Source organism: Ralstonia sp. AU12-08 (assembly GCF_000442475.1).
GTDB classification, from domain to species: domain Bacteria; phylum Pseudomonadota; class Gammaproteobacteria; order Burkholderiales; family Burkholderiaceae; genus Ralstonia; species Ralstonia insidiosa.
In genome coordinates this window covers 115,344-170,732 of record NZ_ASZV01000031.1, presented here as the reverse complement: position 1 = coordinate 170,732, position 55,389 = coordinate 115,344, and the positions used below count along the sequence as shown (strand labels likewise).

General features: G+C 64.8%; 56 protein-coding genes, 1 tRNA gene, 1 other RNA gene, 2 pseudogenes and 1 riboswitch (1 of these 61 cut by a window edge). Of the genes and pseudogenes, 28 read left to right on the top strand and 32 right to left on the bottom strand.

The window, feature by feature from the left end; translation table 11 throughout:
- Positions 1-23: 23 nt before the first annotated feature.
- From C404_RS46835 to C404_RS46825, 3 genes are all read right to left on the bottom strand, one after another.
- Positions 24-500 (bottom strand): GNAT family N-acetyltransferase, encoded by a 477-nt coding sequence (locus C404_RS46835; RefSeq protein WP_021195699.1) that lies wholly within the window; start codon positions 498-500, stop codon positions 24-26.
- Between the two features lie 72 nt (positions 501-572).
- A complete protein-coding gene (locus tag C404_RS46830) occupies positions 573-1,760 on the bottom strand; it encodes an acetylornithine transaminase (protein ID WP_021195698.1) in 1,188 nt (395 codons plus the stop codon).
- Between the two features lie 271 nt (positions 1,761-2,031).
- Positions 2,032-3,081, bottom strand: coding sequence for a CDP-6-deoxy-delta-3,4-glucoseen reductase (locus C404_RS46825; RefSeq protein ID WP_021195697.1), 1,050 nt, complete (start codon positions 3,079-3,081; stop codon positions 2,032-2,034).
- A gap of 84 nt (positions 3,082-3,165) precedes the next feature.
- Here C404_RS46825 and C404_RS46820 point away from each other — a divergent pair, with 84 nt between their 5' ends.
- Together C404_RS46820 and C404_RS46815 are read left to right on the top strand one after the other, a co-directional pair.
- Entirely contained in the window at positions 3,166-4,176 is a 1,011-nt protein-coding gene (locus tag C404_RS46820) for an NAD-dependent epimerase/dehydratase family protein (protein WP_031329603.1), read from the top strand.
- Position 4,177: 1 nt separating this feature from the next.
- Positions 4,178-5,857, top strand: coding sequence for a sensor domain-containing diguanylate cyclase (locus C404_RS46815; RefSeq protein ID WP_021195695.1), 1,680 nt, complete (start codon positions 4,178-4,180; stop codon positions 5,855-5,857).
- Between the two features lie 4 nt (positions 5,858-5,861).
- On the opposite strand, the pseudogene C404_RS46810 reads toward C404_RS46815, so the two are convergent.
- From C404_RS46810 to C404_RS46800, 3 genes and pseudogenes are all read right to left on the bottom strand, one after another.
- Positions 5,862-6,218, bottom strand: a pseudogene (locus tag C404_RS46810) (CBS domain-containing protein); the annotation flags it as partial.
- Complete coding sequence (locus C404_RS46805; RefSeq protein WP_021195693.1) at positions 6,149-6,475, bottom strand: hypothetical protein; 327 nt, start codon at positions 6,473-6,475, stop codon at positions 6,149-6,151. The pseudogene C404_RS46810 and the gene C404_RS46805, both read right to left, overlap by 70 nt.
- Before the next feature lie 4 nt (positions 6,476-6,479).
- A complete protein-coding gene (locus C404_RS46800) occupies positions 6,480-6,920 on the bottom strand; it encodes a MarR family winged helix-turn-helix transcriptional regulator (RefSeq protein WP_021195692.1) in 441 nt (146 codons plus the stop codon).
- Between the two features lie 242 nt (positions 6,921-7,162).
- Between C404_RS46800 and C404_RS46795 the strand changes: the two genes are divergently transcribed.
- Both C404_RS46795 and dkgB read left to right on the top strand, forming a co-directional pair.
- Entirely contained in the window at positions 7,163-8,359 is a 1,197-nt protein-coding gene (locus C404_RS46795; RefSeq protein ID WP_021195691.1) for an MFS transporter, read from the top strand.
- A gap of 20 nt (positions 8,360-8,379) precedes the next feature.
- Positions 8,380-9,186: pseudogene (gene dkgB / locus C404_RS46790) on the top strand (2,5-didehydrogluconate reductase DkgB).
- A gap of 73 nt (positions 9,187-9,259) precedes the next feature.
- On the opposite strand, the gene C404_RS46785 reads toward dkgB, so the two are convergent.
- The 10 genes from C404_RS46785 to C404_RS46740 all read right to left on the bottom strand — a co-directional run bounded on the left by C404_RS46785 (position 9,260) and on the right by C404_RS46740 (position 18,728).
- A complete protein-coding gene (locus C404_RS46785) occupies positions 9,260-9,754 on the bottom strand; it encodes a GlcG/HbpS family heme-binding protein (RefSeq protein ID WP_021195688.1) in 495 nt (164 codons plus the stop codon).
- Positions 9,755-9,959: 205 nt separating this feature from the next.
- Complete coding sequence (locus C404_RS46780; RefSeq protein WP_021195687.1) at positions 9,960-10,823, bottom strand: ion transporter; 864 nt, start codon at positions 10,821-10,823, stop codon at positions 9,960-9,962.
- Positions 10,824-10,903: 80 nt separating this feature from the next.
- Positions 10,904-11,713 (bottom strand): TlpA family protein disulfide reductase, encoded by an 810-nt coding sequence (locus C404_RS46775; protein WP_021195686.1) that lies wholly within the window; start codon positions 11,711-11,713, stop codon positions 10,904-10,906.
- Between the two features lie 96 nt (positions 11,714-11,809).
- The gene (gene ilvD, locus C404_RS46770; protein ID WP_021195685.1) at positions 11,810-13,669 is read right to left on the bottom strand and encodes a dihydroxy-acid dehydratase; all 1,860 of its coding nucleotides are present in this window, start codon (positions 13,667-13,669) and stop codon (positions 11,810-11,812) included.
- Between the two features lie 179 nt (positions 13,670-13,848).
- Positions 13,849-14,487, bottom strand: coding sequence for a LysE family translocator (locus C404_RS46765; protein WP_021195684.1), 639 nt, complete (start codon positions 14,485-14,487; stop codon positions 13,849-13,851).
- 80 nt (positions 14,488-14,567) lie between these two features.
- On the bottom strand, positions 14,568-15,410 hold the full coding sequence (locus C404_RS46760) for an AraC family transcriptional regulator (protein ID WP_031329600.1): 843 nt from the start codon (positions 15,408-15,410) through the stop codon (positions 14,568-14,570).
- 113 nt (positions 15,411-15,523) lie between these two features.
- Positions 15,524-15,608 (bottom strand) — tRNA-Leu (locus tag C404_RS46755).
- Positions 15,609-15,678: 70 nt separating this feature from the next.
- A complete protein-coding gene (locus C404_RS46750; RefSeq protein ID WP_021195682.1) occupies positions 15,679-16,563 on the bottom strand; it encodes an NAD(P)-dependent oxidoreductase in 885 nt (294 codons plus the stop codon).
- Positions 16,564-16,584: 21 nt separating this feature from the next.
- Positions 16,585-17,754 (bottom strand): ABC transporter substrate-binding protein, encoded by a 1,170-nt coding sequence (locus C404_RS46745; protein WP_021195681.1) that lies wholly within the window; start codon positions 17,752-17,754, stop codon positions 16,585-16,587.
- A gap of 32 nt (positions 17,755-17,786) precedes the next feature.
- Positions 17,787-18,728, bottom strand: a complete 942-nt coding sequence (locus C404_RS46740) for a CysB family HTH-type transcriptional regulator (protein WP_021195680.1) — start codon at positions 18,726-18,728, stop codon at positions 17,787-17,789.
- Between the two features lie 161 nt (positions 18,729-18,889).
- Between C404_RS46740 and C404_RS46735 the strand changes: the two genes are divergently transcribed.
- From C404_RS46735 to cobA, 7 genes are all read left to right on the top strand, one after another.
- The gene (locus C404_RS46735; RefSeq protein WP_021195679.1) at positions 18,890-19,663 is read left to right on the top strand and encodes a sulfite exporter TauE/SafE family protein; all 774 of its coding nucleotides are present in this window, start codon (positions 18,890-18,892) and stop codon (positions 19,661-19,663) included.
- Positions 19,664-19,806: 143 nt separating this feature from the next.
- Positions 19,807-21,468 carry a nitrite/sulfite reductase gene (locus tag C404_RS46730; RefSeq protein ID WP_021195678.1) on the top strand — a complete coding sequence of 554 codons (1,662 nt, stop codon included), beginning with the start codon at positions 19,807-19,809 and terminating at the stop codon, positions 21,466-21,468.
- Between the two features lie 18 nt (positions 21,469-21,486).
- On the top strand, positions 21,487-22,035 hold the full coding sequence (locus C404_RS46725; RefSeq protein ID WP_021195677.1) for a DUF934 domain-containing protein: 549 nt from the start codon (positions 21,487-21,489) through the stop codon (positions 22,033-22,035).
- Positions 22,032-22,835, top strand: coding sequence for a phosphoadenylyl-sulfate reductase (locus tag C404_RS46720; RefSeq protein WP_021195676.1), 804 nt, complete (start codon positions 22,032-22,034; stop codon positions 22,833-22,835). Before C404_RS46725 ends, C404_RS46720 begins: the two co-directional genes overlap by 4 nt.
- Before the next feature lie 10 nt (positions 22,836-22,845).
- Complete coding sequence (gene cysD / locus C404_RS46715; protein ID WP_021195675.1) at positions 22,846-23,796, top strand: sulfate adenylyltransferase subunit CysD; 951 nt, start codon at positions 22,846-22,848, stop codon at positions 23,794-23,796.
- Positions 23,797-23,798: 2 nt separating this feature from the next.
- Entirely contained in the window at positions 23,799-25,106 is a 1,308-nt protein-coding gene (locus C404_RS46710; RefSeq protein ID WP_021195674.1) for a sulfate adenylyltransferase subunit 1, read from the top strand.
- Between the two features lie 68 nt (positions 25,107-25,174).
- Complete coding sequence (gene cobA / locus C404_RS46705) at positions 25,175-25,981, top strand: uroporphyrinogen-III C-methyltransferase (protein WP_021195673.1); 807 nt, start codon at positions 25,175-25,177, stop codon at positions 25,979-25,981.
- A gap of 7 nt (positions 25,982-25,988) precedes the next feature.
- Here the strand turns inward: cobA and C404_RS46700 are convergent, their stop codons facing one another.
- Positions 25,989-27,005, bottom strand: coding sequence for a zinc-dependent alcohol dehydrogenase family protein (locus tag C404_RS46700; protein ID WP_021195672.1), 1,017 nt, complete (start codon positions 27,003-27,005; stop codon positions 25,989-25,991).
- 126 nt (positions 27,006-27,131) lie between these two features.
- On the opposite strand from C404_RS46700, the gene C404_RS46695 reads away from it, so the two are divergent.
- The 3 genes from C404_RS46695 to C404_RS46685 all read left to right on the top strand — a co-directional run bounded on the left by C404_RS46695 (position 27,132) and on the right by C404_RS46685 (position 29,429).
- Positions 27,132-28,028: a LysR family transcriptional regulator gene (locus C404_RS46695; protein WP_021195671.1), complete on the top strand. Its 897-nt coding sequence runs from the start codon at positions 27,132-27,134 to the stop codon at positions 28,026-28,028.
- A 29-nt stretch (positions 28,029-28,057) separates the two neighbouring features.
- Complete coding sequence (locus C404_RS46690; RefSeq protein ID WP_021195670.1) at positions 28,058-28,462, top strand: 5-carboxymethyl-2-hydroxymuconate Delta-isomerase; 405 nt, start codon at positions 28,058-28,060, stop codon at positions 28,460-28,462.
- Between the two features lie 199 nt (positions 28,463-28,661).
- Positions 28,662-29,429 carry a hypothetical protein gene (locus tag C404_RS46685; RefSeq protein ID WP_021195669.1) on the top strand — a complete coding sequence of 256 codons (768 nt, stop codon included), beginning with the start codon at positions 28,662-28,664 and terminating at the stop codon, positions 29,427-29,429.
- A 26-nt stretch (positions 29,430-29,455) separates the two neighbouring features.
- On the opposite strand, the gene C404_RS46680 is transcribed toward C404_RS46685, so the two are convergent.
- Genes C404_RS46680 through lptF form a run of 3 tightly spaced genes read right to left on the bottom strand, consistent with a single transcriptional unit; the run spans position 29,456 to position 32,159 of the window.
- Positions 29,456-29,836 (bottom strand): sirohydrochlorin chelatase, encoded by a 381-nt coding sequence (locus C404_RS46680; RefSeq protein ID WP_021195668.1) that lies wholly within the window; start codon positions 29,834-29,836, stop codon positions 29,456-29,458.
- Positions 29,836-31,029 (bottom strand): LPS export ABC transporter permease LptG, encoded by a 1,194-nt coding sequence (gene lptG, locus C404_RS46675; RefSeq protein WP_021195667.1) that lies wholly within the window; start codon positions 31,027-31,029, stop codon positions 29,836-29,838. Before lptG ends, C404_RS46680 begins: the two co-directional genes overlap by 1 nt.
- Positions 31,029-32,159 carry an LPS export ABC transporter permease LptF gene (lptF, locus tag C404_RS46670; protein WP_021195666.1) on the bottom strand — a complete coding sequence of 377 codons (1,131 nt, stop codon included), beginning with the start codon at positions 32,157-32,159 and terminating at the stop codon, positions 31,029-31,031. The genes lptG and lptF overlap by 1 nt, the downstream gene beginning before the upstream one ends.
- 148 nt (positions 32,160-32,307) lie before the next feature.
- Between lptF and C404_RS46665 the strand changes: the two genes are divergently transcribed.
- From C404_RS46665 to C404_RS46655, 3 genes are read left to right on the top strand one after another with little or no spacing between them, the layout of a single operon-like run.
- Positions 32,308-33,816 carry a leucyl aminopeptidase gene (locus C404_RS46665; protein WP_021195665.1) on the top strand — a complete coding sequence of 503 codons (1,509 nt, stop codon included), beginning with the start codon at positions 32,308-32,310 and terminating at the stop codon, positions 33,814-33,816.
- Between the two features lie 22 nt (positions 33,817-33,838).
- Positions 33,839-34,267, top strand: a complete 429-nt coding sequence (locus tag C404_RS46660) for a DNA polymerase III subunit chi (protein ID WP_021195664.1) — start codon at positions 33,839-33,841, stop codon at positions 34,265-34,267.
- Positions 34,264-34,689, top strand: coding sequence for a DUF2486 family protein (locus tag C404_RS46655; protein ID WP_021195663.1), 426 nt, complete (start codon positions 34,264-34,266; stop codon positions 34,687-34,689). The genes C404_RS46660 and C404_RS46655 overlap by 4 nt, the downstream gene beginning before the upstream one ends.
- Positions 34,690-34,712: 23 nt before the next feature.
- On the opposite strand, the gene C404_RS46650 is transcribed toward C404_RS46655, so the two are convergent.
- Together C404_RS46650 and ilvD (C404_RS46645) are read right to left on the bottom strand one after the other, a co-directional pair.
- The gene (locus tag C404_RS46650) at positions 34,713-35,189 is read right to left on the bottom strand and encodes a DUF2938 domain-containing protein (protein ID WP_021195662.1); all 477 of its coding nucleotides are present in this window, start codon (positions 35,187-35,189) and stop codon (positions 34,713-34,715) included.
- Positions 35,190-35,245: 56 nt separating this feature from the next.
- Entirely contained in the window at positions 35,246-36,919 is a 1,674-nt protein-coding gene (ilvD, locus tag C404_RS46645) for a dihydroxy-acid dehydratase (RefSeq protein ID WP_021195661.1), read from the bottom strand.
- Between the two features lie 128 nt (positions 36,920-37,047).
- Here ilvD (C404_RS46645) and C404_RS46640 point away from each other — a divergent pair, with 128 nt between their 5' ends.
- Complete coding sequence (locus C404_RS46640) at positions 37,048-37,992, top strand: LysR substrate-binding domain-containing protein (protein ID WP_021195660.1); 945 nt, start codon at positions 37,048-37,050, stop codon at positions 37,990-37,992.
- 12 nt (positions 37,993-38,004) lie between these two features.
- Positions 38,005-38,925 (top strand): prolipoprotein diacylglyceryl transferase, encoded by a 921-nt coding sequence (lgt, locus tag C404_RS46635; RefSeq protein ID WP_021195659.1) that lies wholly within the window; start codon positions 38,005-38,007, stop codon positions 38,923-38,925.
- A gap of 64 nt (positions 38,926-38,989) precedes the next feature.
- Here lgt and C404_RS46630 read toward each other — a convergent pair whose 3' ends face one another.
- The 5 genes from C404_RS46630 to C404_RS46615 form a co-directional block, all read right to left on the bottom strand.
- On the bottom strand, positions 38,990-39,703 hold the full coding sequence (locus C404_RS46630) for an SIMPL domain-containing protein (RefSeq protein ID WP_021195658.1): 714 nt from the start codon (positions 39,701-39,703) through the stop codon (positions 38,990-38,992).
- A gap of 94 nt (positions 39,704-39,797) precedes the next feature.
- Complete coding sequence (locus C404_RS46625) at positions 39,798-40,268, bottom strand: EVE domain-containing protein (protein ID WP_031329597.1); 471 nt, start codon at positions 40,266-40,268, stop codon at positions 39,798-39,800.
- A 152-nt stretch (positions 40,269-40,420) separates the two neighbouring features.
- Positions 40,421-40,639, bottom strand: a non-coding RNA gene (gene ssrS, locus C404_RS59410) — 6S RNA.
- A gap of 222 nt (positions 40,640-40,861) precedes the next feature.
- Entirely contained in the window at positions 40,862-41,179 is a 318-nt protein-coding gene (locus tag C404_RS46620; protein WP_021195656.1) for a cell division protein ZapA, read from the bottom strand.
- A 2-nt stretch (positions 41,180-41,181) separates the two neighbouring features.
- Positions 41,182-41,493: a hypothetical protein gene (locus tag C404_RS46615; protein WP_021195655.1), complete on the bottom strand. Its 312-nt coding sequence runs from the start codon at positions 41,491-41,493 to the stop codon at positions 41,182-41,184.
- A 165-nt stretch (positions 41,494-41,658) separates the two neighbouring features.
- Positions 41,659-41,911, top strand: a riboswitch (cobalamin riboswitch).
- Between the two features lie 255 nt (positions 41,912-42,166).
- Here C404_RS46615 and C404_RS46610 point away from each other — a divergent pair.
- From C404_RS46610 to cobC, 7 genes are read left to right on the top strand one after another with little or no spacing between them, the layout of a single operon-like run.
- Positions 42,167-44,038 carry a TonB-dependent receptor plug domain-containing protein gene (locus tag C404_RS46610; protein ID WP_080981224.1) on the top strand — a complete coding sequence of 624 codons (1,872 nt, stop codon included), beginning with the start codon at positions 42,167-42,169 and terminating at the stop codon, positions 44,036-44,038.
- Positions 44,039-44,048: 10 nt separating this feature from the next.
- Positions 44,049-45,056, top strand: a complete 1,008-nt coding sequence (locus tag C404_RS46605; RefSeq protein WP_021195653.1) for a FecCD family ABC transporter permease — start codon at positions 44,049-44,051, stop codon at positions 45,054-45,056.
- On the top strand, positions 45,053-45,889 hold the full coding sequence (locus C404_RS46600; RefSeq protein WP_021195652.1) for an ABC transporter ATP-binding protein: 837 nt from the start codon (positions 45,053-45,055) through the stop codon (positions 45,887-45,889). The genes C404_RS46605 and C404_RS46600 overlap by 4 nt, the downstream gene beginning before the upstream one ends.
- Positions 45,879-46,511, top strand: a complete 633-nt coding sequence (gene cobO / locus C404_RS46595; RefSeq protein ID WP_021195651.1) for a cob(I)yrinic acid a,c-diamide adenosyltransferase — start codon at positions 45,879-45,881, stop codon at positions 46,509-46,511. Before C404_RS46600 ends, cobO begins: the two co-directional genes overlap by 11 nt.
- 18 nt (positions 46,512-46,529) lie before the next feature.
- Positions 46,530-47,570, top strand: a complete 1,041-nt coding sequence (gene cobT / locus C404_RS46590) for a nicotinate-nucleotide--dimethylbenzimidazole phosphoribosyltransferase (RefSeq protein WP_021195650.1) — start codon at positions 46,530-46,532, stop codon at positions 47,568-47,570.
- Positions 47,567-48,337 (top strand): adenosylcobinamide-GDP ribazoletransferase, encoded by a 771-nt coding sequence (locus C404_RS46585; RefSeq protein WP_021195649.1) that lies wholly within the window; start codon positions 47,567-47,569, stop codon positions 48,335-48,337. Before cobT ends, C404_RS46585 begins: the two co-directional genes overlap by 4 nt.
- Positions 48,322-48,909, top strand: coding sequence for an alpha-ribazole phosphatase (gene cobC, locus C404_RS46580; protein ID WP_021195648.1), 588 nt, complete (start codon positions 48,322-48,324; stop codon positions 48,907-48,909). Before C404_RS46585 ends, cobC begins: the two co-directional genes overlap by 16 nt.
- 3 nt (positions 48,910-48,912) lie before the next feature.
- On the opposite strand, the gene C404_RS46575 is transcribed toward cobC, so the two are convergent.
- The 4 genes from C404_RS46575 to cobU are packed head-to-tail and all read right to left on the bottom strand — an operon-like array spanning position 48,913 to position 52,462.
- Entirely contained in the window at positions 48,913-49,857 is a 945-nt protein-coding gene (locus C404_RS46575; RefSeq protein ID WP_021195647.1) for a cobalamin-binding protein, read from the bottom strand.
- A gap of 9 nt (positions 49,858-49,866) precedes the next feature.
- The gene (cobD, locus tag C404_RS46570; RefSeq protein WP_021195646.1) at positions 49,867-50,907 is read right to left on the bottom strand and encodes a threonine-phosphate decarboxylase CobD; all 1,041 of its coding nucleotides are present in this window, start codon (positions 50,905-50,907) and stop codon (positions 49,867-49,869) included.
- Positions 50,904-51,890: an adenosylcobinamide-phosphate synthase CbiB gene (cbiB, locus tag C404_RS46565; RefSeq protein ID WP_031329596.1), complete on the bottom strand. Its 987-nt coding sequence runs from the start codon at positions 51,888-51,890 to the stop codon at positions 50,904-50,906. Before cbiB ends, cobD begins: the two co-directional genes overlap by 4 nt.
- On the bottom strand, positions 51,887-52,462 hold the full coding sequence (gene cobU, locus C404_RS46560; protein WP_021195644.1) for a bifunctional adenosylcobinamide kinase/adenosylcobinamide-phosphate guanylyltransferase: 576 nt from the start codon (positions 52,460-52,462) through the stop codon (positions 51,887-51,889). The genes cbiB and cobU overlap by 4 nt, the downstream gene beginning before the upstream one ends.
- 70 nt (positions 52,463-52,532) lie before the next feature.
- Here cobU and C404_RS46555 point away from each other — a divergent pair, with 70 nt between their 5' ends.
- The gene (locus C404_RS46555; RefSeq protein ID WP_031329595.1) at positions 52,533-54,029 is read left to right on the top strand and encodes a cobyric acid synthase; all 1,497 of its coding nucleotides are present in this window, start codon (positions 52,533-52,535) and stop codon (positions 54,027-54,029) included.
- A 75-nt stretch (positions 54,030-54,104) separates the two neighbouring features.
- The gene (locus tag C404_RS46550) at positions 54,105-54,770 is read left to right on the top strand and encodes a ParA family protein (protein WP_021195642.1); all 666 of its coding nucleotides are present in this window, start codon (positions 54,105-54,107) and stop codon (positions 54,768-54,770) included.
- Between the two features lie 45 nt (positions 54,771-54,815).
- On the opposite strand, the gene panC is transcribed toward C404_RS46550, so the two are convergent.
- A protein-coding gene (gene panC, locus C404_RS46545) for a pantoate--beta-alanine ligase (protein WP_021195641.1) crosses the window boundary here: on the bottom strand, positions 54,816-55,389 show its 3' portion. It continues 278 nt past the right edge of the window; 574 of the gene's 852 nt are visible here — the last part of the coding sequence; its start codon lies off the right edge, out of view; the stop codon is at positions 54,816-54,818.

Here is a 55,389-nt window from a genome sequence, read left to right as displayed (position 1 = left end):
TTCTTTGGCGTGTGCCCTACGTTTCAGGCGGCTGCCGTCTTGTAGATGTTCGGCCGATGCAGCTGCATGAAGCCGATCCCCTCGGGCACATCGGTAAATCCATGCTTGCGATAGAGCCAGTCGGCACCCGTGGTGACCAGCACCGTGCGGCGCAGGCTCTGCGGTTCGGGGTGCTCACGCAGGAAATCCATCAGCGCGTGCGAGACACCCTTGCCGCGCCACTCGGGCAGTACGAACACGTCGCACAGGTAGGCGAACGTCGCACGATCGGTGATGACGCGAGCAAAGCCCACGAGGTCACCGTGTGTGCCGTCGTCGTTCAGGCGATAGGCCGCGAAGCACAGCGAGTTGGCGATCGATCGGTCAAACACCGCACGGGGCAGGCCGCGGGCCCAATGCGTTTCCTGCGAGAGAAAACCATAGATCTGGTCCAGCGGGAGCCACGCGGAATCGTCAGACAAAACGATCCCCGTGGCCGGAACAACATGCGTTGCGGCCATGGCAAACCTCAGGGTGGGAAACAGCGGAGGAGGGTGACGCGTTGCGCGCCGCCCCGGGTGATGCGTTGAAGCTTAAGCGTGCGCCTTGAGCAAGGTACGCAGCATGCCGATCATCGTGTCGATTTCTTCGGTCGTCACGTTCAGCGCCGGCATGAAGCGCAGGATGTTCGGGCGCGGCGCGTTGAGCAGCAGGCCCGTCGGGTTCATCTCGCGTGCGGCTTCGACCAGTTGTCCGCCGATGTCTTTGCCGAGCAGCAGGGCGCGCAGCAGGCCGTTGCCGCGTTCGCCGGCCAGGCCGAATTCTTCCGACAGTTGCAGCAGTTGCTTGCGCAGGTAGGCGCCGCGCTCTTCCACGCCAGCCAGGAAGCCCGGGGCCAGCAGTTGTTCGATCACCGAGCAGCCGACGGCCGTCATCAGCGGGTTGCCGTTGTAGGTGCCGCCCTGGTCGCCGGCTTCGAAGCTGGCCACTTCATCCGTGCACAGCAGGGCCGACAGCGGCACGCCGCCGCCGATGCCCTTGCCCAGCGTCATGATGTCCGGCTCGATGTTCGAGAGCTGGTAGGCGAAGAGGGTGCCGCAACGCCCGCACCCGGCCTGCACTTCATCGACGATCAGCAGGATCTTGTGCTTCTTGGTCAGCGCGCGCAGTTGCTGCATGAACTCCGGCGTGGCCGGCAGTACGCCGCCTTCGCCCTGCACCGGCTCGAGCATCACGCCGACGGTCTCGTCGGTGATCAGCGCTTCCACCGAGGCGATGTCATTCAGGATCGCCTTCGGGAAGCCCGGCACCTGCGGCGCGAAGATGGTGTCCCAGCCGGCCTTGCCCGATGCGCTCATGGTGGCGAGCGTGCGGCCGTGGAAGCTGTGGTCAAACGTGATGATCTGGAAGGCGCCGTTCTTATGCTTCTTGCCCCACTTGCGCGCGAGCTTGATGGCGCCTTCGTTGGCTTCGGCGCCGCTGTTGGCGAAGAACACCTTGTCGAAGCAGCTGTGGGCGGTCAGCAGGCCGGCCAGCTTGGCCATCGGCTCGTTGTAGAAGGCCGGGCTCGGGTTGATCAGCTTCTTGGCCTGCGCGTTAAGCGCTTCGATCATGCCGTCGTTGGAGTGGCCGAGGCAGTTGACGGCCCAGCCCTGTACGAAGTCCAGGTATCGCTTGCCGTTGTGATCCGTCAGCCACGAGCCCTTGCCTTCGGTGAAGACGATCTCGGGCCGGTTGGTGATGTACATCAGGGACTGGACGGGGTAGTCAGCAAACGCCATGGCAGTGCTCCAGAAAAAGGCGGCAGGAAGATGAAAAACTAGAAAAGCGCTGGTTGGAAAAAGACAAAGGCCACGGGGGTTGCCCCGTGGCCTTGTGATCGTCGAATCCTGTGAACCCGATATGCAATCAGCAGACAGCCGCGCGGCTTCCCGGAGGGAGCAACGTACGGCGGCGTCGGAGGTGCAGGGCTTGGTTCATAGGGCGCAAGAATAAGACGGATGCCAAGTCAAGTCAAAACGAAATTTCGACGATCTTTGGATTTGTGCAACGTCAGCCCGCCGGGTGCAGGTCGGCTTCCGAAGTGAACGAATCGGCGAAGAACGCGTCCGGGTGCATCTTGCACCGGGCGGCAAAGTCCGTGCGGGCCGAGTTGATCACAACCGGCGCACCGCAGGCGTAGACCTCGTGGTTGGACAGATCCGGGTGGTCGGCCATCACGGCCTGGTGGACGAAGCCGGTGCGGCCGGTCCAGGCGTCTTCGGGCAGGGCGTTGGAGACCACCGGCACGTACGTGAAGCCCGGGATCGTGCGCGCCCATTCCTCAGCCTTCGCATGCATGTACAGGTCTTGCGGGCGGCGGCCGCCCCAGTACAGCGTCATCGGGCGCTGGCTGCCGATGAACTGGGCGTGCTCAACGATGGCCTTGATGGGCGCGAAACCCGTGCCCGAGGCCAGCAGGATGATCGGCTTGTCCGATTCTTCACGCAGGAAGAAGCTGCCAAGCGGGCCTTCAAAGCGCAGGATGTCGCGCTCCTTCATGGCGGGGGCGCCTTCCTTGGCGCCGAAGACGTAGTCGGTGAATGCGCCGCCCGGCATGTGGCGGATGTGCAGCTCGATCGGGCCTTCTTCGTGCGGCGGGTTGGCGATCGAATAGCTGCGGCGCTTGCCGTCGCGCAGGATGAATTCCACGTACTGCCCGGCCAGGAATTGCATACGCTCGGTGGCAGGCAGTTGCAGTTTGACGATGATGACGTCCGGCGCGGCCTTTTCCAGCGACGCGACGCGGCACGGGATCTTCTTGATGGGCACGTCGCCGGCGCCCTGTACTTCGCGCACTTCGATGGTGACGTCAGTCGCAGGCGTGGCGCAGCAGAACAGCGCGCGGCCTTCCGTGGCTTCCTGGGCGGAGAGCGCGTTGGGCGAGTGGTTGCCCTGCACGATGGAGCCTTCGCGTACGTGGCCTTTGCACGAGCCGCATGCGCCGTTCTTGCAGCCGTACGGCAGGCCGATGCCCTGGCGCAGCGCTGCTGCAAGGATGGTCTCGCCGTCTTCGGCCTGGAACTGGCGGCCGCTGGGCAGCACGTTGATCTGATAAGCCATACTACAATTCCGAATATGTTGAAAAGAGTGTCTGGCCGCCAAGGTGCGGCACCTTCAGTGGCGCATCCTGCGGCACGTCCAATCATGACCCCGGCAAGCGCCCGGCCACCTGAATTTACCCAACGCGCCATGTGCCGCCTGGGGCGTCCACGCGTGCTGATCGTAGGCTGCGGTGATGTCGGCCAGCGTTGCCTGACGCTATTGCGCACGCGTTTTCGCGTCTTTGCCGTCACCTCGCGCCCGGAAGGTCGCGCACCGCTGCGCGAAGCTGGCGCCGTGCCAGTTCTGGCCAACCTGGACGATGCCGCATCACTGCGCCGCTTGCGGGCCTTGAGCCCACGCGTGCTGCACTTGGCGCCGCCGCCATCCGCTGGCGATGACGACCCGCGTACCGCCGCACTGGTGCATGCGCTGGCCCGTCCGGGTCAACTGCCCCGAGGCACAAAACAACGCATTTTACCCGACCGGGCGCGTCGGTCTGGTGGCTTGACGGGCCGCTTGAAAACCCGCCTCCAAGCGCGTGCGTTCGTGTACGCGAGCACCAGCGGCGTTTATGGGGATGCGGCCGGTGCGTGGGTGGACGAATCCCGCCCGGTCAAGCCGACCACTGCGCGCGCCCAGCGCCGCGTGGCGGCGGAACGCAGGGTGCGCTGGTTTGGTGTGGGCGGCGGCTGGCGCACGTCGATTCTGCGCATTCCCGGCATTTATGCCGCTGACCGCCTGCCGGTGGCGCGTCTGCAGCGCGGCACGCCTGCCTTGCGCGCAGAAGACGACGTCTACACCAACCACATTCACGCAGATGACTTGGCGCGCGCGCTGATTGCTGCACTGGTGCGTGGCCGCGCACAGCGCATCGTGCACGCCAGCGATGCCTCCGAGTTGCGCATGGGCGATTACTTCGATGCCGTGGCCGACGCGCGGGGCTTGTCGCGGCCGCCGCGCATCTCCCGGGCCGAAGCCGTTGCGCAGATCGAGCCGTCGCTGCTGTCCTTCATGAGCGAATCGCGCCGACTGCGCAACGCACGGCTGATGCACGAGTTGCGTGTGACGCTGCGCTATCCGACCGTGGCCGACTTCCTGCAAGCTGAGGCCTGACATGGCTGCGCCCGCGCCTTCGCCAACCCCCGCGTCGACCTCCTCCGAGCGCCGCCGCATTGCGCGCGTTGCACTCGTGCTGGCGGGCTTGGCCGTGGGCGTGGTGCTTTGCTGGGTTGCCGCCAACATGGTGGCCGATGCGATGGGCGCGCGCGATGTGCAGCAGATGGTGGATGCGCGCCGCCAGTTGGCTGCGCAGGTGGCCGAGGGCATGTCGAACCAGATCACCGCTGATGTGGCGCTGCTGCGCGCCATTCCGCAGACGCTCGCGCAGATCGAAGCCATCCCCCGTGCCGTGGACCGTGTCGACACGCGGCGCTGGAACCTGATGGACCAGGGCTCGCGCGCGAAGGAAGCGCTGTCGCATCCGGAGGTTGTAGACACCAGTGCGTTCCTGGGCGCCGCTGCGGGCAATCTTGGGCTGGACTACGTGTGGGTTGTCAACCAGCGCGGCTACGTGGTGCTGGCCAACAACGCGAGCCATGCGGAATCGTTCCTTGGTGTGCAGTCGGCCATGCAGCCATATATGAAAGAGGCGCTGCAGGGCGGGTTGGGCGAGGAGTTCACCGTGGGCATGGTGACTGCCGTGCCGGGCTTGTTCTTCGCAGCACCGGTGTACAACGACGCGGGCTATCTGGTGGCGGCGATGGCCACCAAGGTGAGTCTCACGCGCTTGCAGCACTGGGTGTCGCACCCCACGTCGCTGCTGACCGACCCGAATGGGCTCATCATCCTGTCGACCGATGCGTCGCTGGTGGGCAAGATCCTGCCGGACTCACGCCTGCAGCACATGAGCGCAAGCGAGCGCTACAACGCGTATCAGCGTGTCGATTTTGATGCGTGGCCGTATCACCCAACCGAGCCAACGGCGCTGGCACGCCCTGACGTGCCCAACTGGGTGCCGGCGGAGGTGCGCAACGCGCTGACCTGGCGTGATGGCGTGGCGACACCCTCGCTGACCGTGTCGCGCAACGCGAGCGCTGACCTCACGATCATGGTGGCCGAGCCGCTGCCGGCGTGGTCTCAGCAGGTGGCCAACCACGACCGCAATCGTGCGATCGGCTTCTTGCTGTTCGTGAGCGTGTTGCTGAGCTTTGTGCTGGTGGTGTGGTCATTGGTGCGTGAGCGGCAGCATCACCGCCTGACGCGTCACCTGAACCAGCGGCTGCAGCGCACCAACAGCGCACTCGCCAACGAGGCACACTTTGACCACCTGACCGGTGTGCTGACGCGGCGTCGTTTCCTGGCACTGTTCGATACGGTGCTGACGCGGGCCCACAATCGTGGCGAACCGCTCGTGCTGGTGCTGGCGGATCTTGACCATTTCAAGCGCATCAACGATACGTGGGGCCACGCGGTGGGCGACATGGCGCTGCAGCGTTTTGCCTCGCTGGCGACGGGGGCCCTGCGCAGCAGCGATCTTGTCGGCCGCCTGGGCGGCGAGGAGTTTGCCGTTGTGATGGGCCGCACCACGCTGGAGGAGGCCACCGAGGTGGCCGAGCGCCTGCGCGCCGCCGTGGCCGAGCCTGACGAGAACTTCCCCACGGGCCTGACCATGACCGTCAGCATGGGCATGACAGGCTATCGTGCGGGCGACACGGCATCGGAGATGCTCAAACGTGCCGATCTGGCGCTGTACCGCGCCAAAGAGAGCGGGCGCAACCGGCACGTTGCGGGGTGACGACTTAACGCGCTGCCCGGCCAGCGCGCCGGCGCCTCAGCGCTAGCAGCGTGCGCGCGCCAGACAGCGGGCCGCGGCGGAAGCGCTCGCGGCGCTGCTCTTCCTCAAAGAACGCCAGCGACGGCTTGACCAGATCGCTGCGCGACACGATTCCCACCAGCTTGCGCGATTGCGAGTCGGCCACCACGGGCAACCGCTCCAAGCCATGCACGGCCAGGCGCGTGGCGACGATACGGCAGGTTTCATCCGGCAGCGCCATCACGGGTGCGTTGGCGCCAATCAGCTCGGCAATCATGGTGGCGCCGTGTTTCTGGCCTGCCAGCAGGGTGTCGCGGTCGAGCGAGCCGACCAGCGCGCCATCAGCCCGACGATCAGCCCGCCAATGACCGGCACCACAATCACCCACAGCCCCAGCGTGTTGGCTGCCGGCGAATGGTCCGCCAGCGACAGCGTCTGGAAGAAGAGCAGGTTGGTGAAAAAGCGGATCAGGTTGAGCAACGCCACCGCCGCCAGCGTGGCGAAGGCGGCAATGACAACCGCCAGCGCGGTGGTGCGAAAGAGCGTCGTGTCGGTGGCGAAATCACGCCGATGCGCATTCGGATGGGCGACGGTCGGCATGACGCTACTGCTCGGCAGAGGGGTCGACGGGTTGTTCAAGGTGCGGAATCTTGAAGGCGCGGCTGAGGGCGGACAGCTCGCTCTGGTGCAGTGCCGCCAGCAGCGCGACCAGGCGGTCGCCCTTCTTGCTGAGGTGGACTTCCACCTGACGCGCGTCGGCGTCGCTCGGGCGACGTTCGACTAGCCCCGCTTCTTCGCAGCGGGTGACCAGTGCCACCGTGCCGTGTGGCGAGGCCTGCAAGCGCTCAGCCAGCTCACCCACGGTCGCCCATTCGCGCCCCGCATAGCCCTTGATGTGCAACAGCAACTGGTATTGCAGCGGCGTGATCCCCTCGGACTGGATCAGGTCTTCGGACGCCCGCAGGAAGCGGCGCAGGTGATAGCGGAAATCGGACAGCGTCTCGAAATCCTGCTTGGACAGGGGGAGTGGGGTGGTGGGCGGCATGGTGTGGCATTACGTTTCGAGTGAAATATATCGCGACATGACATATGTGGGAAAAGTGACGAATAGACCAATTGCAACGTGACGATGCCCTTGGATTGTTGATTGAGATTCAAGAGTCTTTCTTGTCAGAGCGGGTTTATGCGCACAGGTAAAGCCAGCACACTGCGCACCATTCCCACTGCGCCAAGCGGTCACCCTTGGGGTCATCGCCATCCGCGTGCTGGTCTTAGGAGAGCATCAACATGAACCCAACCACCCCCTCCACCGAGCGCAGCGGTGCAACACTGCCGCTGCTTGCGCTCGCCGCCGGTGCCTTCGGCATCGGCACCACAGAGTTTTCGCCGATGGGCTTGTTGCCCGTGATTGCCGACGGCGTACATGTGTCGATTCCGCAGGCCGGCATGTTGATCAGCGCGTATGCCATCGGCGTGATGGTCGGCGCGCCGATCATGACGCTGCTGCTGGCGCGCTGGCCGCGCCGCAAGGCGCTGATCGCGCTGATGAGCATCTTCACCATCGGCAACCTGCTGTCGGCCGTCGCGCCGGACTACACGACGTTGCTGCTCGCGCGACTCGTTACCAGCCTCAACCATGGCGCGTTCTTCGGGCTGGGTTCCGTGGTGGCGGCCAGCCTCGTGCCGCGCGAGAAGCAGGCCAGTGCGGTGGCGACCATGTTCATGGGCCTGACAATCGCCAACGTGGGCGGGGTGCCGGCTGCAACGTGGCTCGGCCAGATGATCGGCTGGCGTATGTCGTTTGCTGCCACGGCCAGCTTGGGCTTGATCGCCATCGCGGGCCTGTTCGTCGCCCTGCCGAAGGGCGAGGCGGGCAAGATGCCCAACCTGCGTGCCGAACTCGCTGTGCTCACGCGCCCGGTCGTGCTCGGTGCGCTCGCCACCACGGTGCTCGGCGCCGGTGCCATGTTCACGCTCTACACGTACGTCGCCCCGACGCTTGCGCAACTGACCGGTGCCTCACCCGCGTTCGTGACGGCAATGCTGGTGCTGATCGGCATCGGCTTTTCGATCGGCAACATTGCGGGTGGCCGCCTGGCCGATCGCTCGCTTGATGGCAGCCTGATCGGCTTCCTGGTGCTGTTGATCGTGACGATGCTTGCCTTCCCCATGCTGGCCAAAACGCACCTTGGTGCGGCCGCAGCGCTGCTGGTGTGGGGTGTCGCCACCTTTGCCGTCGTGCCCCCGCTGCAGATGCGCGTGATGCGCGCAGCGGCCGAAGCGCCAGGCTTGGCATCGTCGGTCAACGTGGGCGCATTCAACCTTGGTAATGCACTGGGTGCGGCAGCGGGCGGTGCAGTCATCTCGGCAGGTTTCGGCTACGCAGCGGTGCCGGTTGTTGGTGCGGTGATTGCGGCGGCGGGTCTGGCATTGGTTGGCCTGCAGGTCACGCAGCGTCGGACGCGCGTGGCCATGAACCCTTAATTTGATTTGCGGAGCATAGGATGAACAAGATTCCCGCTTTCGGTCTCGGCACGTTCCGCCTGAAGGACCAGGTTGTCATCGACTCGGTCCGCAATGGCCTTGAACTCGGCTATCGCGCGATCGACACCGCGCAGATCTACGGCAATGAAGCCGACGTGGGCAAAGCGATTGCCGGCTCAGGCGTCCGCCGTAAAGACCTGTTCCTGACCACCAAGATCTGGGTCGCCAATTACGCGAAGGACAAGCTCGTGCCGAGCCTGGAAGACAGCCTCGCGAAGCTGCGCACGGACTATGTCGATCTCACGCTGATCCACTGGCCCGCACCCAACAACGGCGTGCCGCTCGATGTGTTCATGACCGCGCTGGCGGATGCCAAGGCCAGGGGCCTGACCCGGCAGATCGGTATCTCGAACTTCAACATCGCGCTGACGCAGCAGGCGATTGCCGCCGTTGGCAAAGACGCCATCGCCACGAACCAGATCGAACTGAGCCCGTATCTGCAGAATCGCAAGCTGGTGGCGTTCCTGCAGCGCGAGGGCATTCACGTCACGTCGTACATGACGCTGGCCTACGGTAAGGTGCTGGGCGATCCGGTGATCGGCGCGATCGCGCAGCGGCGTCATGCGACGCCGGCCTAGGTCGTGCTCGCCTGGGCGATGCAGCTTGGCTACTCGGTGATCCCGTCGTCGACCAAGCGCGAGAACCTCGCCAGCAACCTGCTTGCGCAGACGCTGCGTCTTACCGACGACGACATGGCACAGATTGCCGCGCTTGAGCGCAACGGACGTGAGGTCTCGCCCGAGGGTCTTGCGGCGCAGTGGGACTGAGCCACGTATCACTGATGCAACAGAAAAGGCCAAGCAACTGCTTGGCCTTTTTCCATTGAGGGGTACTGCGGCGTTAGATCAGTTTTGCCTGGACCTTTTCGATGGCCTTCAATGCGCAGGCTTCATCCAGATGACCGCCGGGCGCCCCACCCACACCAACGGCACCGATCACTTCGTCGCCAGCCTTGATGGGAACACCGCCACCCAGCACGAGAAAACCGTCGATCGCCGTCAGTTGTGCCAGCGCCGGATTCTTCTGGATGTTCTCCGCCATCTTGGCGGTGGGCGTGCGTGTCGACAGTGCCGTGAAGGCTTTGCGACGCGACGCATCGACCGTATGCAGCCCGGCATTGTCGGCACGCAGGACTGCGCGCGGCACACCCGTACGGTCCAACACCGTTACGGCCACGTTGTAGTGGTCTGCCGCACACGCTTGAACGGCCTGCTGGGCGATCTCGGCGGCCAGGCTCATCGGCAGGTTCTTCTCCTGCAGCGCTTGCGCGGATGCCGTGCCGGCCAACGCTGCCAGAGTGATTGCCGCCAGGGCGGAAGCAGAACGAATGATCATGAAAGCTCCTGAAGTGATTCACTGAAGTGCAGACCCAAGCCGCTGCCCGGCCTGGGAAGGAACCGCCTGTGGTTTCTCAAAGCACGCCCATCGGGGGCAGATGCGATCAACCGTGGCGGGGCCGATTGATGACGCCAGTGTGTGACAGGCTGTGACGCAGGAAAATGAGAATCGTCCTATCTTGCGGATCGACTCAGGTGCATTCCTAGTCGAGATTGCGCGGCGCGGCGGCATCCTGTGCCGTGCAAGTGGTGGTCGATTCGGGCGCAGATACGGCACCACCGCAATAGGGGCATCGCGGCGGATCGACTTCGGTTGCCGGCTTCTGTGATCGATTGCGCTCCAGCGCTGTCGCTACGAGTTCGGCACCCATGATGCCGGTGGGAAACGCGATGATGCCGTAGCCGAGCAGGATCGCGCATGACGTGATCAGCCTGCCCAGCGGTGTCTGCGGCGTGAGGTCGCCGTAGCCGGTGGTGCTCATCGTCACCGCCGCCCAGTACACGCCCACCGGGATGCTCGTGATGCCGTTCTCCGGCCCTTCCACCAGATAGATCACCGTGCCCAGGATGACCGTGAGCACGAACATGCCGCCGATGAAGACGAAGATCTTGCGGCGTGCACGGGTGAGGGCGCGCATCAGCGCTTGCCCTTCTTCTTGATAGATCGACAGCCCGAGAATGCGGAACACGCGCAGCAACCGCAGCAGGCGCACGTCAATCAGTGCGTGCAAGCTGGGGAAGAAGAATGCGAGATAGGTTGGCAGCACCGACACCAGATCCACGATGCCGAAGAAGCTGCGCGCATAGGCGACGGGCTTGGGCGCGGTGAGCAAGCGGAACAGATATTCCGCCGTGAACAGCAGCGTGAATGCCCACTCGGCCACGTATAGCGCGCGGCCGTACGGGACATGCAACTCCTGCACGCTGTCGGCCATGACGACGAGCACGCTGGCTACGATCAGCCCCAGCACCACGATATCGAGATTGCGTTGAAACCGTGCCGGGCTGACGGCATCGCTTGCGGCGTGGCGCACGATGCTCACGAGTTTTCGGATCGATGTCTTCATGCGCCCGACTGTAGAAGGCACAAGTCGTAACGCATATCAGAATTGACTGATTTGACGGTGCCCCGCCGCGTCAACGGGCCCTAAGGCTGGAGACGATGCTCCACCACGTCTTTGAGGCGCGCGGCAGTGATCTCACCCATGTGCGAATCGACCAGCTTGCCCTGGGCATCGAAGAACAGCGTGGTCGGCAGCCCGCGTGAGCCGAAGGTCTGCATCGCTTCTGATAGCGGGTCGAGCAGCACGTGGTTGAATGACAGCCCTTGCTGTGCGAGGAACTGCTGCACGGTGGGTGCCTGCTCTCCTTGATTGACCATCAGGAAGACGACTCCGGGGTGGTCGGACTGTGCCTGGGCGAGGATCGGCATCTCGCGTCGGCAGGGCGGGCACCAACTGGCCCACAGGTTCAGCACGACGGGTTTGCCGATGGGCTTGTCGAACGACACGGCAGATCCGTCCATGCCTTCCAGCTGCAACGCAGACAGGGATGGCGTGGCACGCTGCAGCGTCGCCAAGGTGCCTTGTGCCGTGGCCCACGCCAGCATGCCGGCGGCAATGCCGATCAAGGCTGGCCGGCGCGGTGCGCGCGCATGACGCGATTTCCAGAGCACGAGCACAACGGCGGCCGGCAGCCCGATCCACCAGTCGAATCCGCCGTCACCGATCGCGAGGATGGACCTGGGCGTGGCGAGGTACTCTGGCCACCAGCGTGCGACATAGCCAAGGCGTGCGGCAATCAGGCCAACAAGCAAGGCGTCGAGCAACAGATTGGCTGCTGTCTTGCGCGGGCCGTTCGGCTCAGCACGCTGCATCGATCGCGCAACGAGCCAAGCGATCAACGCTGCCAGCACCACGACAATCACGTGCACGGAGAACGGGCCAACACTCATCATGGGGAAACCTGCAGTCAGGGTGGGGTAGGCATCAACAAAGAAAAAAGCCGCTCCGGAGAGCGGCTTCGACAACTGGGCACATAGCCCGTCGCCACATCAGTCGTCCAGCAGCGACAGGTCGCGCACGGCGCCCTTGTCAGCCGACATGACCAGCTTGGCGTAGGCCTTGAGGGCAGCCGATACCTTGCGCGGACGCGCCTTGGCGGGCTTCCAGCCCTTGGCGTTCTGTTCCTCACGGCGGCGCGCCAGCTCTTCATCGCTCACCAGCACGTTGATCGTGCGGTTGGGGATGTCGATGCGGATCTTGTCGCCATCACGTACCAGGCCGATGGCGCCACCTGCTGCCGCTTCCGGCGAGCAGTGGCCGATCGACAGGCCCGACGTACCGCCCGAGAAGCGGCCATCTGTCAGCAGCGCGCAGGCTTTGCCCAGGCCCTTGGACTTGATATAGCTCGTCGGGTAGAGCATTTCCTGCATGCCGGGGCCGCCCTTCGGACCTTCGTAGCGCACGATCACCACGTCGCCGGCCTTGACCTTATCGGCGAGGATGTTCTCGACCGCTTCGTCCTGCGATTCGGTCACGTGGGCGGTGCCTTCGAACACGAGAATGCTGTCGTCCACGCCAGCGGTCTTCACCACGCAACCATCCAGCGCGATGTTGCCCGTCAGCACGGCCAAGCCACCTTCCTTCGAGAACGCGTGTTCGTTCGAGCGGATGCAGCCTTCTGCACGGTCCAGATCCAGGCTCGGCCAGCGCGTGCTCTGGCTGAACGCCACCTGCGTCGGAATGCCGGCCGGGCCTGCGCGGTAGAACGTCTGCACGGCTTCGTCCGAGGTGCGGACGATGTCCCACTGGTCCAACGCGTCTTTCAGCGTGGGCGCGTGCACGGTCGGTGCATCGGTGTGCAGCTTGCCGGCGCGGTCCAGCTCGCCCAGGATGGCCATGATGCCGCCCGCGCGGTGCACGTCTTCGATGTGGTACTTGTTCGTGTTCGGTGCGACCTTGCACAGCTGCGGCACGACGCGTGACAGGCGATCAATGTCGGCCATCGTAAAGTCGATCTCGGCTTCCTGCGCAATCGCCAGCAGGTGCAGGATCGTGTTGGTCGAGCCGCCCATGGCGATGTCCAGCGTCATCGCGTTCTCGAACGCCTTGAAGCCGACCGAGCGCGGCAGCACGCGCTCGTCTTCCTGTTCGTAGTATTGGCGAGCCAGCTCAACGATGCGGTGGCCGGCGCGCTTGAAGAGCTGTTCACGGTCTGCATGCGTGGCGACCACGGTGCCGTTGCCCGGCAGCGAGAGCCCCAGCGCCTCGGTCAGGCAGTTCATCGAGTTGGCCGTGAACATGCCCGAGCACGAACCGCACGTCGGGCAAGCCGAGCGCTCGACTTCCGCCACTTCCTCATCGGTGTACTTGGTGTCGGCGGCGATCACCATCGCGTCGATCAGATCGAGCTTCTTGATCTCGATCGCCTTGGTGACTGGGTTGGCCAGGCGGGTCTTGCCCGCTTCCATCGGGCCACCCGACACGAAGATCACCGGAATGTTGAGGCGCATGGCGGCCATCAGCATGCCCGGGGTGATCTTGTCGCAGTTCGAGATGCAGACCATCGCATCGGCGCAGTGCGCGTTGACCATGTACTCGACCGAGTCGGCAATGATCTCGCGGCTCGGCAGCGAATACAGCATGCCGTCGTGGCCCATCGCGATACCGTCATCCACGGCAATCGTGTTGAATTCCTTGGCGACGCCGCCCGCGGCTTCGATCTCGCGCGCGACGAGCTGGCCGAGATCCTTCAGGTGTACGTGGCCGGGCACGAACTGGGTGAACGAGTTGACGACCGCGATGATCGGTTTCTGGAAGTCTTCGTCTTTCATGCCGGTGGCGCGCCACAGCGAGCGCGCACCTGCCATGTTGCGGCCGGCGGTGGATGTTTTGGAACGGTATGCGGGCATTGTGGGTACTGAAGAAGGTCGATTGTGGGAGCGGGCCACGCGGATAAAGGCCCTCGCGCGCCCGTGCGATCAACCTCTTGAGCCGCGCCCGGGGCAAAGACTTCCATTATCCCACGTCTATCCGGAGCGCTGTCTTCCGCCAACGTTCTTGCGCCTCCGTACAAAGCGCTTCGGGAGGCCTACCGGCGTAGAAGGACAATCATGACGCCCAGCGCGAGCAGGATCAGAACAACGCCCGAAATGCGCTCCAGCCAAGGTAGCGTCCGCGTGAAGCGTCGCAACACGGTCTGGTTACCGATCAGGATGGCGATCAGCAGGTCCCACAGCAGCACTGCGCCGAACATCCATGTCCCGTAGATCAGCTTCCAGCCAACGCTGGCGTGCGGCCCGGTCAGCATTGCGGCCAGGCTCGCGTAGAACAACGCGTTTTTCGGATTGAAAATGCCCGAGAGAAAACCCACGCCGGCCGCGCGTAACCACGCCACAAGCGGTTGCGTGAAGGCTGCGCGACGGCCCGAGACCGACACCTCCAACGTGCTGCTGCCGGCATGGCGCACGAACAGCACACCGAGATAGAGCAGGTAGGCGCATCCGGCCACTTGCAGCACAAGGAACAGCATCGAGTCAGGCCGAAACGCGGCCGTGCCCGTGAACGCGGCAACGATGAACACGCCGTTGGCCAGCGCAATACCCATGCATGCGCCACTGGCCACGCACCAGCCGGCCGATAGTGACGTTCGGGCGATCAGGAAGAAGTCAGGGCCGGGGGAGAGCAGCGCTAGGAAATGCGCTGCGGCGATGATCAGGAACTGCTCCATCTGGGGCACACGTGCGAGTTGTTTTCCGCAGTGTGCTGACGACGGCGTTTTCTGTATTGAAGGAAATTGCAATCGCAGTGTTATGGGCGAAAGCTGCCTGGCGTGGTGCCCGCATGCGCCTTGAAGACCCGTTGGAAGTGCGCTTGATCGGCAAAGCCCAGGTATTGCGCCACGTCAGAGAGGCTGGTCCCAGCGCGTATCGACTCCCTGGCCAGGTTAATTCTGTGATTGAGTTGCCAGGCATGCGGCGTCATGCCCGTGACGGCGCGGAAGGCGCGAATTGTCTGATAGCGGCTTAAATCCGCCAGGCGCGCCAGCGTCTCCAGGGGCACGTTGGACGCAGGCGCTGCCCGCAGGCAGTCCAGTACGGGTTCGATCTGCTTGGCCAAGTGCGCGGGAACGCCGGGGGTCTCGATGCGCAAGCCTTGTTCGGTGTCGCAGTCGCCAATGAACTCGATTAGCGCGGCTTCTTTGGCGCATGGGCTGGCTTCGGAGAACAGCAACGCGTTGAGCTGACAAAAGCGCGCATAGACGGTCGGCGCGGTAACGATGTGCACGGACTCGGCGTCGACGGGGTTGGCCTGGACATACTCCTGCCTGAGCGCTCGCAGCCAGTCGGCATCCAGGTGCAGCATCTGGTAGCTCCACGCTGTGTTGGGGGCTGGGTTGCAGGCATGTACGCGCGCGGCGGGCACGAACACCAGCGTGCCGGGATGCAGCGCGACTGGGCCATCGGCCGCGCCGGTGAATAGGCTGCTGCCGTCATCGACCGCCCCGATGGAGTAGGTCGGGTGGCAGTGCGGCTTGTAGCAGGCACGGCTATGGCAGGCGCGGCGGCTCTCGACGAAGGGCATCGCAGGGTCGTGCCAGAATGCCTGGGTCGAATCGCGACTCGACTTCGTGCGGAATGGAGTGGCCGGCATAGTGGGAGCCTCGGCGAGGTGGGTCGTGTTTCGTGACAACGGCTTTATGGCCCCGCGACGCCCTGCACAGAATGAAAAAGCCGCTTCTGAATGAACAGAAGCGGCTTGGAATCTGGTGCCCGAGGCCGGAATCGAACCGGCACGCCTTGCGGCGGGGGATTTTGAGTCCCCTGCGTCTACCAATTTCACCACTCGGGCAGGTACAGCTTAGCCAGTCATTATGCCAGAAGTCCGGCCAGCCAAACAAGGCAGGGCGGAAGGAGCGCGGTCAACCCGCTTTTTGCGCATTCTGCAGCTCAAGCACACGCAGCAGCGACGCCGTATCGTCATACCCCCAGCCGTTGGCGACCAGCGTGTTGAGTTGCGAGGCCACCAGCTCCATTGCCGGCATTTGCAGGCCCAGTTCCTGAGCAATTTCACGCACGAGGCCGAAATCCTTGTCGTGCAGGCGCGCTTCGATGCCGGCGGCAAAGTTGCGCTCCGCCATCTTCGGCCCTTCCATGTCGAGCATGCGGCTGCCCGCAAAGCCCGGGCCGATGGCGGCCAGCACGCGCGACGGATCAGTGCCCTGGGCGCGCGCAAACAGCATGGCCTCGGCAATGCCCTGGATGTTGATGACCTGCACGATCTGGTTGCATGCCTTGGCAACCTGGCCCGAGCCATGGCCGCCGATGTAGGTGATGGTGGTGCCCAGCAGTTGCAGCAACGGGCGCACGCGTTCGAGCACCTCCGGCTTGCCGCCCACCATGATCGACAGCGTGGCCTTCTGCGCGCCGCCCGTGCCACCGGAAACCGGCGCATCGAGAAACTCCAGCCCTGCGGCTTCCAGCTCGGCTGCAATCCGGCGCGTGGCCACGGCGGAGATCGTGCTGTGGTCGATACACACCGCGCCGCGCGGTGCACCGGTGACAACGCCATCCGGCCCGAGCAACACGCCTTCCACATCGGCGGTGGAGGTGACGTTGGTAAAGATGACCTCGGCGTCGCGCGCCGCTTCAGCAGGCGTGCTGCACGGTTCGGCACCGATGGCGCGGGCGTTGTCGGCAGCTTCCGGGCGGCGCACATAAGCGCGCACGGTGTGGCCGGCGGCAATCAGGTGCTGGACCATCGGCGTGCCCATGTTGCCGAGGCCAATGAAGGCGATGCGTGTCATGGCGAATCTCTACGTGTTGATTTAGCGCGGGCCTGCGTAAGCAAAGCGGCCGTTCTTGATGATGCCCATCACGCGCGAGCGTTGGTCGAACCCCTGGTGATCCTGGGCATTCAGGTTCAGCACGCCGTTGGGCACGGTCAGGTCACGCGTGGTTTCGAGCGCATCGCGCAGGGCGGCGCGGAAGGCCGGGGTGCCAGGTTGTGCGCCGGTCTTGAGCGCGCGGGCGGTTGCGTTATCGAGTAACTGCCAGGCGCCCCAGGCATCGCCCGCAAATTGCGTGACGCTGTTGGGGCCGTACTTGGCTTCGTAGCGATCGGCAAATTCCACGGCCACCTTGCGTACCGGATGGCTGGCCGGCAGCTCGCGTGCCACCACTACCGGGCCGGTCGGGAAGAGGGTGCCCTCCACGTCCTTGCCACCGACCTTCAGGAACTCCGTGCTGGCGATGCCGTGCGTCTGATAGATGCGGCCCTTGTAGCCGCGCTCGACCAGGGTGCGCTCGGGCAGGGCAGCCGGCGTGCCGGCGCCGGCAATCAGGATGGCGTCCGGTTTGGCGGCCATCAGCTTGAGCGCCTGGCCGGTGACGCTGGCGTCTGTGCGGGCAAAGCGCTCGTTGGCGACGACCTTCAGCTTGCGCACGTCGGCCAGCTTCGAGAACTCGCGCCACCAGCTCTCGCCATACGCATCGGTAAAGCCGATAAAGCCGACCGTGTGCACGCCGCTATCTGCCATGTGCTGCGTGACGAGCGTCGCCATCTGCGAGTCGTTCTGCGGCATCTTGAAGGCCCAGCGGCGCTTGGCGTCCTGCGGCTCGACGATGGAAGCCGATGCCGCCAGCGTGACCATCGGCGTTTGCCCCTCGGCTACGGCGTCAAGCGAAGCCAACGCCGTCGGCACGATTGTCGGGCCGACGATCACGTCCACCTTGTCTTCGGCGATCAGCTTGCGCACGTTGCGCACCGCCATCGACGGGTCGGACGCATCGTCCAGCACGATCACCTGCGCGCGCTGCCCACCAATGGTGGCAGGCCACATCTGCACGGTGTTCTTGCTGGGGATGCCGATGGCCGCAGCCGGGCCGGTGGTCGAGAGCACTACACCCACACGGATGTCAGCTTGGGCAGGAAGGGCAAGGGCGGCAGCGCTCGCAAAGAGCGCCACGCCACACAACAGGCGACGTCGGGTCGTCATGCAATCTCCGGAAAATTCAGGTTTCAGGCGAATCAGAGCTCGTAGGCTTCGTGCTCGCCGGACATCAGTTGTTCGACCAGCTTGCGCGTGAGCGCCGGCGCAAACAGTTCGATGAAGGTGTAGACGAAACCGCGCAGATACGCGCCCTGCTTGACGCCCAGGTGTGTGACATTGGTGCCGAACAGGTGCCCGGCCGGAATGGCGCGCAGGTTGCGGTCGCGCTCCGGGTCAAAGGCGACGCCGGCCACGATGCCCACGCCCAGGCCCACTTCCACGTAGGTCTTGATGACGTCGGCGTCGATGGCCTCCAGCACGATATCCGGCTTGATCTGGCGTAGCTCGAAGGCATGGTCGATCTTGGGCCGGCCGGCAAAGTGCTGGTCGTAGGTGATGAGCGGATATGCCTTCAGGTCTTCCAGCGTCAGGTGCTGGCGCGAGAGCAGTGGATGGTCGGGTGGCGTGACCACCACGTGCTGCCACTGGTAGCCCGGGATCGAGATCAGGTCCTTCACATGCGACATGCCCTCGGTGGCGATGGCGATGTCGGCTTGGTCGTGCAGCACCATCTCGGCGATCTGCGCGGGCGTGCCCTGCTGAATAGAAAGGCGCACCTTGGGGTACTTGCGGGTGAATTCAGCAATCGCCTTGGGCAGGGCATAGCGCGCCTGGGTGTGGGTGGTGGCGATCGTGAAGTTGCCCTGATCCTGGGCCGCGTAGTCTTTGCCCACGCGTTTGAGGGTTTCAACCTCTTCCAGCACGCGCTCGACCGAGGCCAGGATGCGGCGGCCTGGCTCCGTGAGACCCCGGATGCGCTTGCCGTGCCGCGTGAAGATGTCGACACCCAGCTCTTCCTCCAGCTCGATAATGGCCTTGGAGACGCCTGGTTGTGATGTATAGAGCGCTTTTGCCGCTTCGGTCAGGTTGAATTTCTGCCGCACGGCCTCGCGAACGAAGCGAAATTGGTGAAGGTTCATGGCTGGCGATCGAATGCAAGAAAAGCGAGCGATCAGATCGTTACTTATAACCGAGCCCATATAAACAAACAATTTTTTATTGGTTTGGGATATGAGGCCACTTCATTACGATGCTCGAACTTCGTGATAACACGCCCTCACTGTCCCTTTTCCCCCGCGCTATGACGCTCGCCTATACGGTTTCCGGTTTGCTGGTCGGCCTGTTGGTCGGCCTGACGGGCGTTGGCGGCGGTTCGCTGATGACGCCGCTGCTGACGCTGATGTTCGGCTTCTCGCCGGCCACCGCCGTGGGCACGGATTTGGCGTTTGCGTCGCTGACCAAGGGTGTGGGCACGATTGCGCACCGCAGCCACGGGCATATCCGCTGGGACATCGTCAAGCGCCTCTGCCTGGGCAGCCTGCCTGCTGCGCTAGTGACGGTGATCGTCTTGAAGAGCGCCGGCAACCTGGATGCCGAGTGGATGCGCCTCATTCGCCTGACGATCGGCGTGTCGGTCATCCTGACGGTGATCTCGCTGCTGTTCCGCCAGCGCGTGCTGGGCTGGCTGGCCGCCAACCCGCGCTACCGCCTGCAGGGCACAGCGCTGGCCGTGGCGACCATCGTCGTTGGCGTGGTGCTGGGCGTGCTGGTGACGGTATCGTCCATCGGCGCCGGTGCCGTGGGCGCAACGCTCATCCTGATCCTGTACCCCGAATTGAAGAGCGCCGAAGTGGCCGGCACCGACATCGCCTATGCCGTGCCGCTGACCGCCGTGGCGGGCCTCGGCCATATGTACCTGGGCACGATCGACTGGAACCTGCTGGCCTCGCTGCTGGTGGGCTCGATCCCGGGTATCTGGCTGGGGGCGCGCCTGTCGAAGAATCTGCCGGAACGTCTGGTGCGCGGCGCGCTTGCCGCCACGCTGACGGTCACGGCCATCAAGCTGGTGTCGTGATGCGGGACGCTATGCCGATCCGGTCCATGCCGACCCTGCTTGGTTGTTGCTGCTGTCGTTGAACCGACGGCAGCAGCCACCCAAAGAATCGTTTCCCCCAATTGAATCGCACGCCGGCATAGACCGGATTGGACTGAACAGTCATGTACCAATACGACGCTTACGATCACCGCCTTGTCGCCGACCGCGTTGCGCAGTTCCGCGACCAGGTGCGCCGCCGTATCTCGGGCGAACTGACGGAAGAAGAATTCCTGCCGCTGCGCCTGCAGAACGGCCTGTACTACCAGCGCCACGCCTACATGCTGCGCGTGGCAATTCCCTATGGCCACCTGCGTGCCAACCAGATGCGCATGCTCAGCCATATCGCCGCCGAGCACGACCGCGGCTATGGCCACTTCAGCACGCGCCAGAACATCCAGTACAACTGGATCAAGCTGGAAGAGGTGCCGGACATCCTGAGCAAGCTGGCCTCGGTGGAAATGCACGCCATCCAGACCTCGGGCAACTGCATCCGCAACATCACGACCGACCAGTTTGCTGGTGTGGCGCCGGATGAGGTGATCGACGCGCGCCCGCTGGGCGAAATCCTGCGCCAATGGTCGACGTTCATCCCCGAATTCGCGTTCCTGCCGCGCAAGTTCAAGATTGCCGTGTCGGCCTCGCGCGAAGACCGCGCTGTGACGCAGCTGCACGACATCGGCGTCTACGCCTATGAGAAGGACGGCCAGACGCTGCTGCGCATCCTGGCCGGCGGCGGCATGGGCCGTACGCCAATCCTTGGCGCGATCATCAAGGAAGACCTGCCGTGGCAGCACCTGCTGTCGTACATTGAAGCTGCTGTGCGCGTGTACAACCGCCATGGCCGCCGCGACAACAAGTACAAGGCGCGCATCAAGATTCTCGTGAAGGCCATTGGCGCGGAAGAATTTGCCCGCCAGGTGGAAGAAGAGTGGCAGCACATCAAGGACGGCCCGTCGACCATCACGCAGGCCGAGTTCGACCGTGTGGCGCAATGCTTCGCGCCGCCCGCATATGAAAAGCTGGCCGACACCGACGCTGGCTACGAGAAGGCCCTGCTGGAGAACAAGGCGTTCGCGCGCTGGGTGAGCCGCAACGTGCATCCGCACCGCGTGCCGGGCTATGCCGCCGTCACGCTGTCGCTCAAGCCAGGCGCGGCACTGCCCCCGGGCGATGCCACGGCTGAGCAGATGGCACTGGTGGCCGACTGGTCCGAGCGCTTCGGCTACGGCGAACTGCGCGTGGCGCACGAGCAGAACCTGATCCTGCCGGACGTGAAGAAGCACGACCTGTTCGACCTGTGGCAACTCGCCAAGGAACACGGCATGGCCACCGCCAACATCGGCCTGCTGACCGACATCATCGCGTGCCCGGGCGGCGATTTCTGCTCGCTGGCCAACGCCAAGTCGATTCCCATCGCACAGGCGATTCAAGCGCGCTTCGATGACCTCGATTACGTGCACGACCTGGGCGATCTGTCGCTCAACATCTCGGGTTGCATCAACTCGTGCGGCCATCACCACGTCGGCAACATCGGCATCCTGGGTGTCGATAAGCACGAAGAAGAGTGGTACCAGGTGTCGCTGGGCGGCGCACAGGGCAACGACTCGGCGATCGGCAAGATCATTGGCCCGTCGTTCAAGGCCGAAGAAATGCCCGACGTGATCGAACGCATCATCGACACCTTCGTCGCCAACCGCACGGAAGACGAACGCTTCATCGACACCTACAACCGCATCGGCATGGCCCCGTTCAAGGAACGTGTCTACGCCCGTGAAGAAGCCTAATTGCCGAGGGAAACGAACATGAGCAAGATCATCAAGTTGCAAAACGGTGCCCCGCAAATCGTGGCCGACGAGTGGACCGTGCTCCGCGCCCCCGAGGGTGGTGAACTGACGCAAGCCGATGTGGATGCCGCCACGCACGCCATCGTGCCGCTGGCCTTCTGGCAAGCCAATCGCGACGCGCTGCTGACGCGTGCGCGCGCCGGCACGCTGGCCGTGTGGCTGGCTCCGGACGACGAGCCGTTTGCATTGGAGGCCGATCTGCCGAACCTGTCGCTTGTAGCGGTGGATTTCCCCGTCTTCCGCGATGGTCGCGGCTACAGCACGGCGTTCCTGCTGCGCCAGCGCCTGGGCTTCACGCGTGAGCTGCGCGCCATCGGCGACGTGCTGCGCGATCAGCTCGACTTCATGCGCCGTTGCGGTTTCGACGCCTACGCTGTGCGCGCCGACAAGAGCATCGACGATGCGCTGCACGGCTTCGGCGAGATCAGCGTGCGCTACCAGGGCGCCATTGACGAGCCGCGCCCGCTGTTCCGCCGCGAGCGTGCACCCGAAGCGAGCGCGGCATGAGCGATCTGCAAGAAGCTGCCGTGTCCGAAGTGCCGGTGTCCGCAATCGGGCGCCCGGTGCTGTGGACGCGCCCCGTCTACACCGGCACGGCTGAAGCCCTGGCTGCGAAGGAAGCCGCGCTGTTCGAGCGCCTGGCCGAGATTGCCGCCAAGCACGGCGTGGCGAAGTTCGCCACCAGCCTGGCCGCCGAAGACATGGTCGTCACGGATGCCATCCTGCGCAGCCCTGAGACTGTGCGCGCGCACCTGCCGATCTTCACGCTGCAGACTGGCCGCCTGCATGCCGAAACGCTGGCGATGCTGGATCGCATCCGTGAACACTACGACTATGCGGTCGAGCAATACGCACCGGACGCCCGCGCAGTGGAGGCCTACGTGCGCGACCACGGCCTGAATGCGTTCTACGACAGCATTGAACTGCGCAAGGCCTGCTGCAACATCCGCAAGGTGGTGCCGCTGAACCGCGCACTGAAAGACGCCGATGCATGGCTGACCGGCCAGCGCCGCGAGCAGGCCGTCACCCGTGCCGACCTGCCGTTTGCCGAAGATGACGACGCCCGCGGCATCGCCAAATACAACCCGCTGTTCGACTGGTCCGAGCCCGAAGTCTGGGCTTACCTCGAACAACATGACGTGCCCACCAACGCACTGCATGACAAGGGCTATCCCAGCATCGGCTGCGAGCCCTGCACGCGCGCGGTGCGTGCTGGTGAAGATGTCCGCGCCGGCCGCTGGTGGTGGGAATCGCGCGACAGCAAGGAATGCGGTTTGCATGCGGCCAACGTGTCGCACAAAGCTTGAGGAAATGAAGATGGGTGTGATGAGCGAAATCCCCGGCACGGCACTGACGTCCGTGCAGAACGAGCACCTCGACTGGCTGGAAGCCGAGTCGATCTACATCATCCGCGAGGTGGTGGCCGAGTGCCGCAACCCGGCACTGCTGTTCTCGGGCGGCAAGGATTCGATCGTCATGCTGCACCTGGCGCTCAAGGGCTTCCGACTGGGCGACCGCAAGATCGATCTGCCGTTCCCGCTGGTGCACATCGACACGGGTCACAACTACCCGGAGGTGATCCAGTTCCGCGATGAGCAAGTCGCCAAGCTGGGCGCGCGCCTCGTGGTCGGCCATGTGGAAGACTCCATCAAGCGCGGCACCGTGCGCCTGCGCAAGGAAACCGATTCGCGCAACGCCGCACAGGCCGTCACGCTGCTGGAAACGATCGAATCGCACGGCTTTGACGCCCTGATGGGTGGCGCCCGCCGCGACGAAGAGAAGGCCCGCGCCAAGGAGCGCATCTTCTCGTTCCGCGACGAGTTCGGTCAGTGGGATCCGAAGGCCCAGCGCCCGGAACTCTGGAGCCTGTACAACGCCCGCATGGCGCAAGGCGAACAGATGCGCGTGTTCCCGATCTCCAACTGGACCGAGCTCGACGTGTGGCAGTACATCGCCCGCGAGAACCTCGCGCTGCCGCCGATCTATTACGCGCATCAACGTGAAGTCGTGCGCAAGAACGGCCTGCTGGTGCCCGTCACGCCGATCACGCCCAAGGCCGACGGCGACGAAAGCGAAGTCCTGTCGGTGCGCTTCCGCACGGTGGGCGACATCAGCTGCACGTGCCCGGTGGCCAGCACCGCTGCCACGCCGGCCGAGATCATCGCCGAGACGGCCATCACCGAGATCACCGAACGCGGTGCCACGCGCATGGACGACCAGACGAGCGAAGCCTCGATGGAAAAGCGCAAGAAGGAAGGGTATTTCTGATCATGAGCAACCAAACATCGCACCAAGGGCTGCTGCGCTTCATCACCGCTGGTTCGGTCGACGACGGCAAGAGCACGCTGATCGGCCGTCTGCTGTACGACAGCAAGGCCGTGCTGACCGACCAGCTGCAAGCGCTCACGCGCGCCAAGAACAAGCGCACCGCCGGCGAAGACATCGACTTTTCGCTGCTGACCGACGGCCTGGAAGCCGAGCGCGAACAGGGCATCACGATTGACGTGGCGTACCGCTATTTCTCGACCGCGCGCCGCAAGTTCATCATCGCCGACACGCCGGGTCACGAGCAGTACACGCGCAACATGGTGACGGGCGCCTCGACCGCGCACGCCGCCATCATCCTGATCGACGTCACGCGCGTGACGACCGTCGACGGCAAGGCTGAGCTGCTGGCCCAGACCAAGCGCCATTCGGCCATCGTCAAGCTGCTGGAGCTGCAGCATGTGATCGTGGCCGTCAACAAAATGGACCTGATCGACTACAGCGAAGCACGCTTCAACGAAATCCGCACCGCGTACGACGCACTGGCCACGCAACTGGGCCTGCGCGACGTGCGCTACGTGCCGGTGTCGGCCCTGCGCGGTGACAACATCGTGCACGCGTCCGAAGCCATGCCGTGGTACCAGGGTGAGCCGTTGCTGGCGCTGCTCGAAGACCTGAAGGTGGAAGATACCGCCCCGGCGGGCGACGACGCACTGCGCTTCCCGGTGCAGTTCGTGGCGCGCCAGGATGGCTCGCAGGCCGATGATTTCCGTGGCTACATGGGCCGCGTCGAGGCCGGCACCGTGCGCGTCGGCCAGGCCGTGCGCGTGCTGCCCGCCAACCGCGAGACGACCGTCGCTGAAGTGCTGACGCCGAACGGCGCGGCGGATTCTGCCGGCCCCGGCGAGACCATCACCGTGCGCCTGGCGGACGACGTGGACATCTCGCGCGGCGACACCATCGTCGCGGCACCGACGACGGCTGCCAATGCCGCCAAGAAGCTGCACGCGGATCTCTGCTGGTTCGACGAACACGAACTGAACCCGGCCCGCAAATATGTGCTCAAGCACACGACCACCACCGTGTTTGCGCGCGTGTCGGAAGTCGAGCGTGTGCTGGACGTTCACACGCTGTCGCACGAAACTGGCCGCAAGCAGATCGCGCTGAATGACATTGGCACCGTCAATATCAGTCTGCAGAAGCCGATCGTCTGCGACGCGTATGGCGATAATCCGGCCACCGGCGCGTTCATCCTGGTGGACGAAGCCACGCACCATACGGTGGCGGCAGGCATGATCCGTGCGTTTTCCTGAAGTGAAGGGGCGCCGCATGTCGCAAACTCGCCTGCGCCCCGCAGGAAAAAGCAAAGGAAGCTAGGCAAATGGAAGCGAAGACCCACAAGACACTTGGCCACGTGAGCCTGATTGGTGCGGGCCCCGGCGCCGCGGACCTCATCACGGTGCGCGGTGCACGGCTGTTGGGCGAAGCCGAGGTCGTGTTGCACGACGCACTGGTCTCGCCCGAGGTCTTCCAGTATTGCCCGCAGGCGGTGCTGATTGCCGTCGGCAAGCGCTGCGGCAAGCGCTCGACCGCGCAGCGCTTCATCAATCGCCAGCTCGTCGATCTGGCGACCAAGTACCAGCGCGTGGTGCGCCTCAAGGGCGGTGACCCGATGTTGTTTGGTCGTGCGGATGAGGAACTGCAGGCGCTGGAGCAAGCCGGTATCGACTACGAAGTCGTGCCGGGCATCACCGCAGCGCTGGCCGCCGCATCCGCCATTCGCCAGCCGCTGACGAAGCGCGGCGTGGCGCGCAGTGTGGCCTTCGTCACGCAAGCCAAGGCCGCCGACCCCGATACGCCGCTACCCGAGGGTGTGACGCCCGAACCGGTTGCGCAGGCCGATTCGCTCGTCTACTACATGGGCCGCGATCAAGCCGCGTCGATCGCAGCAGACCTGATCGCCCGTGGCCGCGCGCCGTCGACGCCCGCTTGGGTGGTCGAAGCCGCCACCACGCCCGAGCAACGCTCGGCGTGCTTTACGCTGCAGCAGATGGCCGAGGGTGCTGCGGCCGCGTGGATCAACCCGGAACACCCAAGCCTGCTGATGATTGGCGACGCGTTTGCCGCGCGTGCAACTAACGTTGCGCCGGAAGTGTTCTCCAGCGGACCCCACGTTCTGGCCGCCTGAGCATCGCTTAGAACGCCAGCGCGATTTTCCCAAAGACTTTCCCGGCTTCCATCACCCGGAACGCCTCCGACGCGTCTTGCCACGGCAGCACCTGATCGACGATCGGGTGCAGGCCGTGCAGCGCCAGCGCCCGGTTCATCGCCTCAAACGACGCCCGCGAGCCGACCGACGCCGGCCGGATCACCGCCTTGCGCGCAAAGATTTCCAGCGGGCTCACGCCGCCTTCACGCCCGGCCAGGTAGCCGACAAGGTGGATCTGTCCACCCACCCGCAGCGCCTTCAGCGAGCGCTGAAACGTACCCCCGCCACCCACTTCGATGACGTGATCGACACCGCGGCCGTCCGTGCGCGCGAGCACCGCTTCGTGCCAGTCCGGCGTGGTGCTGTAGTTGATCGTGTCGGATTCGGGCACGCCAAGCGTCTGCACGCGTTCCAGCTTTGCGTCGCTGCTCGACAGCACGATGGGCCGCGCCCCGGCCATCAGCGCGAATTGCACCGCGAACATCGACACACCGCCCGTGCCTTGCACGAGCACGGTCTCGCCCGGCTGCAGGTTGCCCGCTTCGATTAGGCAGTGCCATGCGGTGAGCCCGGCGCAGGGCAGGGTGGCGGCTTCGGTATCGCTCAGGTGCGGTGGCACCACCACTGCGCCGCCCGCATCCAGGCGGATGGTGTCGGCCAGCCAGCCGTCGATGGGGCCGCCGAGCATGCGGCGTGTGTCGGCGTTGCGAAAGTCGCCGCCGTCCCAGCGCTGCCAGAACGTACCGGCGACCCGATCGCCGGGGCGCACACGTGTCACGTTGTCGCCAACGGCCACCACCTCGCCCACACCGTCCGACAGCGGAATCAGCGGTAACGGAAAGCGCGTGAAGAACTTGCCGGAAACGATCTCCAGGTCGCGGAAGTTGAGAGAGGCAGCGCGCGTGCGCACGATGATTTCGTCGCGGGCGGGCGTGGGGTCATCGCGCTCGATGGTGCGCAAGGCGTCGATGCCGTAACCGTCGGTCAGTGCCAGAGCTTTCATGGTGTCCTCGTGGTGGGTGGGGGAGGAAAGCAACGCAAAAGCGCGTCTGGCGATACTGTGGCCTGTCGCTTAAGATGAATCCAATTCAATTTGTTCAGAGAAAACATAACAATTGGGAATGTCGTCATGCTTGAAGAGATGCGTACCTTCGTGCTGCTGGCACAGACCGGGTCGATCGCCCGCGTGGCCGAGCACCTGCCGCTCACGCAGCCGGCCGTCACCAAGCAGATCCAGCGGCTGGAGCGCGCGCTCGATACCGTGCTGTTCGACCGGCGCGTCAAACCGTTCCGGCTCACCGCTGAGGGCGAGGCGGTGCTGGCGCGCTGCCGCACCATCGTTGGTGAATTCGAGGCGCTACGCAGTGCCGTGCGTGCCACCGGCGAGCCCGAGGGCGCGCTGCGTGTGGGTGTCAGCCATGCGGTGAGCGATGCGTGGTTTGCGCGCCTGTTGTCGAGGCTGCGATTGCGCTATCCGGGCGTGTCATTCCGCCTGAGCTGCGAGTGGGGTGGCGTATTGCGCGAGCGCCTGAAGCGTGCCGAGCTGGACGTCGCGTTGTGGCTGGCACCGTCCAACGCGCGTGGCCATCACGCCGATGCGGATATCCGCGTGATCGGCACGGAGCCCGTCAGCCTGATTGCCGCACCCTCGCGCAAGCTGCCGCCGACCTTGTCGATGGCACAAGTCACGGAGGAAGCCTGGGTGCTGAACCCGGCCGGCTGCGAGATGCGGGCCTGGCTGCTGGGCCGCTACGAGGCCGATCGCTTGACCCCCAACGTGGCCGCCGAAGTGCAATCCGTGCCGCTGCAGCATGCGCTGGTGGCGGAGGGCTTCGGGCTCGGTTTCGCACCCGTGCGGCTGATCGGGCCGCAGCTTGCCGAGGGCGTGCTGTCGGCGCACAAGCTCACCTCGGCCCCATCGGAATGGGATGTCTGCGTGCAGCGTGCGCCGTCACTCGGGCGGCTGGCGCAGGTAGTGGATGCGCTCGAATCGGCGATGTCCACCGAGGCTGCGGCGGCGCGTTAATCACCTAACCCCTTCTTCGGACGCCTGCGATGCCGCACGTCATCATCGAGTACACCGCCAACGTTGAAGTTGATGCGCGCATTCCCGAGCTGATGCGCCTGCTCAATGGCGTGCTGATCGGCCATGCCGATGTGTTTCCGACCGGCGGCATCCGCACACGCGCGCTACGCCTGGACCAGTACCGCATGGCAGACGGCGCCGCGGACGATGCCTTCATTCACGTGGTATTCCGCATCAAGGCCGGTCGGCCCAAGGCTGTGACGGGGCTGATCTGCGCGGAATTGTTCGCTGCCCTGCGCGCGCATCTGGCCGACGTGTTTGCGCGCCGCTATCTCGGGTTGACGCTGGAGTTGGAGGAGTTTGACACCCACGGTTTCCACGTTGAAAACAACGTGCACGCGCGCTTTGCGCAGCTCGAGCCCGAGGGCGGCTAAACCGGTTGTGTGAGACGTGGCGAAAGCTTGGTGAGACACCCGCACCAATCGCACGCACCGCGCGCCTGCGCGCTTGAGCCAGCAGGGTTGCCATGGGAGTATCCACGCCGCCTCCGCCCGAGTGCGGGATCTCCAGCCCCATGCCATGCCTGCTACCCGTTCGTCGAATCAACCATCCGCCGTGCGTCTCGGGGCGTGGATGCCCGTCGTCGCAGTGCTTGCCACGCTGGCCGCGTGCGGGGGTGGCGAGGACAGTGCGAGCGCCGCATCGGCCCCACGCATCATGAGCGGCACCGTGGCGATGGGCGATCTTCTGTCGGGTGCCCAAGTCAAGGTGACCGATGCCCAGGGCAGGACGCTGAGCACGGTCACCGACAGCACGGGTCACTACGAGATTCCGCTGACCGGGTTGACGGCCCCGTTGCTGGTCAGCGCAGACGACGCCAGCGGCGACGATCCGACGCTCTATTCGGTGCTGCCTGAATTGCCGGCCAATGAGGATGAGGCGATCGTGAATGTATCGATCCTGACGTCGGCCCTGGTGGCGGAACTGAGCGAACACGATGATCCTGCCGAGCTGGCGTCGCCGCAGATGCTGACCCGGCGTGTGACCCCGATCAGCGTCAACGCTGGTGTTGCCAGGCTGAACCATCAACTTTCACCGATCCTGGCTGCCGCGGGCGAGAACGCCGCGTCATACAGCCCCATTCATCAGCGGTATCTGACCGCGCCGACGCCCGCGGGCGTCTTCGGGGATCTCTTGAAGCAGGTGACGCCGACGATCGGCTCGGCCGTCGGGCAACTGCTCCCATACATGCGCTGTCAGGGAGGCGTGATGCCAAGGTATGCAACGCGTGTGGATTTCGGTCGCGCTGTGGTGGATCTGACCTCGCTGATGCCGATCATTGGGAGTATCAACCCCCAAGGGGCTTGCGGCAACGACGGGGGCGCTCTTCTGCCGCCCTGAAGGGAGGCGTGCCGGCGGACGGCAGATCAGGTGGGCGAGGTGAGTTGCCGTACACAATAGCCGGCAATCGCATCGAGCACGGCGTCGTCTTCACCGACGGCATCGGCGCAACGGATGGAGAGGGCGGGGTGGGCCTGTGCGCAGCGCTCGACCAGCGCCGGCAGATCCCGCCGCAAGTGGCCGCCCTGGCCAAAGAACACCGGCACGATGGTGATGTGCTGCACACCGGCGGCAGCGAGTTCGTCGATCGTGCCCGGCAGATCGGGCGTCATCAATTCAAGAAAGGCGAGGCGGACGTCGACATCGGGTTGCTGAGCAGCCAGGCGCTCGCGCAGCCGGTCGAACGGCTCGCGCCAGCGGGCATCGCGCGCGCCATGCGCAAACAGCACGAGTGCGCGCGCGGTCATCAGTGACGCTCCACCCAGCGTAGCGCCACCAGCGCGAATGCCAGATACAGGGCGCCTGGCACGATGGCCGTGAAAATGGCTGGCCACGTATTGAGCAGCCCTACGTGTGAGAACAGGTTGTTCACCAACTGGAACGACAGCCCCAGCATGATCCCGCCGAACACCTTCAGGCCGACGGCGCCGGCGCGTGCGTGCAGGTAGGCGAAGGGCAGGGCCAGCGCCATCATCACCAGCACGGTGAACGGGTAGACCACCTTCTTCCACAGCGCGATCTCGTAGCGCTGTGAATCCTGTTTGTTGTCACGCAGATGGCGGATGTACTGGAACAGATCCAGCGTGGCCATGCGGTCAGGCGTGACCATCAGCACCGACAGCAACTGCGGCGTGAGCTCCGAGCGCATCTCCTGTTGCGGTACCGTGGTCTGCTCGCCACGGAATTCCGGCGCCAGTGCATCGGGTGCGCCGGGTGCGGCCTGCACGTTGTCCTGCGGTGTGGCGGCAACTGCCTTGCGCGGGAATTCAATGAAGCGTGTCTCGGTCACGTTGCTCAACTGCCAGTTCTGGTGACCTTCATACCGTGCCTGCTGCGCCACGCGAATCGTGCTCAGACGGTAGTCCGAGTCGAATTCATAGATGCGCAGGCCCTGGATGGACTGGTCTGCCTGCAACGCACCCACGTTGATGAAGCGTGTCACCTCGCCGCCGCTGCCATCCGGCTTGGCTGGGCCGCGGTCCTTGACCCACACGCCCGAGCGGAAGCCCGCCGACACCGTGGCACCCAGCGCTTCAAGCCGCACCTTCTGCGCGTACTGCTCCGCCTTCGGGCCGATGAACTCGCCGAAGATGTACGTCACCAGCGCCAGCGGCAGCGCAATCTTGAACAGCGACATCAGCGCGCGCCGCGTATCCAGCCCAGCCACGCGGAAGATCGTGAACTCCGACTGGCTCGCCATCTGCGAGAACACGTAGATGGCACTGATGAGTGCCGCCACCGGAATCACTTCATACACACGCGTCGGCGCCTGCAGCATCACATGGAAGAACGCGATGAGCGTGGTGTAGCGGCCCATCACCGAACCCAGCTCGCCCAGCATGTCGAAGAAGATGAACAGCGCCAGCACCGCAAACAGGATGAAGACGAACACGCCGTAGATCTGGCGTGCGAAGTATTTTTCGTAGACCGGCATCTTCATCATGCGCCCGCCTTGCTGGAGGCCGATTTCGGTGCAAAGCCGAGCAGGGCGGAAATGCCCTTTAGGCCGGCCGCGCTGTAGTGGCGGAAGCGGAACAACAACACTGCGCAGATGAAGGCTGCCAGGTGGATCGGCCACCAGGCCATGAACACGTTCATCTTGCCCTGCGAGACCCAGGCTTGCGACAGGTTCAGCAGGTTGGAATACGTCAGATAGATCAGCACCGCGAAGATCATCGGCGTGTAGCGGCCCAGGCGCGGGTTGACGTAGGCCAGCGGGATGGCGATCAGCACGAAGTTCAGCGCCAGCAGCGGCAGGCCGATGCGCCAGACCAGTTCGCCCAGGTTCTCGGGCGTTGGGTTGGCAAGCAGGTCCTGGGTGGGGCGGCTCTTGGTGGGCTGGTTGGCATCTGCCTGAGGCGGCTTGTTGGCCACCTTCACACCGTACTTGTCGAACTCGACGATGCGGTAGTCGAGCTGGCCGGGCGTGCCTTCGTAGCGGCGGCCCGTGTCGAGCACGACGTAGCGGTCGCCGTTGGGCATGGTTTTGAACTCGCCGGTCTTGGCCAGCGCCACGCCGATCTTGTCCTGCGCGGCATTCGCCACGAACAGGTTGCGGGCGTGTTTCATGCCCGAGTCCACGCCTTCGATAAAGAGCACGTAGTTGCCGTGCGCGGGCTCGATGAAGCGGCCGGCAGAGATCATCGACAGCACGTCGCGCTGCTCGAAGCGATCACGGAACAGCGCGCTCTGCTGGTTGGCCCACGGCCAGCCGAACAGCGCCAGCAGCGCCACCAGCACGATGAACGGCAGCGAGAAGCGCAGCACCGGGCGGATGAAATCCGTCAGGCTGATGCCCGAGGTGAACCACACCACCATCTCGGAATCCTTGTACCAGCGCGTGAGCACCAGCAGCACCGAGATGAAGAGGGTGGCGCACAGGAGAATGGCAAGGTAGCCCAGCGTAGCCAGGCCGATGAGCAGCAGGACGTCGTTCGGGTTGGCTTCACCATTGGCGGCCATGCCGAGAATGCGGATCACCAGGGTGGTCAGCATGAACGTCAGCAGCACGAGGAAGACGGCGCCGGCGGTAAAGGACAGCTCGCGTCGCAGGGCTTGTTCGAAAATCATGCGGATGCTGGAAGGGTGGGCGAGGTCTAGACCCAGGTTGGGACCGCAACTGGGACGATCGGTGCCCCATCTGGGTTCCATCGGAGCCCCCGCGCAAAATCGCGGATAATGTGGGCTTTCGTTGACTCGCCTCATAGAGAGAAGCGCGATGGAATTTAGCACAAAAGCCCTGGACTGGGCCAAAGCGGGCGCCCTGGCGGCCAAGAGCGATTGCCTCGTGATCGGTCTGTTCGAGTCGCAGACCCTGGCTGGCGCCGCCAAGGCGCTGGACGTGGCGACCAAGGGCCTGGTCGGCCGCTTGATCAAGCTGGGCGACTTTGAAGGCAAGCGCGGCACCTCGCTGCTGCTGCACGAGGTGGCCGGTGTTGGCGCTGCCCGCGTGTTGCTGGTCGGCCTGGGCAAGGAAGCCGACTTCACCGACCGCGCCTACGCTGAAGCCGTGCGCACCGCACTGCGCGCACTGGCCGGTACCAAGGCCGCCAACGTGACGTGGACGCTGACCGAGCACACCGCGCGTGACAAGGACTCCGCCTGGGCCGTGCTGACCGCTGTTTCGCTCATCCGAGAAACCAGCTACCGCTTCATCGAGCGCCATCCGTCGCTCAAGAGCAAGGGCGACAAGAGCGGCACCAGCCTGCGCAAGGTCGTGCTGGCTGTGCCGGCCGCCGATGCCAAGGCCGCCAGCGTGGCCGCCGCCCGCGGCACTGCCATCGCCAACGGCATGGACCTGACGCGTGACCTGGGCAACCTGCCGTCCAACATCTGCACGCCGACGTACCTGGCCAACACCGCGCGCCAGATCGCCAAGGAATTCAAGCTCAAGGTCGAGGTGCTCGGCCGCAAGCAGATCGAAGCCCTGAAGATGGGCGCCTTCCTGGCCGTGACCAAGGGCAGCGAAGAGCCGCCGCAGTTCATCGTGCTGCGCTACGAAGGTGGCCCCGCCAAGCAGGCGCCCGTGGTGCTGGTGGGCAAGGGCATCACGTTTGACACGGGTGGCATCTCGCTCAAGCCGGGCGAGGGCATGGACGAGATGAAGTACGACATGTGCGGCGCGGCCTCGGTGCTGGGCACGCTGCGTGCCGTGGCCGAAATGGGCCTCAAGCAGAACGTCATCGCCGTGGTGCCGACCTGCGAGAACATGCCCAGCGGCATCGCCACCAAGCCGGGCGACGTCGTCACCAGCATGTCGGGCCAAACCATCGAAATCCTGAACACCGACGCCGAAGGCCGCCTGATCCTGTGCGATGCGCTGACCTACGTGGAGCGCTTCAAGCCGGCCGTGGTGATCGACGTGGCAACGCTCACGGGCGCCTGCATCATCGCGCTTGGTCACATCAATACCGGCATGTACGCCCGCAGCGATGCGCTGGCGGATTTGCTGATCGCGGCCGGCAAGCAATCGCTCGACACCGCTTGGCGCATGCCGCTGGACGAGGAATACCAGGAACAGCTCAAGTCCAATTTTGCCGACATGGGCAACATCGGCGGCCGCCCGGCTGGCAGCGTGACGGCGGCCTGCTTCCTGGCGCGCTTCACCGAGAAGTACGACTGGGCGCACCTGGACATCGCCGGTACGGCCTGGAAGAGCGGTGCGGCCAAGGGCGCCACGGGCCGCCCGGTGCCGCTGCTGACGCGCTTCCTGATGGACCGCGGTTGATTCATCAGAGGCGAAGCACCGTATGACCCGCGTCGATTTTCACAGCAACGTGCCCGGCAAGCTGGCCTATGCCTGCCGGCTCGTGCGCAAGGCTTACGGCGCGGGCCAGAAGGTGATCGTGGTTGGAGATCCGGCTGCGCTGCAAGCGTTCGACACGCAGTTGTGGACGTTCAGCGCGCTCGATTTCCTGCCGCACTGTGGCCTGCGACACCCGCTGGCCGACCAGACCCCCATCTTGTTGGCCGACATCTCCGAGCCGCTGGACGACGCCCCGCATCACGACATCCTCGTCAATCTGTCGAGCGAGCCGCCGCCGCTGTTTGCGCGCTTTGAGCGGCTGATCGAAATCGTCGGTGACGACGACGCCGACCGCGCCGCCGCGCGCGACCGCTTCCGCTTCTACCGCGACCGCGGTTATCCGATCCAACACCACGACGTGGGGCGCGCATGACCGACGGCCGCAACTCTGGGTCCCCCGCGGACAACAATATCCCGGTTCTGACGGAGATCGTCGAGCTGGAAGATGCTGAACCGGTGGCCGCTCCGGCCGCCGCGCCTTCTCCAACTGCTGCCGTTGTTGCAACTGCCGTGCCGCCTGTCTTGCGTGAGCAGGGCTTGGCGCCCACCTCCGTCCTGCCGCCGGCCGGTACCGATGCCGCGCGCGTAATGGGGCACGTGATGTGGCGCTTCCAGACCGAATGGCCGACGCTGATTGAGGCGCAGTGCCGTGCGGCATTGGAATCGCGCCTGTCGTTGCTGACAGAGCAACTGGCAGCCGACCTGACCCGCACGCTGGAAGCCCGTCTGATGGATTGGCTTGGCGCGGCGCTGGACGATGCGTTGGCCGACCAGCGCAAGCCGCCGTCACGCTAAGCAACGTCTAACGGCACGCGGACCTACTGAGCAAGTCGCGCCACGCCATACAAGCCGACCGCGAAGACGCTGTGGCTCAGGAGGCTCAAGCAGCGGATCTGCGTGGCGTTGGCGCGTTTGGATACCGCCCAGCCCGCTCCCATGCCCGGATGCAGCAGAAACCAGCCGGGCAGGATCGTCACCATGCCGAATATCCAGGCCGGCAGCAAAGCCGGTGCGACCAGCCAACCGGGCGCGATCAAGACCAGGATGACGGCGTAGGCGATGCCAATGGCGTAGTGACAAAACCAGCCGAACGCCAGTTCATGCGCGTAAGGCTTGGCGAGGGCAATGTCGTCGTGGAAGACCTTACCGGTGCGCAGGTGCCAGAACCAGCGCCCCACGAGCGCCCAGTTCGTCATCGGCTGCCCGAATACGCGGTGCAGCGTGTAGATCCAGAGATCCATGAGGGCGGTTGCCCCAATGCCGATCAGCACGGCGGCGCTCGTCGTGTTCCACATGATGTCGGGAGGGAGGCGCCGTCCCCGTTTGCAGCCTGGGGACGGCGGTTACCGGATCAGTCCGTCACGGCACCCTTGCTGGCCGGCGCGGCCAGCTTCGCAAACTTCGCCAGCACACCACGCGTATAGCGCGGCGCGGGTTGCTTCCACGCGGCACGGCGGCGGGCGAGTTCATCGTCGGGCACGTTCAGTTGCAGCAGGCGCTGGTGCGCGTCGATGGTGATCGAATCACCCTCGTGCACCAGGCCAATGGTGCCGCCCACATACGCTTCCGGTGCGACGTGGCCGACCACCATGCCCCACGTGCCACCCGAGAAACGCCCATCGGTGATAAAGCCCACCGACTCGCCCAGGCCCTTGCCGATGATGGCCGACGTTGGAGCCAGCATCTCCGGCATACCCGGGCCGCCTTTGGGCCCCAGATAGCGCAGCACGAGGATGTCGCCGGCCTTGATCTGGTCCCCCAGGATGGCGCTCATCGCGCTCTGCTCATCGTCGAACACGCGGGCCGGACCGGTGATGACCGGGTTTTTCAGGCCGGTGATCTTTGCGACGGCACCTTCCTCGGCCAGGTTGCCCTTCAGGATGGCGAGATGGCCTTCCTTATAGAGCGCCTTCTCAATCGGCAGGATCACGTTCTGGTCCGCACGCGGTTGGTCGGGCACGTTGGCGAGTTCTTCGGCGAGCGTCTTGCCGGTGATGGTGATGCAATCCCCGTGCAGCAGGCCGGCGTTCAACAGAAGCTTCATCACCTGCGGGATGCCACCAGCGGCGTGCAGATCGGTCGCCACATACTGGCCCGACGGCTTGAGGTTGCAGATGACGGGCACGCGCTGGCGCACGCGCTCGAAGTCGTCGATGGTCCATTCCACTTCCGCCGCGTGGGCAATGGCCAAGTAGTGCAGCACGGCGTTGGTCGAGCCCCCGGTGGCCATGATGACGGCCACGGCGTTCTCGATCGACTTGCGCGTGATGATGTCGCGCGGCTTCAGGTCGCGGCGCACGGCTTCGACCAGTACACGTGCAGATTCGGCGGCGCTGTCGACCTTCTCCTGGTCCGGGTTCGCCATCGTCGACGAATACAGCAGTGACATGCCGAGCGCTTCGAACGACGAGCTCATCGTGTTGGCCGTGTACATGCCGCCGCATGAGCCAGAGCTCGGACAGGCGTTCTTTTCGATGCCCTCGAAGTCTTCATCGCTCATGCGGCCGGCAGTGAATTCGCCCACGGCCTCGAATGACGAGACAATGGTCAGGTCCTTGCCCTTCCAGTGGCCGGGCTTGATGGTGCCGCCGTACACGTAGATGCCCGGCACGTTGGTGCGGGCCAGGGCGATCATGCCGCCTGGCATGTTCTTGTCGCAGCCGCCGATGACGACCACGCCGTCCATCCACTGGCCGTTGACGCAGGTCTCGATGCAGTCGGCAATCACTTCGCGCGAGATCAGCGAGAACTTCATGCCCTCGGTGCCCATCGACATGCCATCCGAGATGGTGGGGGTGCCGAAGATCTGCGGGTTGGCCTTGGCTTCCTTCACGGCAGCGACTGCCGCATCGGCCAGCTTCTGCAGGCCCGAGTTGCACGGCGTGATGGTCGAATGGCCGTTCGCCACGCCGATCATCGGGTTATTGAAGTCGTCTTTCGTGTAGCCCAGCGCGTAGTACATCGAGCGATTGGGCGAGCGCGCCACGCCCTGGGTGATGTGCTGGGAACGCTTGTTGTTTGGCATGGGAGTCTCCGTGGGGGCGGGAATGTCGTTATAGGAAACAGCGTGGCGCCCAGCATGCGCTTGGACAAAAGGCGCGTCAAATATATTATTGAGCGATTATTGAGTCGTAAAAACTATCAATCGATGAGATGGACTTGCGCCAACTTCGCTATTTCGTGACCGTTGCCGAGGAGCTGCATTTCGGCCGCGCTGCCGAGCGTCTGTCGATGACGCAGCCGCCGCTGTCGCAGCAGATCCGTGCGCTGGAGGAGGAGCTGGGCGTCACGCTGTTCCACCGCACGCAGCGCTCGGTGGCGCTCACGCCGGTAGGCGCGCGCTGGCTGGTCGAGGTGCGACGCGTGCTGGCCGAGGCGGGCGCACTCCCCGCGCTGGCGCAGCGGCTTGCGCGCGGGGAGGTGGGTTCGCTGTCGCTGTCTTTCGTCAGTACGGCCGACTACGGCATCTTGCCTGCCGTGCTGCGGCACTTCCGCGACGCACGTCCAGATGTGCAGTTTCAGTTGCGTGAAGCCACCAGCGATGTGCAGATCGAAGCGCTTCTGGCCGACGAGGTGGATGCGGGCATAGTGATTGCGCATCACGCAGGCTCGGTCCCCGGCGAGCTGGAGTATCGGCCGCTGGTGCGGGAGCGCTTGGTGCTGGCGGTGCCCACATCGCGTGCAGAAAAGTGGGGTGTCGCGCCCGGCCAGCCCTTTGCGCTGGCCGATGCGGCGGCCGAGCCGCTCATCATCTTCCCGCGGCGGTCTGCGCCTGCGCTGTATGACATCATTACCGGCTATCATGCCGCGCACGGTGGCCGGCCTGGAGAAACTGGGGCCGCCACGCGCATCGGCCAGGAAGCCATCCAGATGCAGACCATCGTCAGCCTCGTCTCTGCCGAGATGGGCGTCGCGCTGGTGCCCGCATCGCTATGCAACCTGCAGCGGACTGGCGTGGTCTATCTCGAACTCGCCGCGCCCAGCCCGTTTATCGAAACCGGGTTGGTATGGCGGCGCGATGCAGCCTCGCCGGTGCTGCCGTGGTTCGTGGCCAGCGCCGAGGCCGTCGCCAAGCTGCACAAAGACAACTCAACCTGAACCCCAGGATTCATGCTCATCCATCCGCAATTCGATCCCGTCGCCCTGCATCTGGGGCCGCTCGCCATCCGCTGGTACGGCCTGATGTATCTGGCGGCGTTCATCATGTTCCTGTGGTTCGGCCGGCTGCGTACGCGCCAGCCACACATCGCCGCCGAGGGCTGGAGCGGCCGCGACCTCGACGACATGCTGTTCTACGGCGTGCTGGGCGTGATCCTGGGCGGGCGTCTGGGCTACGTGCTGTTCTACAAGGCCGACTGGTACTTCGCCCACCCGCTCGACATCTTCAAGGTGTGGGAGGGCGGTATGGCCTTCCACGGCGGCTTCCTCGGCGTGGTCGTGGCGATGATGGTGTATGCCCGCATGCGCGGCCGCTCGTGGATGCAGGTGACCGACTTCATCGCGCCGATGGTGCCGTGCGGGCTGGCCGCGGGGCGCTTGGGCAACTTCATCAACGGTGAACTGTGGGGCCGTGTGTCGTCGCCCAATCTGCCGTGGGCAATGATGTTCCCGCAGGCGCAGGGTGAAGACCGCGAGTGGTTGCTCTCGCACGCGCAGCAGGCGGTCACCAGCGGTGTGCAGGCCGTGTTCGACCAGTACCACATGCTGCCGCGCCACCCGTCGCAGCTCTACCAGTTCGCGGGCGAGGGCGTGCTGTTCTTCATTCTGCTGTGGCTGTATGCGCGCAAGCCGCGGCCGATGGGCGCGGTGTCGGGCGCCTTCCTGCTCGGGTATGGTGTATTCCGCTTCCTCGCCGAGTTTGCGCGTGAGCCGGACAACTTCCTCGGCCTGCTGGCGGCGAACCTGTCGATGGGGCAGTGGCTGTCGCTGCCGATGATCCTGGCGGGGATTGCGATGCTGGCGTGGGCGTATCGACGTAATGACCGCGCCGGCAGCAACGGCAACGGTGCGAAAACCCAGGCACACGCCTGAGGCCGCATCGGCGCAAAGACAAAGCCACCGCAAGCGGTGGCTTTTTTCATGGCTGGCGGGTGCGTTACTTCAGCATCTGCACGGCGCCGGAGACGGTCACCGTCACTTGCGCCTTGCCGCCCTCGATGGGCACCGGTGCCGAATCGAACGAAGCCGGTGCGGCCGCCATGCGCATCATCGGACGCGGGCCCGGGTTGTTGCTGCCTTCGCTCACGTGCACGTCGCGGATCGTGTAGCTCGTGTAGCCAAACAGCTTGGTGGTTGCCAATGCCTTGTCGCGGAACGTGTTCACAGCTTGGTCGATCAGCTTGGCTTCCGCCGCCGTGCGCGCCTCGCGCGAGAGCGTGAAGTTCACGTTCTGCACCTGCATCTGGTTGGCCAGTTGACCGGCCAGCTTGGAAGCCGCTGCAAAGTCCTTCGACGTGATGCGCACTTCAGCATGGCCGCGCCAGGTGCTGATCTTGCCGTCACGATTGGTATTCGGGTAGATGTTGAAGCCGCCGGTTTCTGCCTGCACGCCGGACGTCCGCTTGGCCTGGGCGATCACCTCGTCGGCCTTGCGCGAAAGTGCCGTGGAGATTGCACCCGGGTCTGCACCTTCCTGTTCTGCGCCCAGCGTGAGGGTGACGGTGTCGGTCGGCACTTCGGTCACGGCCTGTGCATCCAGCGACAGTACGCCTGAATGCGCGCCCGAATAATTCGTCTCAGGTGCGGCTTGTGCGAAAGCAGTCGTCATCATTGCGGTCCCCAGAATGGTTGCGGCCAGGACAGATTTCATTGTGTTCTCCCAAAAAAGCAATGTGATGCGTCTGACCGGCAGCAACGCGCATCGTTCATCACGTTTGTAACAATTCCCAACCGTTGCGTGCCATTTACTCAGGATCACGCATCAATTTGGTGGTGATGTAGCGCCATTGTGCGGGCGTGACCGGCGTGATCGATAGGCGATTGCCGCGCTGGAGTATGGTCATGTCGGCGAGTTGCTCCTGCGCGCGCAGCGTGGGTAGATCAATGAGCACGCATTTGCGCACGAACTTCACGTCAACCAGCATCCAGCGAGGTGCCTCGGGTTTGGAGGCGGGATCGTGGTAGTGGCTTTTTGCGTCGAACTGCGTGGGATCGGGGTAGCTGGTCGAACAGACCTCCGCCAGCCCAGCGATACCCGGCTGCGGGCAGGACGAATGGTAGAACAGCACGCCATCGCCGATGCGCATGCGGTCGCGCATGAAGTTGCGCGCCTGATAATTGCGTACGCCAGTCCAGGGCAGGGTGCCCTCGGTGTGCAGCGTGTCGATGCTGGCCTCGTCGGGCTCGGACTTCATCAACCAGTATTGGGCGGCCATCGGGTTGGGCGTACGGGCGGTGTACGGAAGTGACGGTGTGCGCAGCATAGCAACAGCGCCATGGCCTTGCTATTGGCGATGCATCATGGAGTGCACAAAGGAAACGCGCAAAGAAAAAGGCGGTAGCGCACATGTGCACTACCGCCTTTTGTTGGGTCCCCACCTTGGCCGCTAGACCCGCATCCTGAACCCAAGTGAGGTTCAGAGTGGCAGCGGAAGCCGCATTTTGGGTACATCACCGGCGCAGGGAGCATACGACTTGCGTCGCACGCTGTGCACTGGAAGACGCGCTCGCCCACACGGCATATCCCGCACCAAGCAATGCTTATCGGTTCAAGGAATTATGGCCATGGCGAACCAGGCAGGGAAACTGTCAGACGTATCACCACGTTGTGGTGCATGTTTTTGACGACATGGCGATGCGTCTGAGAGATTCATCGCGAGCAACCGGCTTGTGAGTCTGTAGTCGCTAAAGCCTTATGGTGTAAGGGTTTGCGGGAGGCTGCCGGCAACCATTGGGTGACACTATACACCCGTTCGCATCCGAACCCAAGCCCGGATGCGATCCGGTTACAAACACGTTTTGTATTGAGTCAAATGACCTCGCCATACTGGCGCAGGGCCTCGTCTGCGCGGGCATTCAGGTCAGCCAGCTTGGCGCGAATGGTGTCGATCGGCAGGGCGGAATCGGAGGCGGCCTGGCGCTGCATCGACAGCAAATCCGACGCGATGCTGATGGCGGCCATCACAGCAACGCGCTCGATGCCCTTGGTGCTCGAGCCGTTCTTGATGCGCGTCATCTGGTTGTCGACCATGGCGGCGGCTTCACGCAGTGCGGCTTCGTTGTCGGGAGAAACGGCAAACTTGTAGGCTTGGCCCGCAATGTTCACTTCAATTTGCTTGCTGCTCATGCTTAGGTCTCCGAGTGCGGGGCAGTGGCGGCATCCTCGCCGGCGGCCTGGCCAAGGAGGTCAAGCTGGCGGGCGTCGGTGGCCGTCGGCAGCTTGTCGAGAATCGACTGGATGCGCAGTTGCGCTTCTTCGATCTTGGCATTGAGCACGCTGCGGTCGGCCACCATGGCGTCGCGCTCGGTCTTGGAGACCTCGGCTTCCGCGGTAAGCCGTTCGACTTCAGCGCGCAGGCGCTGGTTCTCGGCGGCAAGCGCATCGGCGTGACGCAGCACGCGCGCAATCTTGTCGGCAAGGCGTTCGAGTTCGTTCAGCATCGGTTGTCAATCAGAATCGAGTGGGGGGATTTTAGCCCATCATGTCAATTGCGCCTGTCCTCCATACGGATGCGCAATCGCGCTGAAGTCCACAGGCGGCGGCCAGGGCACAACAGCTTTGCCCGTCTTTTCCCGTCTTTTGGCGCGATGGTGGGTATTTGACGGTAAACTCGCTGCCGTCCTGGTGCCCGCAGCACCATCTGCAGTTAAACGGGAAGCAGGGAGCGCCGCCCCACAAGCGATGCGCCAACCTGCGCTGCCCCCGCAACGGTAAGCGAACGTCGCGTGTGCCCGCCATCTCTCGCAAGAAGAGGAGGGCTCCGCGCGGTCTGTCCAACCAGCCACTGTTTCTTCGGGAATGGGAAGGCGGACAGGCCGCTTCGCCAGCCCGGATACCGGCCAGGACGGTGGATCTCCGCGAACCGGTCCACGATCCTACTGCGCGGCCCGATCTTGGCCCTGTGATACTCGCCGTACCCACGTACGGCTGCGTTTCGCGGGCCAACCTCGGACCGCTCGCTACGGATCGTGAACCGGTTCTGAGCCGATGTGAGGGAACCGCATCGAGATCCTGCTGCCAGCGACCCGCGGGGGAACGGGTCCGGCTGACGCTTCTTGTCTTTTCAACATGAGCTTGACTACAAAGCGGCCACTCCGGATGCCCCGGACGGCCATGCGCACGCTTGCCAGCGTGCTGACGGGGGTCATGGCGGGTGCAGTTGCACCGGCCTGGGCACAAAGCAATACACAGATGGCGAGCACGCCAGTGGGTGAACTGAACCCGACGGTGGTAACGGCTTCGCGTAGCGAGCAGCCCTTGTCGGATGCGTTGCCGCACACCACGGTCATCACGCGCGCTGACATCGAGCGCTCGCAAGCGCCGGATGCGGTGAGCCTGCTGCGCCGCGAGGCCGGCATCGAAATCGCGCAGAACGGCGGCCCTGGCACCAATGCCAGCCTGTTCATGCGCGGCGCTGGCTCCAATCAGACGCTGATCCTGATTGACGGTGTGCGTGTGAGTTCCGGCACATCGGGCAGTGCGCAGATCTCGCAGTTGATGGCCGACCAGATCGACCACATTGAAGTCGTGCGCGGCAACGTGTCTGCGCTGTATGGCTCGGATGCGATTGGTGGCGTGGTGCAGATTTTCACGCGTAACGGCCGCGGCCATGGCCTGCTGGGCAATGCCGAGATCGAGTACGGCGCGCGCAACACCAAGCGTGCGCAGGCGGGCATCAGCGGGTCGCTGGGCGAGAACGGCGATACGTCGTTTGCGGTGTCGGTGTCGGAGTTCAAGACCAACGGCTTCTCGACCATCAACCCGCTGCAGGCACCGAAGGCCAACCCAAACGACAACTACTACACGAACAAGAGCGTGTCGGCGCAGTTGTCGCATCGGTTCTCCGCGGACTGGCAGGCGGGGCTGACGTACTTCCAGACCTGGGGCGATGTCAGCTACGACAACGCCTTTGGCAAGCCAACCGACATCAACATCGCACACAACGTGGTGCGCTCGATGTCTGCCTTTGTGGATGGCAAGGTGACGCAGGACTGGAAGACGCGCTTCACGCTCTCGCAGGGCGATGACCGCAGCCTGAACTTCACCAACGGCGTGCTGCAAGTGCCTGCGCGTTTCAATACGCGTAACCAGACCGCAAGCTGGCAGAACGATTGGACCTTCATGCCCGATCAACTGCTCAAGGTGGGCCTGGAGCATCTGCAGACGAGCATCGACAGCGATGCCTACAACGTGCCCACGCGCAATGTCGATTCCGGCTACATCGGCTACGAGGGCAAGTTCGGTCCGCACCAGTTGCAGCTGAACCTGCGTCGTGACCGCTACTCGGACTTCGGCGGTGCCAACAGCTACTACGCCGGTTACGGTTTTGCTTTCAACCCGCAGTGGAAGGCCGTGGCGAGCGTGAGCAACGCTTTCCGTGCACCGACATTCAACGAGCTGTACTACCCGTTCTATGGCACCCCCAACCTGCAGCCTGAGAAGGCCCGCTCGGTGGAAGGCGGCGTGGAGTACAGCAGCGCGATCGGCTTGGTGCGCGTGACGGTGTTCGAGACCGACTACAGCAACCTGATCACGTCGGTGTGCGATGCGTCGTTCAACTGCACGGCGGCCAACGTCAACCGTGCGCGCGTGAACGGGCTGGAGACCTCGTATCGGGGTTCGATCTATGGCGTGGATCTGCGTGCCAGCTTTACCATGCAGAACCCGCAGGACTTGTCGGCCAACCAGTTGCTATCGCGCCGCGCGCGGCACTTCGGCAGCGTGTCGGCCTACAAGACCTTCGGGCCGTTCTCGGCGGGTGTTGAGTGGAATGCGGCGGGCGACCGTCAGGATTCGACCAAGACGCTCGGCGGCTATGGCCTGCTGAACCTGGTCGGCCGCTACCAGATCACGCCGGATTGGGCACTGTCGGCACGCCTTGAGAACGTGACGAACAAGAACTACCAGTTGATCTATCCGTACAACACGGCATCGCGTGGGGTGTTCTTCACGCTGTCGTGGCAACAGCACGAGCCAAAGAAGTAAGGAAACGCGGATGACACCGGCGCTGCCTGCACGCGGTTTTGCCTGGCGACTGTGGTCGCTGCTGGCGCTCGCGTGCGTGGTGGTGCTGATGGCGTCCTTGATGCTCGGCAGCGTGAAGCTGTCGCCCGCCGAAGTCTGGCGGGCTCTGATTGGCGGTGGCGATAGCTTGGCAGCAGGCATCGTCACCGAATTACGCCTGCCGCGTGCGGGCGCTGCGTTTGCTGCCGGTGGGCTGTTGGCTTTTGCCGGAGCGTTGATGCAGATGTTGCTGCGCAATCCGCTGGCCGATCCGTATGTGCTGGGAGTGTCCGGCGGCGGAGCGGTGGCGGCGTTGACGGCCATGTTGTTCTCGATGCCGTGGTGGGGGGTGCAGGTAAGCGCCTGCGGTGGCGCGCTGCTCTCGATGGCATTGGTGGCTGCGCTTGCACGCCAGCACCTGTGGCGTGGTGAACCTGGCGAGGCCAATGCACGCTTGCTGCTTGGCGGCGTGGTGATGGCCTCCGGCTGGGTCGGGCTGATCACCCTCATTCTGACGGTCGCGCCCGAGAACAAGCTGCGCGGCATGATCTTCTGGATGGTCGGCGACCTGGGTGGTGCCGATCGTTATTTTGGCGCGCTGACCGCTCTCGCGGTGGCGGTGGTCGTGGTGCTGCCACATGCGCGTGACCTCAACGTATTACTGACAGGCGAGACGCGGGCCCGCGCGCTGGGCGTGCCGGTTGCGCGCGTACGGACGCTGATCTACGTGGTGGCCTCGTTGTGCACGGCGGTGGCCGTGACGATTGCCGGCTCCGTCGCGTTTGTTGGCCTGCTGGTGCCGCACATGGTGCGCCTGGCCTGGACGCGCGACGTGCGCATCCATTTGCCTGCCACGGTACTGGCCGGTGGGGGCATGCTGATGCTGGCCGACCTGATCGCCCGCACGCTGATCGCACCGACGCAACTGCCGGTGGGCGTGATCACCACGCTGCTGGGCGTGCCGACGTTTCTCTACCTGTTGATGCGGAGCACGCGATGAGCTGGCTGCGCCGTGCCCCCGCTCCGGCTGCGTTTGTAGAGGTCGATGCTGTGCCCGAACTCGCGCTGCGCGATCTGCGTGTGGCCATGGATGGGCGTGTGCTGATCGAGTGCCTGTCGATGACAGCCACCGGCGGGCAGCTCTGGTGCGTGGTCGGCCCGAATGGCGCAGGCAAATCGACATGGCTATCGGTGCTGGCGGGTCTGCGCGATGCGGATGGCGGCAGTGTCGCGCTCGATGGTCAAGCGCTCTCGGATTGGCCCGCCGACGCGATGGCCCGCCGACGCGCGTTCCTGCCGCAAGCGCTGCATGACACGTTCCCGATGACGGTGTATGAGGCGGTCATGACCGGCCGCCATCCGCACCTCGCGCGTTGGGAGTGGGAGAGTGATGCCGATGCGCGCGCCGTGGACACCGCCATCGTTGCGCTTGCGTTGGAGTCGCTTGTACAGCGCGATGTCCGCACGCTCTCTGGCGGCGAGCGCCAGCGTGTGGCCATGGCGGCCGTGTTTGCGCAAGACGCGCGCGTCCTCATGCTCGACGAACCCGTTGCGCATCTGGACCTGCACCAGCAGATCGCCATGCTTCGCCTGCTGCGCGAAGGTTGTCGCAACCACGGTTGGCTGGTCGTGCTGACGGTGCACGATCTGAACCTCGCGCGCCGCTTCGCCACGCACGCACTTCTGATGGATGGCGAAGGCCACACCAAAGCAGGCCTTGCTGCCGACGTGCTCACCCCCGAACACTGCGCCCGCGTGTTGCGCACCCCGATTGCCGAGGTGGCAGACGGCCGCCGCACGGCGCTGATTCCTGACGACCCCGATGACAACTGAAGACAACCGTAGTGACAACGACAGCGGCCTGAACGAGCGCCACCGCACACGCATGCAACGCAAGAAGGCCGTGGTGGACGCCAAGATTGCCGCGGCCACCGACGTGCGCGGTGTGTTGCTGGTCAACACCGGCAACGGCAAGGGCAAGTCCAGTTCCGGCTTTGGCATGGTGATTCGCGCCATGGGCCACGACATGCAGGTTGGCGTCGTGCAATTCATCAAGGGCGCAATCCCGACCGGCGAGGAGCGCTTCCTGCGCCGTTTTCCCGAGCAATGCGAGTTCTACGTGATGGGCGAGGGCTACACGTGGGAGACGCAAGATCGCACGCGTGACATTGAAAAGGCAGAAGCTGCCTGGGCCTGCGCACGTGAACTGTTGAGCGACCCGTCCATCGGCCTGGTGCTGTTGGATGAACTGAACATCGCGCTCAAATACCACTATCTTGATGTGCAGATGGTGCTGGCCGACTTGCGTGCGCGGCCGGCTGCGCAGCACGTCGTCATTACCGGACGCGGGGCGCCGCCCGAGTTGATCGAAGCCGCCGATACCGTGACCGACATGACACTCGTCAAGCACGCATTTTCCCAAGGCATCCAGGCGCAGCCGGGTGTCGAACTGTAGGCCTTGTGGGCTTCAACCATGCAGATTCCTTCTTTTGATCCGGCGCTGCGCACCCGCCTGCAGACCGCTGTTGATAGCAAGACCAAGCCGCTGGGTGCGCTGGGTCGACTGGAGCCGCTGGCCGTGCAGATCGGCCTGATCCAGAACACCCAGGCACCGGTGCTCACGCGCCCTGCCATGGTGGTGTTCGCTGCGGACCACGGTGTTGCCCATGCGGGCGTGAGCGCCTATCCGCAAGCGGTGACAGCGCAGATGGTGCTGAACTTCATCGCAGGCGGTGCGGCGATCAACGTGTTCAGCCGACAGCATGGGTTTGCACTGGAAGTGGTCAACGCCGGCGTGGCCGCGCCGCTGTGGACGGCGGACACGCCGGGTCTGGTCGACGCACCTGTCGGCCCCGGCACGCGCAACTTTGCGGAGCAATCGGCCATGACTGCCGACGAGCGTGACCGCGCAATGGCACTCGGCGCGCAGCGCGTGGCACACCATGCATCGCTCGGCACCAACGTGATCGCGCTGGGCGAAATGGGCATTGCCAACACGGCGTCTGCTGCGTGCCTGATGGCGCGGTTGTGCGATATACCGGTGGCGCAATGCGTGGGCCGCGGTACGGGGCTTGATGACGACGGCCTCGCCCACAAGCGGGCCGTGCTGGAAGCCGCGCTCGCCAAACATACCGATGTGCGGGATCCGTTGGACGTGCTGGCCTGCTTTGGCGGCTTCGAAGTTGCGGCGATTGTCGGGGCGGTGATCGAGGCAGCCAAGCGGCGCATGGTCATTCTCGTCGACGGGTTCATCGCCACTGCAGCCGTGCTGGCGGCGGCGCGCGTGGCGCCTGACGTGCTGCACTACTGCGTGTTCGGCCACGTGTCGGATGAGCGCGGTCATCGCGCGCTGCTCGAGGTGCTGGATGCGCGGCCGCTGCTGTCGCTGTCGTTGCGCCTGGGTGAGGGCAGCGGGGCGGTGCTGGCGTATCCGCTGGTTGTTTCCGCCGTGGCCTTCCTGCGTGAGATGGCGACCTTCGCCAGCGCAGGTGTGAGCGAGCGCTCGGGCTCATGAACGCATTGCGCGAGCACTGGCAGGCGCTGTGGACGGCGGTCGGGTATTTCACCCGCATCCCCGTGCCGGCGTCGGTTGGGTTCTCGCAAGCGGGGTTGAATCGCGCGGCGCGCTACTTTCCGCTGGTCGGCTGGCTGGTGGGCGCAGTGGCAGCGGCGGTGTATTGGCTGGTGTCGCGCACGGTGCCAGCGCCTGGCGTGGCGGTCGCCGTGTCGATGGTGGCCACGCTATTGCTGACCGGCGCCTTCCATGAAGATGGCCTAGCCGATTGCGCTGATGGTTTTGGCGGCGGCTACACGCCGGAAGACCGGCTGCGCATCATGCACGACTCTCGCATCGGCGCGTTTGGGGCCATTGCGGTGTGCATGGCGCTGCTGTTGAAGTGGCAGTTGCTGACAGCTTTGGCGGCGCGTCCGGTGGCGATTCTGGCGGCGATGGTGGCCGCACACGCTGCCAGCCGCGCCACTGCGGTCAGCTATCTGCTCACGCATGACTATGTACGTGCTGAAGGCAAGGCCAAGCCCGTTGCACAGCGCATGCGCTGGAGCGACGCGTTGTGGGCGGGCATTTTCGGTATCGCGCCGCTGCTGTGGTTCGGGCCGGTGTGTGCGGCGCTCGTGGTCGTGGGGGTGTCTGTTGCGCGCTGGCTGCTGGGCCGCTACTTCGTGCGCCGCATCGGCGGCATCACGGGCGATTGCCTGGGGATGGCACAACAGGTGTTCGAACTGCTGATCCTGTGGGAGTTGCTGGCGTGGATTTCATCCTGATCCGCCACGCGCGGCCCGCCATGACGGCCGGCCTGTGCTATGGGCGCACGGATCTGCCGCTCGATGCGCCGATGGACCCTGATCCGTCGGCCATTGCCGAGAAACTCAGTGCGCATCCACCGCAGCGTCTGCAGGCCAGCCCGCTGCAACGCAGCCGACTCACCGCACACGCAATCCAGCAGGTGGCTGGGCTGCCCCCGCTGGAGATTGACGCGCAACTGATGGAACTCGACTTTGGCGCCTGGGAGGGCCGCCAGTGGGATGACATCCCGCGCACGCAGGTCGATCGCTGGGCGCGCGATCTGGTGCACGGCAAACCGCACGGGGGAGAGTCTGCTGCCGACCTGCTGGCGCGCGTGACCACGTGGGCTGAATCGATGGCAGCGTCTCCCGTCCCATGTCTATGGGCTGTGACGCACGCGGGTTGCATGCGCGCGCTGGCGGCGCACTGGTTGCAGCGTCCGCTGGCCGAAACGCTGCAGTGGCCGCTGCAATGGGGTGGCGCGTGTGGTTTTCGCGTGCACCCCGGGCAACCCGACGCGTTGCCCATCCTGCTGTTCTGGAACCGCTGATAGTCAGCGTCCGCTGGCTGCCTGTGTGTTGCGGCGCTTCATCCGCGCCTGCTCCAGGTCATCGCATAACTGCGCCGCGGCTTCCACCAGGCGCGGGCCGAAGCGGTTGATCAGATCGCCATTGATGCTGAAGAGGTTGCCGCGCTGCACGGCCAACAATTGCGGCCAGCGTTTCCAGCCGTCGAGCGTGTCGATGGGGCGGCTGCCTTGCGTGGCGCCCATGCTCGCCGTCAGCAAGACTTCGGGGTTGGCCGCGATGACGGCCTCAGGCGATACCGTCGGCACCAGAAGCGGCTCGCCTGCAAAGATATTGCGGCCACCGCACAGTGCCAGCATGTCGGTGAAGATGTGCTGGCCGTTGAGCGTCATCAACGGCTGCTCCCACACCTGATAGAACACCTGCACCGGTGGCTTGCTTGCATAGCGGTTACGCAGCGTATCGACCTGCTGGCGGAACTGCTGTGCGGCATCGTGAGCGCTGGCGCGCGTGTCGAGCAGCGTGCCGAGTGCTTCGATGGAGCGCGGAATGTCGCCCATGTGGTGCGGTTCGGAGAAGAACAGCGGAATGCCCAGTGCACGTAGGCGGTCGATCTGCTTTTGCGCGTTGCCGTGCCGCCAGACCACCACCAGATCGGGTTTGAGCGCAGCGATGCGCTCCAGGTCGAGCGCACGGTTGTCGCCCACGTGCGGAATGTCGCGTGCGGCTGGCGGATAGTCGCTGTAGGCCACCGTGCCGACGATGCGTGCGCCGCCGCCCGCAGCAAACAGCAGCTCAGTCGCATGCGGTGCCAGGCTGACGATGCGCTGTGCAGGGTGTTGCAAGGTGACCGTGGCGCCGGTGTCATCGGTAACGGAAATGGCGGCAAGCGCGGGTGCAGCAGCAACGGCCAGTGCAGCAAGGCCAAGCACACACAAACGACGGACAAAGTAGGGGAAGCGAGCGGGCATCGGGGTGGGTCAAACGGAGAGCGACAGCGATGCTAGCGCATCGCCAAGACGTTGCCATCCGGTCTCATCCGGAGGCAGGCCAAAGCGTATGCCGAGCACGTCATGTGTGGGGTGCATGCCGTCACCCCGGCCCGGCACATCAAACAGGCGCGTCCAGATGCCGAGCCGCGCCAGTTGTGCGTGAAGCGACGGCGCACGTAATGTCGGCGCCCAGGCAAAGAGTGGCGTGGCGGTGTTGGGCAGTCCGTGGCAATTGAGCAACGTGTGCAGGCGCGTGCCCTCGCATTGCAGGCGGGTGCGGTTGGTGGTTTGCCAGGTGCTATCCGTCAGCGCGGCGCGCACGACGGTGCGAGCGGGGCCGTTGACGGTCCAGTGTCCCAACGCATCTCGCAGCGCAGCCAGCAGATCCGGCGCGCCCAGCACAAAGCCGATGCGCGCCCCGGCCAACCCGTAGAACTTGCCAATGGAACGCAGGATCACCAGCCCCGGCGCGCCTGCCAACGGCGCGAGCGTCGGGCCATCATCCAGTGCTTCAATAAAGGCCTCATCGACGATCAACGTGCCGCCGCGCGCGTGCAGGCGGGTGTGCCAATCACGCAGGGTATCGGCCGATAGAGCACGCGCGGTCGGATTGTTCGGGTTGACGACGACGAGGTGTCGAACGTCGTCGGGCAGATCGCCCTGGAAGGCCGTTTCGGGCAGCGCGGTGACGTCATGTCCAGCGCGTGCAAAGGACGGTGCGTATTCGCTGTAGCCGACCTGCGCCACGCCGACCCGGCCGCGGGGCAGCAGGGCGGGCAGCGTGCGGATGGCGGCCTGTGAGCCTGCGACTGCCAGCACCGCGTTGGCGTCGTTCACGCCGTAGTGCGCGGCGGCCAGCGCTTCGAGTCCATCGTCTTCCGGCAGGCGCAGCCAGGCATCGGGTGGAATGGGCGGGATCGGATAGCCGTGCGGGTTGATGCCCGTGGAGAGATCGAGCCAGCCACTCGCCGGCTCACCATACAGTGCACGTGCCGCGGCCAGGTTGCCGCCGTGGGTGATGGCATTCATGCCAGGTTCCGCGAGATGACGGCAGCGGCGCCCAGCACACCGATCCACAGCCACAACGTGCGTGAGACAAGTGCGAGTGCGCGGTTGATGTCGGTAGCGCTCGCAGGCTTGCCGGTGCCGAGCAGTGGGCGGGCTTCGTCCACGCCTTCGTAGCGTGCCGTGCCGCCAAGCTGCACGCGCAGGCTGCCAGCGCCGGCTGCCATCACCGGGCCCGCGTTGGGGCTCGACCATTGCGGTGCCTGTTTGCGCCAGCAGCGCAGCGCATCGGCGGTGTGGCCAAGCAGCGCATAGCTCATCGCCGTCAGCCGGGCTGGAATCCAGTTGAGCACGTCATCGATGCGCGCGGCCGCCCAGCCAAAGCCTGTGAAGCGCGCATTGCGGTAGCCCCACATGGCGTCGAGCGTGTTGGCCAGTCGGTAGAGCACCACGCCCGGCGCACCAGCCACGACCAGCCAGAACAAGGGGGCGAATACGGCGTCGCTGCCATTCTCCAGCGCCGATTCCACAGCAGCGCGGGCGATCGGTTCGTCGGCCGCTGCGGAGAGATCCCGCGAGACGATGCGCGAGGCCAGTGCGCGTGCGCGGGGCAGGTCGGCAGCGCGCAGGGCAGACGCAATCGGCGCGATGTGGTCATGCAGGCTGCGCGCGCCGATCGCAACGTAGAGCGCCACCGCATCGAGTGCCACCACCGCCCACGCTGACGCCGCATACGCCGTTGCGACGAGCCACGCCGCCACCAGCACGAACGGCAGTACGGCAATCGCCCAGGCGAGCAGGCCGGCGATGCGCGACCAACCCAGCGCTGCCGGCTTGCGGTTCATGGTGTGCTCGATGGTGTTGGCAATGCGCCCGAAGCCCACCAGCGGATGCCAGCGCGGCACTTCGCCCAGCAGCCGGTCGAGCAGCACACCGGCCAGTGCGGCCAGCGCCACGAGCGACCAGCCGAGGTTGGTCACACCGCCAGTCGGCACGCTTAGGGTCACGAGCTGGTGCCGAGCGCCGGCCCCTTGACCACCATCGGAATACCGGCCACCAGCAGATGCACGTTGTCGGCCAGCGCAGCCAGGCGCTGGTTCAGGCGGCCCAGTTCATCCACATAGAAACGCGTGACGGCACCCATCGGGACCACGCCCAGACCGATCTCGTTGCTCACGAGAATCACCTCGCCGGGCAGCAGCGGCAGGGCGGTGAGCAGGGCGTCAATCTCGGTCGTCCAGGCTTCGGGGGGCGTGATGAGGCCGGTGTCGGGATATTCGTGGTGTTCAGAGAAAAGGAGGTTGTTGAGCCATAGCGTGAGGCAATCGACCAGCACGCAACCGCCGTGCTGCGCATGCGTGTAGAGCGCTTCGGCCAGGCGCACAGGCTCTTCGACCAGGCCCCAATGCTCGGGCCGACGTGCGCGGTGCAGGGCCACGCGCAATTGCATCTCTTCATCGCCTTCACCCGCCGTGGCGACATACGTGACGGGCCCCGCGCATTGCAGCGCGAGTTGTTCAGCGTGGTGGCTCTTGCCTGAGCGAGCGCCACCGAGGACGAGTGTGAGACGGCGGGACATCCGTGCATTCTAGCCGTGGGGGCCCCTTGATGCAGAGCGGGCGCAGAGATGTGAATGCGATAATCCGCGCATGCCAAAGCCACCTTTTCCTGTGCCCCCGTCCTTGCTTCGCGGCACGCTGATGATTCAAGGCACCACGTCCGATGCCGGCAAGAGCACGCTGGTGGCCGGGCTGTGCCGCGTTGCCCATCGGGCCGGTGTGCGCGTGGCGCCGTTCAAGCCGCAGAACATGGCGCTCAACAGCGCCGTCACCGCAGACGGCGGCGAGATCGGCCGCGCCCAGGCACTACAGGCGCAGGCCGCCGGCGTTGCGCCCACGGTGGACATGAACCCCGTGCTGCTTAAGCCCAACAGCGACACCGGCGCGCAGATCATCATCCACGGCCAGCCGCGCTGTGACCTCGACGCCCGCGCCTATCACGACTACAAGCCCACCGCGATGGCCGCGGTGCTGGAGTCGCACACGCGCCTGCGCACGCAATACGACCTCGTCTTGGTGGAAGGCGCCGGCAGCCCCGCAGAGATCAACCTGCGCGACCGCGACATCGCCAACATGGGCTTTGCTGAAGCCGTGGATTGTCCAGTCGTGTTGGTCGCAGACATCGACCGTGGTGGCGTGTTCGCACATCTGGTCGGCACGCTCGCCTGCCTGTCCGAGAGCGAGCGCGCACGCGTGGCCGGCTTCGTCATCAACCGGTTTCGCGGCGACATCTCGCTGCTTACGCCGGGACTGGACTGGTTGACGGCGCAGACGGGCAAGCCGGTGTTTGGCGTGCTGCCGTATCTGCACGGCCTGCATCTGGATGCCGAAGATGCCGTGCAGACCGCGCAGCGCACCGCCTCAGTTGATGCGTTGCGCGTGGTGATTCCGGTGCTCCCGCGCGTGTCCAACCATACGGATTTCGATGCGCTGCGCGCGCACCCGCAGGTGGATGTACGCCTGGTCGGCCCGGGGCAGCCGATTCCACCAGCCGATCTCATCATCCTGCCCGGCAGCAAGAGCGTGCAGGCAGACCTCGCGTGGCTGCGCGCCAACAGATGGGAAGCTGCCATCGCGCGGCACCTGCGCTACGGCGGCAAGCTGATCGGCATCTGCGGCGGCATGCAGATGCTGGGGCGGCGCCTGCATGACCCGCGAGGGCTGGAAGGCACGCCTGGCAGCGTCGACGGTCTCGGCTATCTCGATTTCGAGACCACGCTGGAGGCCGCCAAGCGATTGCGCCAGGTGCGCGGTGCGCTCGCCGAGGGGGGAGCAATCATTGCCGGCTACGAAATCCACATGGGCGTGACCGAGGGGGCGGCCCTCGCGCGGCCCGCCGTGCAGCTCGACGACGGGCGCGCAGACGGGGCTATCTCGCCCGACGGGCAGATTCTCGCCACGTATCTACACGGACTGTTCGATGCGCCTGAAGCCTGCCGAGCACTGCTCGCCTGGGCCGGCGTGCGCGATGCGCAGGCGCAGGACTACGCGGCACTGCGTGAGGCGTCGCTCGAACGCCTGGCCGACACGTGCGAGGCGCACCTCGACCTCGCCACGCTGTTCGGGGCGCTGTCACGTGCGGGCTGAGCCATAATTACCGGATAGGTAGATCCGTCGAGTGATCGACTCGGCACACGATTCAGCGATCGCAAGGAGGCAGGCATGCCGGTGGCCGTTGTAGCGAATCCGAAGGGCGGGGTAGGCAAGACCACGCTGGCAACCAATCTGGCGGGCTACTTTGCCAGTCAGGACCACGCCGTGATGCTGGGCGACACCGACCGCCAGCAATCATCGCGCGAGTGGCTGGCGCTGCGCCCCGAGACGGCCAAGCCCATCCACACGTGGGAGATCAGCGCCGACCACATCGCCAAGCCGCCCAAGGGCACCACACATGTGGTGCTCGATACCCCGGCCGGGTTGCACGGCTGGCGGCTGACCGATCTGGTCAAACTGTCAGACCACGTGATCGTGCCGCTGCAGCCCTCGATGTTCGACATCCTTGCCACGCAGACTTTCCTGCGCAAACTGGCCGATGAAAAGGCGGTTCGCCACGGCGAGGTCAAGCTGGGCGTGGTCGGCATGCGCGTGGACATGCGCACGCGCGCCGCTGAGCAACTCCAGCGTTTCGTACAGGGGCTGGAAGTGCCCATCCTCGGTTATCTGCGCGACACCCAGAACTATGTGCAACTGGCCGCGCACGGCTTGACGCTGTGGGATGTGGCGCCCTCGCGCGTGGCGAAGGATGTGGAGCAGTGGAGCGGCATCCTCGGTTGGCTGGGGGAAACGCCGCCGCAGGCCACCGTGGCTGATACGTCAGCGGCGGCATAAAAAAGCCCGGCAACTGCCGGGCTTGTCTCTTGGGCGATACGTCGCTCAGATCTCGAGGTTGTCGATCAGGCGCGTCTTGCCGAGCTTGGCGGCGGTCAGCACCACCAGCGGTTCGCCGGCGGCGATGTTCTCGGGCGTCGGCTGCTGCAGGTCGGTGCGGCGGCGAACGGCCACGTAGTCGGGCTGCCAGCCGCGGCCACGCAGGTACTCCATCGCCTTATTGGTCACCGCTTCGTGCGAGGCCTGGCCTTGCAGCACGGTCTCCAGCACATCCTGGCGCACCTGGTGCAGCGTGCGGTACAGCTCGGGCGCCTCGGCGCGTTCATCGCTGGACAGATACATGTTGCGCGAAGACAGTGCCAGCCCGTCCTCCGCACGCACCGTCTCAGCGGGGATGATGTCCACCGGCAGCGCGAACTGGTGCGCCATGCGGCGCACGATCATCAACTGCTGGTAGTCCTTCTTGCCGAACACCGCCACGCGTGGTTGCACGGCGCAGAACAGCTTCATCACCACCGTGCACACGCCCTTGAAGAAGCCGGGGCGGAACTCGCCTTCCAGCGTGTCGCCCAGGTCATGCGGCGGGTCGACGCGGTATTCCTGCGGCTCGGGGTACATG

Coding starts and splice junctions, on each gene's coding strand:
- C404_RS46835 (WP_021195699.1), bottom strand. CDS start 500: ATGGCCGCAACGCATGTTGTTCCGGCCACGGGGATCGTTTTGTCTGAC.
- C404_RS46830 (WP_021195698.1), bottom strand. CDS start 1,760: ATGGCGTTTGCTGACTACCCCGTCCAGTCCCTGATGTACATCACCAAC.
- C404_RS46825 (WP_021195697.1), bottom strand. CDS start 3,081: ATGGCTTATCAGATCAACGTGCTGCCCAGCGGCCGCCAGTTCCAGGCC.
- C404_RS46820 (WP_031329603.1), top strand. CDS start 3,166: ATGACCCCGGCAAGCGCCCGGCCACCTGAATTTACCCAACGCGCCATG.
- C404_RS46815 (WP_021195695.1), top strand. CDS start 4,178: ATGGCTGCGCCCGCGCCTTCGCCAACCCCCGCGTCGACCTCCTCCGAG.
- C404_RS46805 (WP_021195693.1), bottom strand. CDS start 6,475: ATGCCGACCGTCGCCCATCCGAATGCGCATCGGCGTGATTTCGCCACC.
- C404_RS46800 (WP_021195692.1), bottom strand. CDS start 6,920: ATGCCGCCCACCACCCCACTCCCCCTGTCCAAGCAGGATTTCGAGACG.
- C404_RS46795 (WP_021195691.1), top strand. CDS start 7,163: ATGAACCCAACCACCCCCTCCACCGAGCGCAGCGGTGCAACACTGCCG.
- C404_RS46785 (WP_021195688.1), bottom strand. CDS start 9,754: ATGATCATTCGTTCTGCTTCCGCCCTGGCGGCAATCACTCTGGCAGCG.
- C404_RS46780 (WP_021195687.1), bottom strand. CDS start 10,823: ATGAAGACATCGATCCGAAAACTCGTGAGCATCGTGCGCCACGCCGCA.
- C404_RS46775 (WP_021195686.1), bottom strand. CDS start 11,713: ATGATGAGTGTTGGCCCGTTCTCCGTGCACGTGATTGTCGTGGTGCTG.
- ilvD (WP_021195685.1), bottom strand. CDS start 13,669: ATGCCCGCATACCGTTCCAAAACATCCACCGCCGGCCGCAACATGGCA.
- C404_RS46765 (WP_021195684.1), bottom strand. CDS start 14,487: ATGGAGCAGTTCCTGATCATCGCCGCAGCGCATTTCCTAGCGCTGCTC.
- C404_RS46760 (WP_031329600.1), bottom strand. CDS start 15,410: ATGCCGGCCACTCCATTCCGCACGAAGTCGAGTCGCGATTCGACCCAG.
- C404_RS46750 (WP_021195682.1), bottom strand. CDS start 16,563: ATGACACGCATCGCCTTCATTGGCCTCGGCAACATGGGCACGCCGATG.
- C404_RS46745 (WP_021195681.1), bottom strand. CDS start 17,754: ATGACGACCCGACGTCGCCTGTTGTGTGGCGTGGCGCTCTTTGCGAGC.
- C404_RS46740 (WP_021195680.1), bottom strand. CDS start 18,728: ATGAACCTTCACCAATTTCGCTTCGTTCGCGAGGCCGTGCGGCAGAAA.
- C404_RS46735 (WP_021195679.1), top strand. CDS start 18,890: ATGACGCTCGCCTATACGGTTTCCGGTTTGCTGGTCGGCCTGTTGGTC.
- C404_RS46730 (WP_021195678.1), top strand. CDS start 19,807: ATGTACCAATACGACGCTTACGATCACCGCCTTGTCGCCGACCGCGTT.
- C404_RS46725 (WP_021195677.1), top strand. CDS start 21,487: ATGAGCAAGATCATCAAGTTGCAAAACGGTGCCCCGCAAATCGTGGCC.
- C404_RS46720 (WP_021195676.1), top strand. CDS start 22,032: ATGAGCGATCTGCAAGAAGCTGCCGTGTCCGAAGTGCCGGTGTCCGCA.
- cysD (WP_021195675.1), top strand. CDS start 22,846: ATGGGTGTGATGAGCGAAATCCCCGGCACGGCACTGACGTCCGTGCAG.
- C404_RS46710 (WP_021195674.1), top strand. CDS start 23,799: ATGAGCAACCAAACATCGCACCAAGGGCTGCTGCGCTTCATCACCGCT.
- cobA (WP_021195673.1), top strand. CDS start 25,175: ATGGAAGCGAAGACCCACAAGACACTTGGCCACGTGAGCCTGATTGGT.
- C404_RS46700 (WP_021195672.1), bottom strand. CDS start 27,005: ATGAAAGCTCTGGCACTGACCGACGGTTACGGCATCGACGCCTTGCGC.
- C404_RS46695 (WP_021195671.1), top strand. CDS start 27,132: ATGCTTGAAGAGATGCGTACCTTCGTGCTGCTGGCACAGACCGGGTCG.
- C404_RS46690 (WP_021195670.1), top strand. CDS start 28,058: ATGCCGCACGTCATCATCGAGTACACCGCCAACGTTGAAGTTGATGCG.
- C404_RS46685 (WP_021195669.1), top strand. CDS start 28,662: ATGCCCGTCGTCGCAGTGCTTGCCACGCTGGCCGCGTGCGGGGGTGGC.
- C404_RS46680 (WP_021195668.1), bottom strand. CDS start 29,836: ATGACCGCGCGCGCACTCGTGCTGTTTGCGCATGGCGCGCGCGATGCC.
- lptG (WP_021195667.1), bottom strand. CDS start 31,029: ATGAAGATGCCGGTCTACGAAAAATACTTCGCACGCCAGATCTACGGC.
- lptF (WP_021195666.1), bottom strand. CDS start 32,159: ATGATTTTCGAACAAGCCCTGCGACGCGAGCTGTCCTTTACCGCCGGC.
- C404_RS46665 (WP_021195665.1), top strand. CDS start 32,308: ATGGAATTTAGCACAAAAGCCCTGGACTGGGCCAAAGCGGGCGCCCTG.
- C404_RS46660 (WP_021195664.1), top strand. CDS start 33,839: ATGACCCGCGTCGATTTTCACAGCAACGTGCCCGGCAAGCTGGCCTAT.
- C404_RS46655 (WP_021195663.1), top strand. CDS start 34,264: ATGACCGACGGCCGCAACTCTGGGTCCCCCGCGGACAACAATATCCCG.
- C404_RS46650 (WP_021195662.1), bottom strand. CDS start 35,189: ATGTGGAACACGACGAGCGCCGCCGTGCTGATCGGCATTGGGGCAACC.
- ilvD (WP_021195661.1), bottom strand. CDS start 36,919: ATGCCAAACAACAAGCGTTCCCAGCACATCACCCAGGGCGTGGCGCGC.
- C404_RS46640 (WP_021195660.1), top strand. CDS start 37,048: ATGGACTTGCGCCAACTTCGCTATTTCGTGACCGTTGCCGAGGAGCTG.
- lgt (WP_021195659.1), top strand. CDS start 38,005: ATGCTCATCCATCCGCAATTCGATCCCGTCGCCCTGCATCTGGGGCCG.
- C404_RS46630 (WP_021195658.1), bottom strand. CDS start 39,703: ATGAAATCTGTCCTGGCCGCAACCATTCTGGGGACCGCAATGATGACG.
- C404_RS46625 (WP_031329597.1), bottom strand. CDS start 40,268: ATGGCCGCCCAATACTGGTTGATGAAGTCCGAGCCCGACGAGGCCAGC.
- C404_RS46620 (WP_021195656.1), bottom strand. CDS start 41,179: ATGAGCAGCAAGCAAATTGAAGTGAACATTGCGGGCCAAGCCTACAAG.
- C404_RS46615 (WP_021195655.1), bottom strand. CDS start 41,493: ATGCTGAACGAACTCGAACGCCTTGCCGACAAGATTGCGCGCGTGCTG.
- C404_RS46610 (WP_080981224.1), top strand. CDS start 42,167: ATGCGCACGCTTGCCAGCGTGCTGACGGGGGTCATGGCGGGTGCAGTT.
- C404_RS46605 (WP_021195653.1), top strand. CDS start 44,049: ATGACACCGGCGCTGCCTGCACGCGGTTTTGCCTGGCGACTGTGGTCG.
- C404_RS46600 (WP_021195652.1), top strand. CDS start 45,053: ATGAGCTGGCTGCGCCGTGCCCCCGCTCCGGCTGCGTTTGTAGAGGTC.
- cobO (WP_021195651.1), top strand. CDS start 45,879: ATGACAACTGAAGACAACCGTAGTGACAACGACAGCGGCCTGAACGAG.
- cobT (WP_021195650.1), top strand. CDS start 46,530: ATGCAGATTCCTTCTTTTGATCCGGCGCTGCGCACCCGCCTGCAGACC.
- C404_RS46585 (WP_021195649.1), top strand. CDS start 47,567: ATGAACGCATTGCGCGAGCACTGGCAGGCGCTGTGGACGGCGGTCGGG.
- C404_RS46575 (WP_021195647.1), bottom strand. CDS start 49,857: ATGCCCGCTCGCTTCCCCTACTTTGTCCGTCGTTTGTGTGTGCTTGGC.
- cobD (WP_021195646.1), bottom strand. CDS start 50,907: ATGAATGCCATCACCCACGGCGGCAACCTGGCCGCGGCACGTGCACTG.
- cobU (WP_021195644.1), bottom strand. CDS start 52,462: ATGTCCCGCCGTCTCACACTCGTCCTCGGTGGCGCTCGCTCAGGCAAG.
- C404_RS46555 (WP_031329595.1), top strand. CDS start 52,533: ATGCCAAAGCCACCTTTTCCTGTGCCCCCGTCCTTGCTTCGCGGCACG.
- C404_RS46550 (WP_021195642.1), top strand. CDS start 54,105: ATGCCGGTGGCCGTTGTAGCGAATCCGAAGGGCGGGGTAGGCAAGACC.